This window comes from Citrobacter sp. R-1.5.2, from assembly GCF_035064245.1.
Classification (GTDB): Bacteria; Pseudomonadota; Gammaproteobacteria; order Enterobacterales; family Enterobacteriaceae; genus Citrobacter.
Window position 1 is genome coordinate 1 of the sequence record NZ_JASEYC010000018.1, and the last position, 57,671, is coordinate 57,671.

General features: G+C 52.7%; 54 protein-coding genes and 4 tRNA genes (1 of these 58 running past the window's edge). 15 read left to right on the forward strand and 43 right to left on the reverse strand.

The annotated features are described in order from the left end of the window. A partial coding sequence (locus QMN38_RS22610; RefSeq protein WP_323606097.1) for a hypothetical protein occupies window positions 1-232 on the forward strand: 232 nt, incomplete at its 5' end. A 24-nt stretch (window positions 233-256) separates the two neighbouring features. Here QMN38_RS22610 and hemG read toward each other — a convergent pair. Genes hemG through pepQ form a run of 4 tightly spaced genes read right to left on the reverse strand, consistent with a single transcriptional unit; the run spans window position 257 to window position 4,249 of the window. Continuing rightward, window positions 257-802 carry a menaquinone-dependent protoporphyrinogen IX dehydrogenase gene (hemG, locus tag QMN38_RS22615; RefSeq protein WP_271441036.1) on the reverse strand — a complete coding sequence of 182 codons (546 nt, stop codon included), beginning with the start codon at window positions 800-802 and terminating at the stop codon, window positions 257-259. 11 nt (window positions 803-813) lie between these two features. Then, the gene (gene trkH, locus QMN38_RS22620; protein WP_003017848.1) at window positions 814-2,265 is read right to left on the reverse strand and encodes a Trk system potassium transporter TrkH; all 1,452 of its coding nucleotides are present in this window, start codon (window positions 2,263-2,265) and stop codon (window positions 814-816) included. A gap of 38 nt (window positions 2,266-2,303) precedes the next feature. Then, a complete protein-coding gene (locus tag QMN38_RS22625) occupies window positions 2,304-2,918 on the reverse strand; it encodes an IMPACT family protein (RefSeq protein WP_271441035.1) in 615 nt (204 codons plus the stop codon). Continuing rightward, window positions 2,918-4,249, reverse strand: coding sequence for a Xaa-Pro dipeptidase (gene pepQ, locus QMN38_RS22630; RefSeq protein ID WP_271441034.1), 1,332 nt, complete (start codon window positions 4,247-4,249; stop codon window positions 2,918-2,920). Before pepQ ends, QMN38_RS22625 begins: the two co-directional genes overlap by 1 nt. A gap of 189 nt (window positions 4,250-4,438) precedes the next feature. On the opposite strand from pepQ, the gene fadB reads away from it, so the two are divergent. Both fadB and fadA read left to right on the forward strand, forming a co-directional pair. Continuing rightward, complete coding sequence (gene fadB / locus QMN38_RS22635; protein WP_323606099.1) at window positions 4,439-6,628, forward strand: fatty acid oxidation complex subunit alpha FadB; 2,190 nt, start codon at window positions 4,439-4,441, stop codon at window positions 6,626-6,628. A 9-nt stretch (window positions 6,629-6,637) separates the two neighbouring features. Then, complete coding sequence (fadA, locus tag QMN38_RS22640; protein ID WP_323606101.1) at window positions 6,638-7,801, forward strand: acetyl-CoA C-acyltransferase FadA; 1,164 nt, start codon at window positions 6,638-6,640, stop codon at window positions 7,799-7,801. A 213-nt stretch (window positions 7,802-8,014) separates the two neighbouring features. On the opposite strand, the gene QMN38_RS22645 is transcribed toward fadA, so the two are convergent. The 4 genes from QMN38_RS22645 to ubiD all read right to left on the reverse strand — a co-directional run bounded on the left by QMN38_RS22645 (window position 8,015) and on the right by ubiD (window position 12,404). Further along, window positions 8,015-8,995 carry a LacI family DNA-binding transcriptional regulator gene (locus tag QMN38_RS22645; RefSeq protein WP_323606102.1) on the reverse strand — a complete coding sequence of 327 codons (981 nt, stop codon included), beginning with the start codon at window positions 8,993-8,995 and terminating at the stop codon, window positions 8,015-8,017. A gap of 16 nt (window positions 8,996-9,011) precedes the next feature. Further along, a complete protein-coding gene (locus tag QMN38_RS22650; RefSeq protein ID WP_323606103.1) occupies window positions 9,012-9,920 on the reverse strand; it encodes an ROK family protein in 909 nt (302 codons plus the stop codon). 248 nt (window positions 9,921-10,168) lie between these two features. Then, complete coding sequence (gene fre, locus QMN38_RS22655; protein ID WP_271456909.1) at window positions 10,169-10,870, reverse strand: NAD(P)H-flavin reductase; 702 nt, start codon at window positions 10,868-10,870, stop codon at window positions 10,169-10,171. A gap of 40 nt (window positions 10,871-10,910) precedes the next feature. Next, window positions 10,911-12,404, reverse strand: coding sequence for a 4-hydroxy-3-polyprenylbenzoate decarboxylase (gene ubiD, locus QMN38_RS22660; protein WP_040230095.1), 1,494 nt, complete (start codon window positions 12,402-12,404; stop codon window positions 10,911-10,913). 166 nt (window positions 12,405-12,570) lie between these two features. Between ubiD and rfaH the strand changes: the two genes are divergently transcribed. Continuing rightward, window positions 12,571-13,059: a transcription/translation regulatory transformer protein RfaH gene (gene rfaH, locus QMN38_RS22665; RefSeq protein ID WP_286629749.1), complete on the forward strand. Its 489-nt coding sequence runs from the start codon at window positions 12,571-12,573 to the stop codon at window positions 13,057-13,059. Between the two features lie 6 nt (window positions 13,060-13,065). Here the strand turns inward: rfaH and tatD are convergent, their stop codons facing one another. The 9 genes from tatD to udp form a co-directional block, all read right to left on the reverse strand. Next, window positions 13,066-13,848, reverse strand: a complete 783-nt coding sequence (gene tatD, locus QMN38_RS22670; RefSeq protein ID WP_137383147.1) for a 3'-5' ssDNA/RNA exonuclease TatD — start codon at window positions 13,846-13,848, stop codon at window positions 13,066-13,068. Window positions 13,849-13,889: 41 nt separating this feature from the next. Further along, complete coding sequence (gene tatC / locus QMN38_RS22675; protein WP_137383148.1) at window positions 13,890-14,681, reverse strand: Sec-independent protein translocase subunit TatC; 792 nt, start codon at window positions 14,679-14,681, stop codon at window positions 13,890-13,892. A gap of 2 nt (window positions 14,682-14,683) precedes the next feature. After that, a complete protein-coding gene (tatB, locus tag QMN38_RS22680) occupies window positions 14,684-15,232 on the reverse strand; it encodes a Sec-independent protein translocase protein TatB (protein ID WP_271441028.1) in 549 nt (182 codons plus the stop codon). Window positions 15,233-15,235: 3 nt separating this feature from the next. After that, window positions 15,236-15,490, reverse strand: a complete 255-nt coding sequence (tatA, locus tag QMN38_RS22685; protein WP_003017888.1) for a Sec-independent protein translocase subunit TatA — start codon at window positions 15,488-15,490, stop codon at window positions 15,236-15,238. Between the two features lie 78 nt (window positions 15,491-15,568). Then, window positions 15,569-17,209, reverse strand: coding sequence for a ubiquinone biosynthesis regulatory protein kinase UbiB (gene ubiB / locus QMN38_RS22690; protein WP_271441027.1), 1,641 nt, complete (start codon window positions 17,207-17,209; stop codon window positions 15,569-15,571). Continuing rightward, window positions 17,206-17,811, reverse strand: a complete 606-nt coding sequence (gene ubiJ / locus QMN38_RS22695) for a ubiquinone biosynthesis protein UbiJ (protein WP_271441026.1) — start codon at window positions 17,809-17,811, stop codon at window positions 17,206-17,208. The genes ubiB and ubiJ overlap by 4 nt, the downstream gene beginning before the upstream one ends. Window positions 17,812-17,825: 14 nt before the next feature. Beyond that, on the reverse strand, window positions 17,826-18,581 hold the full coding sequence (ubiE, locus tag QMN38_RS22700) for a bifunctional demethylmenaquinone methyltransferase/2-methoxy-6-polyprenyl-1,4-benzoquinol methylase UbiE (protein WP_202037298.1): 756 nt from the start codon (window positions 18,579-18,581) through the stop codon (window positions 17,826-17,828). Window positions 18,582-18,675: 94 nt separating this feature from the next. Beyond that, window positions 18,676-20,088, reverse strand: coding sequence for a DNA recombination protein RmuC (gene rmuC, locus QMN38_RS22705; protein WP_416348277.1), 1,413 nt, complete (start codon window positions 20,086-20,088; stop codon window positions 18,676-18,678). A 158-nt stretch (window positions 20,089-20,246) separates the two neighbouring features. Next, window positions 20,247-21,008, reverse strand: coding sequence for a uridine phosphorylase (udp, locus tag QMN38_RS22710; protein WP_006686084.1), 762 nt, complete (start codon window positions 21,006-21,008; stop codon window positions 20,247-20,249). Window positions 21,009-21,273: 265 nt separating this feature from the next. Here udp and QMN38_RS22715 point away from each other — a divergent pair, with 265 nt between their 5' ends. Further along, the gene (locus tag QMN38_RS22715) at window positions 21,274-22,080 is read left to right on the forward strand and encodes a dienelactone hydrolase family protein (protein WP_323606106.1); all 807 of its coding nucleotides are present in this window, start codon (window positions 21,274-21,276) and stop codon (window positions 22,078-22,080) included. A gap of 77 nt (window positions 22,081-22,157) precedes the next feature. Here QMN38_RS22715 and metE read toward each other — a convergent pair whose 3' ends face one another. Continuing rightward, entirely contained in the window at window positions 22,158-24,419 is a 2,262-nt protein-coding gene (gene metE / locus QMN38_RS22720) for a 5-methyltetrahydropteroyltriglutamate--homocysteine S-methyltransferase (RefSeq protein WP_323606107.1), read from the reverse strand. Between the two features lie 235 nt (window positions 24,420-24,654). On the opposite strand from metE, the gene metR reads away from it, so the two are divergent. Then, a complete protein-coding gene (gene metR / locus QMN38_RS22725) occupies window positions 24,655-25,608 on the forward strand; it encodes an HTH-type transcriptional regulator MetR (protein WP_202037301.1) in 954 nt (317 codons plus the stop codon). On the opposite strand, the gene QMN38_RS22730 is transcribed toward metR, so the two are convergent. The 3 genes from QMN38_RS22730 to pldB form a co-directional block, all read right to left on the reverse strand. Then, window positions 25,496-26,395, reverse strand: a complete 900-nt coding sequence (locus QMN38_RS22730) for a carboxylate/amino acid/amine transporter (protein WP_271441021.1) — start codon at window positions 26,393-26,395, stop codon at window positions 25,496-25,498. The genes metR and QMN38_RS22730 overlap by 113 nt on opposite strands. An 80-nt stretch (window positions 26,396-26,475) precedes the next feature. After that, on the reverse strand, window positions 26,476-27,276 hold the full coding sequence (gene yigL, locus QMN38_RS22735; RefSeq protein WP_202037303.1) for a sugar/pyridoxal phosphate phosphatase YigL: 801 nt from the start codon (window positions 27,274-27,276) through the stop codon (window positions 26,476-26,478). Window positions 27,277-27,291: 15 nt separating this feature from the next. Then, window positions 27,292-28,308 carry a lysophospholipase L2 gene (gene pldB / locus QMN38_RS22740; protein WP_271441020.1) on the reverse strand — a complete coding sequence of 339 codons (1,017 nt, stop codon included), beginning with the start codon at window positions 28,306-28,308 and terminating at the stop codon, window positions 27,292-27,294. A 110-nt stretch (window positions 28,309-28,418) separates the two neighbouring features. Between pldB and rhtB the strand changes: the two genes are divergently transcribed. Together rhtB and QMN38_RS22750 are read left to right on the forward strand one after the other, a co-directional pair. Continuing rightward, window positions 28,419-29,039: a homoserine/homoserine lactone efflux protein gene (gene rhtB, locus QMN38_RS22745; RefSeq protein ID WP_202037304.1), complete on the forward strand. Its 621-nt coding sequence runs from the start codon at window positions 28,419-28,421 to the stop codon at window positions 29,037-29,039. Window positions 29,040-29,201: 162 nt separating this feature from the next. After that, window positions 29,202-30,086, forward strand: coding sequence for an Rpn family recombination-promoting nuclease/putative transposase (locus QMN38_RS22750; RefSeq protein WP_271441018.1), 885 nt, complete (start codon window positions 29,202-29,204; stop codon window positions 30,084-30,086). Window positions 30,087-30,124: 38 nt separating this feature from the next. Here QMN38_RS22750 and rhtC read toward each other — a convergent pair whose 3' ends face one another. The 3 genes from rhtC to pldA all read right to left on the reverse strand — a co-directional run bounded on the left by rhtC (window position 30,125) and on the right by pldA (window position 33,595). Then, a complete protein-coding gene (gene rhtC / locus QMN38_RS22755; protein WP_271441017.1) occupies window positions 30,125-30,745 on the reverse strand; it encodes a threonine export protein RhtC in 621 nt (206 codons plus the stop codon). A 63-nt stretch (window positions 30,746-30,808) separates the two neighbouring features. Continuing rightward, window positions 30,809-32,638: an ATP-dependent DNA helicase RecQ gene (recQ, locus tag QMN38_RS22760; RefSeq protein WP_323606110.1), complete on the reverse strand. Its 1,830-nt coding sequence runs from the start codon at window positions 32,636-32,638 to the stop codon at window positions 30,809-30,811. An 87-nt stretch (window positions 32,639-32,725) separates the two neighbouring features. After that, a complete protein-coding gene (gene pldA, locus QMN38_RS22765) occupies window positions 32,726-33,595 on the reverse strand; it encodes a phospholipase A (protein WP_137383162.1) in 870 nt (289 codons plus the stop codon). A 165-nt stretch (window positions 33,596-33,760) separates the two neighbouring features. On the opposite strand from pldA, the gene yigI reads away from it, so the two are divergent. Together yigI and rarD are read left to right on the forward strand one after the other, a co-directional pair. Beyond that, the gene (gene yigI / locus QMN38_RS22770) at window positions 33,761-34,228 is read left to right on the forward strand and encodes an acyl-CoA thioesterase YigI (protein WP_005133301.1); all 468 of its coding nucleotides are present in this window, start codon (window positions 33,761-33,763) and stop codon (window positions 34,226-34,228) included. A gap of 51 nt (window positions 34,229-34,279) precedes the next feature. Beyond that, window positions 34,280-35,173: an EamA family transporter RarD gene (gene rarD / locus QMN38_RS22775; protein ID WP_271441013.1), complete on the forward strand. Its 894-nt coding sequence runs from the start codon at window positions 34,280-34,282 to the stop codon at window positions 35,171-35,173. An 88-nt stretch (window positions 35,174-35,261) separates the two neighbouring features. Here rarD and corA read toward each other — a convergent pair whose 3' ends face one another. The 8 genes from corA to lptM all read right to left on the reverse strand — a co-directional run bounded on the left by corA (window position 35,262) and on the right by lptM (window position 42,322). After that, window positions 35,262-36,212 carry a magnesium/cobalt transporter CorA gene (gene corA / locus QMN38_RS22780; protein WP_003017920.1) on the reverse strand — a complete coding sequence of 317 codons (951 nt, stop codon included), beginning with the start codon at window positions 36,210-36,212 and terminating at the stop codon, window positions 35,262-35,264. A 154-nt stretch (window positions 36,213-36,366) separates the two neighbouring features. Beyond that, complete coding sequence (gene ysgD, locus QMN38_RS22785; protein WP_212723238.1) at window positions 36,367-36,423, reverse strand: YsgD/CorL family protein; 57 nt, start codon at window positions 36,421-36,423, stop codon at window positions 36,367-36,369. A gap of 264 nt (window positions 36,424-36,687) precedes the next feature. Next, entirely contained in the window at window positions 36,688-38,850 is a 2,163-nt protein-coding gene (gene uvrD / locus QMN38_RS22790) for a DNA helicase II (protein ID WP_323606113.1), read from the reverse strand. Between the two features lie 88 nt (window positions 38,851-38,938). Then, the gene (yigB, locus tag QMN38_RS22795) at window positions 38,939-39,655 is read right to left on the reverse strand and encodes a 5-amino-6-(5-phospho-D-ribitylamino)uracil phosphatase YigB (RefSeq protein ID WP_323606115.1); all 717 of its coding nucleotides are present in this window, start codon (window positions 39,653-39,655) and stop codon (window positions 38,939-38,941) included. Continuing rightward, entirely contained in the window at window positions 39,655-40,557 is a 903-nt protein-coding gene (gene xerC / locus QMN38_RS22800; RefSeq protein ID WP_271441010.1) for a tyrosine recombinase XerC, read from the reverse strand. The genes yigB and xerC overlap by 1 nt, the downstream gene beginning before the upstream one ends. Then, complete coding sequence (locus QMN38_RS22805) at window positions 40,554-41,261, reverse strand: DUF484 domain-containing protein (protein ID WP_271441009.1); 708 nt, start codon at window positions 41,259-41,261, stop codon at window positions 40,554-40,556. Before QMN38_RS22805 ends, xerC begins: the two co-directional genes overlap by 4 nt. After that, window positions 41,258-42,082, reverse strand: coding sequence for a diaminopimelate epimerase (gene dapF, locus QMN38_RS22810; protein ID WP_040230073.1), 825 nt, complete (start codon window positions 42,080-42,082; stop codon window positions 41,258-41,260). Before dapF ends, QMN38_RS22805 begins: the two co-directional genes overlap by 4 nt. 36 nt (window positions 42,083-42,118) lie before the next feature. Continuing rightward, window positions 42,119-42,322 carry an LPS translocon maturation chaperone LptM gene (gene lptM, locus QMN38_RS22815; protein WP_005133315.1) on the reverse strand — a complete coding sequence of 68 codons (204 nt, stop codon included), beginning with the start codon at window positions 42,320-42,322 and terminating at the stop codon, window positions 42,119-42,121. Between the two features lie 137 nt (window positions 42,323-42,459). Here lptM and cyaY point away from each other — a divergent pair, with 137 nt between their 5' ends. Further along, window positions 42,460-42,780: an iron donor protein CyaY gene (gene cyaY, locus QMN38_RS22820; protein ID WP_323606117.1), complete on the forward strand. Its 321-nt coding sequence runs from the start codon at window positions 42,460-42,462 to the stop codon at window positions 42,778-42,780. Window positions 42,781-42,855: 75 nt separating this feature from the next. On the opposite strand, the gene cyaA is transcribed toward cyaY, so the two are convergent. Beyond that, a complete protein-coding gene (gene cyaA / locus QMN38_RS22825) occupies window positions 42,856-45,402 on the reverse strand; it encodes a class I adenylate cyclase (RefSeq protein WP_202039645.1) in 2,547 nt (848 codons plus the stop codon). Window positions 45,403-45,797: 395 nt separating this feature from the next. Between cyaA and hemC the strand changes: the two genes are divergently transcribed. Genes hemC through hemY form a run of 4 tightly spaced genes read left to right on the forward strand, consistent with a single transcriptional unit; the run spans window position 45,798 to window position 49,884 of the window. Next, window positions 45,798-46,739: a hydroxymethylbilane synthase gene (gene hemC, locus QMN38_RS22830; RefSeq protein WP_323606119.1), complete on the forward strand. Its 942-nt coding sequence runs from the start codon at window positions 45,798-45,800 to the stop codon at window positions 46,737-46,739. Next, a complete protein-coding gene (hemD, locus tag QMN38_RS22835; protein ID WP_271441006.1) occupies window positions 46,736-47,476 on the forward strand; it encodes a uroporphyrinogen-III synthase in 741 nt (246 codons plus the stop codon). Before hemC ends, hemD begins: the two co-directional genes overlap by 4 nt. Window positions 47,477-47,497: 21 nt before the next feature. Then, window positions 47,498-48,682, forward strand: coding sequence for a uroporphyrinogen-III C-methyltransferase (gene hemX / locus QMN38_RS22840; protein WP_271441005.1), 1,185 nt, complete (start codon window positions 47,498-47,500; stop codon window positions 48,680-48,682). A gap of 2 nt (window positions 48,683-48,684) precedes the next feature. Then, window positions 48,685-49,884, forward strand: a complete 1,200-nt coding sequence (gene hemY / locus QMN38_RS22845; protein ID WP_271441037.1) for a protoheme IX biogenesis protein HemY — start codon at window positions 48,685-48,687, stop codon at window positions 49,882-49,884. Window positions 49,885-50,308: 424 nt separating this feature from the next. On the opposite strand, the gene QMN38_RS22850 is transcribed toward hemY, so the two are convergent. The 10 genes from QMN38_RS22850 to rffA form a co-directional block, all read right to left on the reverse strand. Then, a tRNA-Pro gene (locus tag QMN38_RS22850) sits at window positions 50,309-50,385 on the reverse strand. A 41-nt stretch (window positions 50,386-50,426) separates the two neighbouring features. Then, a tRNA-Leu gene (locus tag QMN38_RS22855) sits at window positions 50,427-50,513 on the reverse strand. 20 nt (window positions 50,514-50,533) lie between these two features. After that, a tRNA-His gene (locus tag QMN38_RS22860) sits at window positions 50,534-50,609 on the reverse strand. Window positions 50,610-50,665: 56 nt separating this feature from the next. Then, window positions 50,666-50,742: transfer RNA gene (locus tag QMN38_RS22865), tRNA-Arg, on the reverse strand. Between the two features lie 102 nt (window positions 50,743-50,844). Further along, window positions 50,845-52,230, reverse strand: a complete 1,386-nt coding sequence (gene thrP / locus QMN38_RS22870) for a bifunctional threonine/serine APC transporter ThrP (RefSeq protein WP_271449827.1) — start codon at window positions 52,228-52,230, stop codon at window positions 50,845-50,847. A gap of 278 nt (window positions 52,231-52,508) precedes the next feature. Beyond that, window positions 52,509-53,249 carry a lipopolysaccharide N-acetylmannosaminouronosyltransferase gene (wecG, locus tag QMN38_RS22875; RefSeq protein ID WP_005133328.1) on the reverse strand — a complete coding sequence of 247 codons (741 nt, stop codon included), beginning with the start codon at window positions 53,247-53,249 and terminating at the stop codon, window positions 52,509-52,511. Next, a complete protein-coding gene (wzyE, locus tag QMN38_RS22880) occupies window positions 53,249-54,604 on the reverse strand; it encodes an ECA oligosaccharide polymerase (protein ID WP_271449828.1) in 1,356 nt (451 codons plus the stop codon). The genes wecG and wzyE overlap by 1 nt, the downstream gene beginning before the upstream one ends. Further along, a complete protein-coding gene (locus QMN38_RS22885; RefSeq protein ID WP_323606122.1) occupies window positions 54,601-55,680 on the reverse strand; it encodes a TDP-N-acetylfucosamine:lipid II N-acetylfucosaminyltransferase in 1,080 nt (359 codons plus the stop codon). Before QMN38_RS22885 ends, wzyE begins: the two co-directional genes overlap by 4 nt. Continuing rightward, complete coding sequence (gene wzxE / locus QMN38_RS22890) at window positions 55,677-56,927, reverse strand: lipid III flippase WzxE (RefSeq protein ID WP_323606124.1); 1,251 nt, start codon at window positions 56,925-56,927, stop codon at window positions 55,677-55,679. Before wzxE ends, QMN38_RS22885 begins: the two co-directional genes overlap by 4 nt. Before the next feature lies 1 nt (window position 56,928). Next, a protein-coding gene (gene rffA / locus QMN38_RS22895) for a dTDP-4-amino-4,6-dideoxygalactose transaminase (protein WP_040230067.1) crosses the window boundary here: on the reverse strand, window positions 56,929-57,671 show its 3' portion. It continues 388 nt past the right edge of the window; only the last 743 of its 1,131 coding nucleotides appear in the window; its start codon lies beyond the right edge, outside the window; its stop codon occupies window positions 56,929-56,931.

Consider the following 57,671-nt stretch of genomic DNA (forward strand, 5'->3'; position numbering starts at 1 on the left):
GTCTGATAAATTGTTAAAGAGCAGTGCCGCTTCGCTTTTTCTCAGCGGCGCGGGGTGTGCATATTACGCCATCCCGCTACGAAGTCAAGCATTTAATTTCGCTTTCTTCGCCGGAGTTCTCAGTGGAACCCCGCTGACCCGGCGGCTTGTAATCCGTTGTTCCGTGTCAGTGGAGGCGCATTATAGGGAGTTATTTCAGGCTGACAAGGGGAAATTTGAAATTATTTACTGAGTGCGTATTTTTTATTCTTTCCGTTTATTTTGGCAACGTTTTGTTGGTTAGTTGGGCTATTTCCCGCGCAAAACCCGCTACCTGTTCCCAGTCGGTATAGATCACTTCTTTCTTCGTATCCGTTTCACCACCTGACATCTTCATAATCAGTTGGATCATGACACGGTCATACCAACGATAACGAGGATAAAGCAAAGCACCCGCGATCACCGCACTGCGATCTGGTCGCCACGGAGAGCTCATCAGAAACTTACGCGCATAACTATTAGTTTGCGGTGTGCGTTTTTCCGGTTTGCGGGCAACCAGGTTAACAGAGTAAAACGCACTCGGCATTGTATTCAGTTGCGTGGCATGCTTTTTCACAAACTCCTGAAATGCAGAATGGTAATGGCCATAGCGAATTGATGCGCCAATCACCACGCTGTCATAATTTTTCCACTCAGGCTCTTCGGTACGATGCAAATTCATGACATCTGCCCAGACACCCAGCTCTTTAAGTTCAGAAGCCAGATACTCAGCGATTTCGCGCGTTTGTCCGTCCCGGGAAGAAAAAAGAATCAGTGTTTTCACGTGTTACTCCATTATTCACGCCAGAAAGTAGGGGTAAAGAGCACCAGCAGAGTAAAGACTTCCAGACGACCAAACAGCATGTTGGCAATCAGGATCCATTTCGCCACCGGGTTCATGCTGGCAAAATTGTCGGCAACAACCCCGAGCCCAGGCCCGAGGTTATTCAACGTCGCCACTACGGAGGCAAACGCAGAGAAGTCATCCACACCAGTCGCAATAATTGCCAGCATACTGATAATAAAGACCAGCGCATAGGCAGAAAAGAAGCCCCATACCGCTTCAAGGATTCGTTCCGGCAACGCACGGTTGCCTAACTTAATGCTATAGACCGCATTAGGGTGAACCAGTCGCTTCAGTTCGCGGTTACCCTGTTTAAACAGTAATAGGATACGAATCACCTTCAAACCACCGCCCGTTGACCCGGCACAGCCACCAATAAACGCAGAACACAGTAGCAACACCGGCAGGAACAACGGCCAGCGAGCAATACTGTCTGTGGTAAATCCGGCAGTGGTCGCCATCGATACAACCTGGAAAAATGCCTGGTTGATTGTCGTAAGCGCCGAACCGTATGTATTGTGTATCCACAGCACCAGCGTACAAACGGCCACCAGTGTTAACTGCACTCCGATAAACATGCGGAATTCAGGGTCGCGCCAATAAACCTTCAGGCTGCGTCCACTTAGTAAAGAGAAGTGCAAACCGTAGTTACAACCGGAGATCAGCAAGAAGATAGCGATAATGGTGTTGATGGTAGGGCTGTCGAAATAGCCCACACTGGCATCGTGTGTTGAAAAGCCGCCGATGGCAATGGTGGCAAAGCTATGGCCAATAGCGTCAAAGGCAGGCATCCCGGCAAACCACAGCGCCAGCGCACACGCAACCGTCAATAGCACATAGATGAGCCACAAGGTTTTCGCAGTTTCGGCAATACGTGGGCGCATTTTGTTATCTTTCAGCGGCCCCGGCATTTCTGCACGATAGAGCTGCATCCCACCCACGCCAAGGATAGGCAGGATAGCTACCGCCAGGACGATGATCCCCATACCACCAAACCATTGCAGCATCTGACGATAAAAGAGAATGGCATGCGGCAGTGAATCCAACCCCACCAGCGTCGTCGCCCCCGTGGTGGTTAACCCGGAGAAGGATTCAAAAAAAGCATCGGTGATCGTGAGGTTCGGGCTCTCTGCGAAAATAAACGGTAGCGCACCCACGCTGCCCAGCACAGTCCAGAATAAGACGACTATCAGAAACCCTTCACGGGATTTCAGCTCGCCCTTCTCCTTACGGTTCGGCCACCACAACATGGAGCCAATCGCCAGGGCAACAAAGAAAGTTTGCGTAAATGCACGACCCGCACCATCACGGTAGATAAGTGCTACCAGTCCGGGGATGATCATCGTCCCCGAAAATAAGATGACCAGTAGTCCAACGATTCGGGTGATGGCGCGAAAATGCATCTCTGCCGCTTCCTTAGTTCTTTAAAATGAGGTGGGGATTATTCTTCAATCGCTAACAATTGCAATGAACCACGACTAAAATCCGCCAGCTTTGCTGAAAATTCATCCACTTTCGCAAAAGGAAGCGCCACCCTGAGCCGAACAAAAGCCTGGTAATCACTGGCGACGACTTTACCGTCAAACTGCCCCAGCAAGGCTTCAATACCTGCCAATTGGCCGTACTCACACTGCAAAGTATATTCGGTTAATGGCGTCTTGCGCTGTGTCGTCAACTGACGCAGCGCCTGATTTACACCACCACCATAGGCTTTCACCAGCCCGCCGGTGCCAAGAAGGATACCGCCATAGTAGCGCACGACCACAGCGGTAATTTCACCAACGCCGCTCCCCATCAGTTGTGCGAGCATCGGCTTTCCTGCCGTACCCGCCGGTTCACCATCGTCTGAAAACCCCAGCTGCTGCGAGTCATTCGGCGCACCCGCCACCCACGCAACACAATGATGACGGGCATCCGGGTGTTCCGCTCTGACTGACTCAACAAACGCTTTCGCCGCTTCTACACCGTCCGTATGGGCAAGTAACGTAATGAAGCGGCTTTTTTTGATTTCTTCAACGACGCTAACCGGCGCCGCAGGGATTAACCAACTGTCCATTACGCCAGTTTCAAATCCCGCGTCATGTTTTCAATATTGCTCTCGTGGACAACCACGTTATCTTCAATACGAATCCCGCCGAAGGGCTTCAGCGCTTCAATTTTCTGCCAGTTGAAGTGCTTGCTGAATTTCCCTTCACGCCACGGGGCGAGCAGCGATTCAATGAAGTAGATACCCGGTTCGATGGTCAGAACCATGCCCGGCTGCAGCACACGGGTGCAACGCAAGTAAGGGTACTTCGACGGCGCGGCAAGGTGTGTGCCCGTGTCATCCTGCATGAAACCGGCAACATCATGCACCTGCAGACCCAGCGGGTGACCGATACCGTGCGGCATAAACGGTCCAGTGAGATCATTTTCCACCATCGCCTCTTCACTCATGTCGGTGATGATTTGATGTTTACGCAGCAGCTTCGCAATACGCTGATGGAACTGAATGTGATAGTCCACATAGCTGACACCCGCTTTCATCGTCGCGATGAGCGCCAGCTCTTCGTCGTTAACGTCTTTCACCAGCTGTGCATAGTCGTTGTCGCTTTTCGCCGACCAGGTACGCGTCAGGTCTGCTGCATAACCGTTATATTCCGCCCCCGCATCCAGCAGGAAGCTGCGGATTTCGGACGGAGCCTGATGATCCAGTTTGGTATAATGCAGCACAGAGGCGTGTTCATTGAGCGCGACGATATTGCTGTACGGTACGTCGGTATCGCGGTGACCGGTCGCGGTCAGGTAGGCGAGGTTGATATCAAACTCGCTCATCCCAGAACGGAACGCTTCTTCCGCGGCACGGTGCCCACTCACCGCCATTTTCTGCGCTTCACGCATACAGGCCAGTTCGTAATCTGTTTTATAGGCGCGGTAATAGTGCAGGTAGTCGATTACCCCTTTCGGGTTGATGTTGCTGGCCGCGATGTCCAGTTGCAGCGCACGTTCCGGAACCGGACCGATATAACCGATATTGCCGCGTGCAGCAGGCAGTTGGCTACCGATACCCTCCGCTTTAGGCAGCGCAATAATCTCGACTTCTTCCGTCCAGAAGGAGGTCGGCAGCGGCTCTACGTTGTGCCAGTAATCAACCGGCAAATAGAACCACAGTTTTGGCTTATTCACACCATCCACCAGCAACCAGCAGTTGGGAACCTGCGTTACGGGAACCCAGGCTTTAAACTGCGGGTTGACCTTAAACGGATACGGATGGTCGTCGAGAAAAACGTTAACAAGCTCGCCAGAATGAATAAGTAACGCATCCAGCTTGAAGCGAGCCAGTGCATCACGCGTACGTTCTTGTAAGGTAACAATATGATTCTTATAGAGTGCGGCCAGTGATTCCATTTTCTATCCTTCTGTTTTTTTGACCTCAAGTCTCCGCATCTTAGCACATCGCTTTATGACTGCGTGATTTCTGCCGAGCGTGATCGAATCGTCATTTCTTTAATCATTTATTTGCATTTTTTTAACATAAAACACACACTTCGATTCATCTGGTATGACCAGATCACCTTGCGGATTCAGGAGACTGACATGCTTTACAAAGGCGACACCCTGTACCTTGACTGGCTGGAAGATGGCATCGCCGAACTGGTGTTCGATGCCCCTGGTTCGGTCAATAAACTCGACACGGCCACCGTTGCCAGCCTGGGCCATGCGCTTGACGTGCTGGAAAAACAACCAAATTTAAACGGGCTGCTCCTGCGCTCTAATAAAGCGGCTTTTATTGTCGGTGCCGATATCACCGAATTTCTTTCACTGTTCCTCGTTCCCGAAGAGCAGTTGAGCCAGTGGCTGCACTTTGCCAATAGCGTCTTTAATCGCCTGGAAGATCTGCCTGTTCCAACTATCTCTGCGGTAAACGGTTACGCGCTGGGCGGCGGCTGCGAGTGTGTGCTGGCAACTGATTATCGTCTGGCAACACCGGATCTGCGCATTGGTCTGCCGGAAACCAAACTGGGCATTATGCCGGGCTTTGGCGGTTCCGTGCGTATGCCGCGCATGTTGGGTGCGGACAGTGCGCTGGAAATCATTGCTGCGGGTAAAGATGTTGGTGCTGAGCAGGCGCTAAAAATCGGCCTGGTCGATGGCGTAGTGAAACAAGACAAACTGCTTGATGGCGCGATCGCGGTATTACGTCAGGCGATTAACGGCGACCTCGACTGGAAAGCCAAACGCCAGCCGAAGCTGGAACCACTGAAACTCAGCAAAATTGAAGCAGCCATGAGCTTTACCATCGCCAAAGGCATGGTGGCGCAGACGGCCGGTAAGCATTACCCCGCACCGATTACCGCGGTAAAAACCATTGAAGCAGCGGCCCGTTTTGGCCGTGAAGAAGCGCTGAATCTGGAAAATAAAAGCTTTGTTCCACTGGCGCACACCAGTGAAGCCCGCGCGCTGGTTGGGATCTTCCTTAACGATCAGTTCGTGAAAGCCAAAGCCAAAAAGCTCACCAAAAATATTGAGGCACCAAAGCAAGCGGCGGTGCTGGGCGCAGGCATTATGGGCGGCGGTATTGCTTACCAGTCTGCCTGGAAAGGCGTGCCAGTAGTGATGAAAGACATCAATGACAAATCACTGACGCTGGGTATGACCGAAGCGGCCAAGCTGCTGAACAAACAGCTTGAGCGCGGCAAGATAGACGGTCTGAAAATGGCTGGCGTCATTTCAACCATTCAGCCAACTCTCGACTATAGCGGTTTCGAGCGTGTAGATGTGGTAGTTGAAGCGGTCGTCGAAAACCCGAAAGTGAAAAAAGCAGTGCTGGCAGAAACCGAAGAAAAGGTGCGCCCGGATACGGTACTGGCATCGAATACGTCCACGATCCCAATTAACGAGCTGGCCAGCGTTCTCAAACGCCCGGAAAACTTCTGCGGTATGCACTTCTTTAACCCGGTGCACCGTATGCCGCTGGTTGAGATCATTCGCGGAGAGAAAAGCTCGGATGAAACCATCGCGAAGGTTGTCGCGTGGGCAAGTCAGATGGGCAAAACGCCGATTGTGGTTAACGACTGCCCAGGCTTCTTTGTCAACCGCGTGCTGTTCCCTTACTTTGCCGGTTTCAGCCAGTTACTGCGCGACGGTGCGGATTTCCGCAAAGTCGACAAAGTGATGGAGAAACAGTTTGGCTGGCCAATGGGCCCGGCTTATCTGCTGGACGTGGTGGGTATTGATACCGCGCATCACGCTCAGGCGGTGATGTCCGCGGGCTTCCCGCAGCGTATGCAGAAAGATTATCGCGACGCGATTGATGCGCTGTTTGATGCCAGCCGTTTCGGACAGAAAAACGGTCTTGGATTCTGGCGTTATAAAGAAGACAACAAGGGCAAGCCGAAGAAAGAAGAAGACGCCGCCGTTGATGGCTTACTGGCAGACGTCAGCCAGCCGAAACGCGACTTCAGCGACGAAGAGATTATCGCTCGTATGATGATCCCAATGGTCAACGAAGTGGTGCGTTGCCTGGAAGAAGGCATCATTGCCAGCCCGGCAGAAGCCGATATGGCACTGGTTTATGGTCTGGGCTTCCCTCCGTTCCACGGTGGTGCGTTCCGCTGGCTGGATACACTTGGCAGTGCGAAGTATCTCGATATGGCGCAGCAGTATCAGCACCTGGGTCCGCTGTACGAAGTACCAGCCGGTCTGCGTGATAAAGCACGCCATAACGAACCGTATTATCCCCCGGTTGAGCCTGCCCGCCCGGTTGGCGACCTGAAAACGGCTTAAGGAGTCACAATGGAACAGGTTGTAATTGTTGATGCGATCCGTACCCCGATGGGCCGTTCGAAAGGGGGCGCGTTTCGCAACGTGCGGGCAGAAGATCTCTCCGCACACTTGATGCGTAGTCTGCTGGCGCGTAATCCCGCGTTGGAACCCACCGCGCTCGATGATATTTACTGGGGTTGTGTGCAGCAGACGCTGGAGCAGGGTTTCAATATCGCCCGTAACGCCGCACTGCTGGCAGAAGTCCCACACTCCGTTCCTGCGGTTACGGTCAACCGTCTGTGTGGTTCGTCGATGCAGGCGCTGCACGATGCGGCACGCATGATTATGACTGGCGATGCACAGGCGTGCCTGGTGGGCGGCGTGGAACATATGGGCCATGTGCCGATGAGCCACGGCGTTGATTTCCACCCGGGTATGAGCCGTAACGTAGCAAAAGCCGCGGGAATGATGGGGCTGACGGCAGAAATGCTCTCTCGTATGCACGGTATCAGCCGTGAAATGCAGGATGCCTTCGCCGCACGCTCACATGCTCGTGCCTGGGCTGCTACTCAGTCCGGTGCCTTTAAAAACGAGATCATCCCGACTGGCGGTCACGATGCCGATGGCGTGTTGAAACAGTTTAACTATGATGAGGTTATCCGTCCGGAAACCACTGTCGACACGCTGTCCACCCTTCGCCCGGCATTCGATCCGGTCAGCGGTACCGTCACCGCGGGTACCTCTTCCGCGCTCTCCGATGGTGCTGCCGCGATGCTGGTAATGAGTGAGAGCCGTGCTCGTGAACTGGGTCTGACGCCGCGTGCGCGTATCCGCTCAATGGCCGTAGTCGGCTGTGACCCCTCAATCATGGGTTATGGTCCGGTTCCTGCCTCAAAGCTGGCGCTGAAAAAAACAGGACTCTCCACCAGCGACATCGGCTTGTTTGAGATGAACGAAGCCTTTGCCGCCCAGATCCTGCCGTGCATTAAAGATCTGGGGCTGATGGAGCAGATCGACGAGAAGATCAACCTCAATGGCGGGGCGATCGCACTGGGTCACCCACTGGGATGCTCTGGGGCGCGTATCAGTACCACCCTGCTCAACCTGATGGAACGCAAAGACGTGCAGTTCGGTCTGGCGACGATGTGTATCGGGTTAGGTCAGGGTATCGCGACAGTATTTGAGCGAGTGTAATCAAAGCATGCCGGGGGCGCTTCGCTTGCCCGGCCTACGAAAAGTTATCTCAAAGCCATTGGTGCCAGAACAAGGCGGCAAGTGAATGAACCCCGATGAGCTTACGTGTAGTAAGTGATTCGGGTGAATGAGCGCAGCCAACACAGTTATGGTGCCAGTGGCGAAGAGAGAAAGTTTAGTTGCCGTTCTTCCCGCCTGTCAGGGGCGGGTTTTTTATTTCCCTGAACTACCACGTACCACCAACTGCACCGGCAACAACAGATTCTCTTCCGGCTTGCCTTCCAGCAGTAAACGCAGTGCTTCGCGCCCCAGTTGCTGCTTATCAACCGCGATTGTAGTCAGCGGCGGATGTGACCAGGCCGCAGCATCAATATCATCAAATCCTACCAGCGCAAGATCTTCCGGAATACGAATCCCCTGCTGCGCGCAAACCCGTTGAACAACCATCGCCGCCGCATCGTTATAAGCAAAAATGGCATCGGGCGGTTCCGGCAGTCTGAGCAGTTCATTAACCGCCTCGACCAATGATTGTTCGGTATCCAGCAGCGGCGGTGCGATGGCTTCGTACTCTGGAGGCATCAGCAGACGGGCTTCATACAGTGCCCGGCGATAACCCTTTTCACGCTGACGAATACTGTAGTGAGAGAGAGTACTGGCAAGAAAAGCGATACGGCTACGCCCCTGCTCGATCAAGTGTTTTGTCGCCAGATAGCCGCCCTGGGTATTGTCCGGATTGACGCATGGCAAACCTGGAGCCCACAGATCCACCAGCACCAGCGGCAATTTCATCTGTTGCAGCAACCCAAGCAATTCAGGCTCAAAAAATCCGGCGCAGATCAGCGCATCCGGCTGGTGCAGCATCACCTGCTCACTTACCGCATCGCCCGGACCGATAGAGAGAAAGCTCAGCGCAATACCCTGATCACGGCAGGCATCATCAATACCCAGTAACAGCTGCGAGTAAAACGGCAATGCCCGGCTAATATTGTGCTGTCGATGCAACAAAAACAGGACTCGCTTGAGCTTGTCACTGCGCAGGCGGGAAAAATCATAACCTTGCTGTTGCGCCACAGAAATAATGCGCAATCGGGTATCTTCACGCAATCCGGGTTGACCTTTTAGTGCGCGGGATACAGCCCCAACTGAGACGCCGCAGGCTTCGGCGATATCTCTGATTCGTACAGGTTTCGTCATTTCTCTCTCATTAACTCTACACGGTGGCCCGTTGTGCCCCCAGCCATGCTGCACCACGCACACCGCTGCTGTCACCGTGTCGGGCCTGAATAATCGGTGTATGGCACTGTTTACCGAACACGTACTGTGCCACGCGTGCCTGCAAACCCGAATACAGTAATGTGATATTAGAGACCCCCCCTCCCAGCACAATGACATCAGGGTCGAGTGTATTCACAATGCCTGCCAACGCGCGCGCCAGTTGATCACAGTAACGCTCCCATAACAGGCAAGCGTCTGCATCACCCAATTCTACCTGCTGCATGATGTGAGGAACGCTGACATGTTGATGAGTGTGATTCATGTACTGGCGTTCCAGACCACTGCCAGAGATAAAACTTTCAATACAGTTCTGTTGTCCGCAATAACAGGTAACCACCTCACCATCCCGGGACTCATGGTAACGTGGCAATGCATTATGCCCCCACTCCCCTGCACAGGCATTAGGACCGGAGATCAAACGGTTATCAATACACAATCCGCCTCCGCAGCCAGTACCGAGAATTACGCCAAATACCACACTGTGTCCGCGTCCACTGCCGTCCATAGCCTCTGACAGTGTAAAACAGTTAGCATCGTTAGTGACGGGCACAGGCATCCCTAATGCGTGTTCAAGGTCACGGGTAAAAGCCTGCTGATTTAGCACCAGAATGTTGGAATTTTTAATTAATCCCTTGCTGTCTACTGCTCCAGGAACTCCGATACCGACCGACAAAGGTTGGTTAACGGCCTGCATAGCCTTAGCGATCATATCCGTCACGGCCTGGAAAAAATCGCCGTAGCTTTGCCTGGGTGTAGCGCATCGTTCGCGGTAAATAATCTCACCCGTTTTATCAATTACCACCGCTTCAATTTTAGTCCCGCCTATATCCAGTCCGAGCCTCATGGTGACCTCTCCTCTCATTGGCATCTCGCAGTTATGATGCTGCATAGAGTGCCCAATTTGTTTACTAAACAAATAGTGAGATGTCACAAAATGCTGTGATGTCTGCAGATAAACAGAAAAATAGTTTTGTTTACTAAAAATAATACGGTTTTGTAAAGCAGGAGATATGCAAAGATGCTGGGCCAGCAACCGTTATGTGGAAGGTGGGGAATTTATCAATGCGCCGGCGGGGTTCCGGCGCATATCGCTTAAATAAACGCGAACGCGTCGCCAAACAGACGATCTTCACGTGCCTGACGTTCATTGCAGAACAGGTCGCGCGCGATTTTAGCCATCTCGAAACGCCCGGCGATATAAATATCATGTTCCGCCAGAGTGCCGTAATCCTGTAACACCGCCGTTAATACGGTTCCCGTACGACCACGCCAGCCCGTTTCAGGCTGTTCCACTACCGGCTCAACACGCAGGTTCGGATGATTAACTGACAGTGCCTCCAGTTCAGAGAGATCGTAGAGATGTTTCTCTTCTCGTCCGCCCCAGTAAATAGTGATATCCCGGTCTGGATTGCGCGTCAGTGCTGTCAGCAAAATCGAACGTACGTATGAAAACCCTGTGCCGCCAGCAATCAGGATCAGCGGACGATTCTCATCATCACGCAGCCAGGCTTCACCGTGCGGGATATCGACCTTAATTTCCCGATCTTTCAGAATTCGGTCCATAACAGCCATGGCATAAAGATTTAGCTCAGAAGCACCCACGTGCAGCTCAATGAACCCGTGCTCATCCGGCGTAGATGCCATGGAGAACGGGCGTTTATCACGTTCGTCCATCACGACCATTAAATACTGACCAGCACGAAAGGAAAACGCCGCGTCCGGCACTAAACGTACGCGATATACGGTGTCAGTGATAGCTTCTACCGAGGTCACTTTACAGCTTAAGGTTGTCATGCGCTCTCTCTGTCGGATCAATAGGCAAAACGATCGCGCCTCAGGCGCTTTTGCCGTCATTAAAGATGGCTAATTCATCCCAAATTGCGTCAATACGCGCAGTCACTTCAGGATCTTTTTTAATCGGGCGTCCCCACTCTCGTTGGGTTTCACCCGGCCATTTATTTGTGGCATCCAGCCCCATTTTTGAACCAAGGCCGGAAACCGGCGAGGCAAAGTCCAGGTAATCAATCGGCGTATTCTCTACCAGTACCGTATCCCTGGCCGGGTCCATACGGGTAGTAATTGCCCAAATCACATCGTTCCAGTCACGTGCGTTGACATCATCATCGCAGACAATAACAAATTTGGTGTACATAAACTGACGCAAAAATGACCAAACGCCCATCATGACGCGTTTGGCATGGCCTGCGTACTGTTTTTTCATCGTCACCACGGCCAGCCGATAAGAACAACCTTCCGGCGGCAGATAAAAGTCGACGATTTCCGGGAACTGCTTTTGCAGAATAGGGACAAAGACTTCATTCAGCGCCACACCGAGCACCGCTGGCTCATCTGGTGGACGTCCGGTGTAGGTGGAGTGATAAATCGCATCTTCACGCTGGGTAATGTGGGTGACGGTGAAAACCGGGAAGCTATCCACTTCATTGTAATAACCCGTATGATCGCCATACGGTCCTTCCGGTGCCAGTTCACCCGGCTCGATATAGCCTTCCAGAACAATTTCAGCGCTGGCGGGTACTTCGAGATCGTTGGAGATACATTTGACAACTTCGGTCTTAGTGCCACGCAGCAGCCCAGCAAAGGCGTACTCTGATAATGTATCAGGCACAGGGGTCACAGCACCCAGGATGGTCGCTGGGTCTGCCCCTAACGCAACGGAGACAGGGAAACGCTCACCAGGGTGTGCAGCGCACCACTCCTGATAATCCAGCGCGCCGCCACGATGTGAAAGCCAACGCATAATGAGCTTATTTTTGCCAATCAACTGTTGGCGATAAATACCCAGATTCTGTCGCTCTTTATGCGGTCCACGCGTGACGGTGAGTCCCCATGTAATTAGCGGCGCTGCATCTTCCGGCCAGCAGGTCATGATCGGTATACGGTTTAAATCAACGTCATCGCCTGAGGATATTTTTTGCTGACAAGGCGCACCGCGTAGCCGTTTGGTCGGCATGTTAAGCACCTGCTTGAACTGCGGCAGCTTATCAAACAGATCGCGGAATCCTTTCGGCGGCTCCGGCTCTTTCAAAAACGCCAACAGCTTACCAACTTCCCGTAGTGCTGAGACATCTTCTTGCCCCATCCCCATGGCGACACGCTTCGGAGTGCCAAACAAATTGCACAGTACCGGCATTGAATAGCCTTTTGGATTCTCAAACAACAGCGCAGGCCCACCAGCACGCAAGGTGCGATCGGCAATTTCAGTGATCTCCAGATGGGGATCCACTGGAAGCGTAATGCGTTTGAGCTCGCCCTGCTGTTCAAGCTGCGTCAGGAAGTCGCGTAAATCGTGATATTTCATGGCGTCCATTTTGGCCTCTTTGTAAGCGCCTCATTATACGGCGTTCATCATTGTGATGCTGTATTTTTGTTAAATTAGCGTGAACTCTGGCAACCAACACCGATGAGGCTTGAAAGATGAAGTGTATAATGACTTTTGCTATGCTTGCGCTCAGAACAAGCGGATAAGAGTTATTATGCAAGCCTGGTATTTACTGTACTGCAAACGCGGGCAACTTCAGCGTGCCCAGGAACACCTGGAAAGACAAGCAGTAAACTGTCTGACGCCAATGATCACCCTGGAAAAAATGGTGCGTGGTAAACGTACCACAGTCAGTGAGCCACTTTTCCCTAATTACATGTTTGTCGAATTCGATCCGGAAGTGATCCACACCACGACCATCAATGCGACGCGTGGCGTCAGCCATTTTGTACGTTTTGGGGCAACGCCAGCCACCGTCCCCTCTCCCGTCATTCACCAGCTTTCTATCTACAAGCCCGAGGGGATTGTAGACCCGGAAACGCCACATCCTGGCGACAGTGTCATTATCACTGAAGGGGCATTTGAAGGGTTGAAGGCGATTTTCACCGAACCCGACGGCGAAGCGCGTTCCATGCTCCTGCTTAACCTGTTGAATAAAGAGATTAAGCAGAGCGTGAAAAATACCGGCTTTCGAAAGATATAAACAGACTCAGAAAGTCACTTCGAATAACGTTCTGACGTTGGCATCAATCGCCGTTGATAGCCACTGAGGGTCTTCCCCGCGCCAGTGCGCAATACGCTCAAGAATATGCGGCAGGTGCGCAGGTTCATTGCGCCGGGAAGTCGGCTTCACGGCCAGATCGCGTGGGAGTAAATAGGGAGCATCTGTTTCTATCAGCAGCCTTTCCACCGGGATAAAAGGCAGTAGCTCCCGTAGTTCCATACCCCGACGCTCATCGCAGACCCATCCGGTAATCCCGATATAAAGCCCTCTGTCCACGCAGTCCTGCATCTCCTGGCGCGAGCCAGTGAAACAGTGCAGCACTGCACCAGGGAGGCTGTCCAGCCAGGGTTCCAGCAGCGTCAGAAAACGTTCGTGGGCATCCCGACAATGCATGAAAACAGGCATCTGCAATTCGGCGGCAATACGCAATTGCGCCTCAAAAGCCCGTTCCTGTTCCTGTGGAGTGGAGTAATTACGATTAAAATCCAGGCCGCATTCACCAATGGCGACCACTTCGGACTGGTTCGCCAGTGCAATAATTTCCGCCTCTGTTGAGGATTGCCATTGGCTACTGTCATGCGGATGGACGCCTGCAGTGGACCAGCAATGTGGATAATGCTGTGCCAGCTTTAGCGCCTGCTGGCTTTCATGCAGGTTTGTTCCGGTCAGAAGCATGCCGTTTACACCGGCAGCAAAAGCGCGTGCTACAACCTCATCCCTGTCTTTCGCAAATTGTGAACTGGTTAGATTAACGCCAATATCAAACATGCTTCCTCCCATATGACAACCGCCCTTACGGGCGGCTGAATTTACTCTTCGGTTTTCTCGGTGGCGTCGGCTTCTTTTGCTTCTTCAGCCTCGTTGTCCTCATCTCGCGTACGTCGCTTACCGACATAGAAACGAGAGAAGAAAACACCCACTTCAAACAGGCAGTACATCGGTATAGCCAACAGCGTTTGCGAGAAGACATCTGGTGGAGTCAGTAACATCCCCACGACAAATGCCCCGACAACTACGTAAGGACGTTTCTTACGTAAATCATCAGGTGTCGTAATGCCCATCCAGCACAGCAATACAATGGCGACAGGAACCTCAAAAGAGACACCAAACGCCATAAACAGTGCCATGACAAAGCTGAGATAACTGGCAATGTCTGTCGAAACCTGCACGCCTTGCGGAGCTGTGTTGGCAAGGAAGCCAAACGCCAGCGGGAAGACGACAAAATAGGCGAATGCCATCCCGATATAGAACAACAGCGAACTTGAGACCAGCAGCGGCACGACAAGGCGGCGTTCATGCTTATACAAAGCAGGCGCGATAAATGCCCATACCTGGTACAGGATCACAGGTGCCGACAGGATCAGCGACACCATAAAGGTTAGCTTTATCGGGGTAAAGAACGGTGAAGCCACATCGGTGGCGATCATCGTTGCACCCTGAGGCATCTGCTTAATCAGCGGTGCCGCAACCATATGGTAAATGTCGTTGGCAAAATAAACCAACGCCAGAAAGATCACCATAACCGCAATAATGCAGTTCAGGAGTCGCTTACGCAGCTCAATAAGGTGCGTGATGAGCGGTTGAGTATCTTCTACAGACATGTTTACGGTTTATCACTCGACGAAGGTGAGGATTCGACAGCAGGTGCAGCAGGTTTCTTTTCCGCGTCCATCGACGTAACGGAAGCAGTTTCCTTCAACTCCGGCGCGTCAGCACCCGTGGATTCCGGTTTTTGCTCCGGCGAACTGGCCTGTCCTTCAGCAGTAGCAGGGGTAACCCCCTCGTGCTGCGCTTCACTTCCTTTCACCACAGGGTTATGGATAGTGTGCGCTTCATCGCTCGCTTTCTCAGGATCGTGCACGCTGTAAGAACGCTTCATCGACTCAGCCGCTTCGCGCAGCTCATCCATCGATGCTTTCAGCTCCGGCGTCAAATTTGTCAGGCTCGCTTTTTCTACTTTCTTCAGGCTGTCCTGAAACTCCTGAAGCTTAAGCTCCTGGGTCAGTTCATTCTGCACAGTAGTTGCAAGAGAGCGCAGCGCACGGACCCAGCCCGCGACCGTTTTTACCGCTACGGGCAATCGTTGTGGCCCCAGTACGATGAGGCCGATAACGAACACCAGTAACAGTTCGCTAAAACCGATATCAAACACGGATTATACCTGCTCTTTATCTTGGCTTTTGGCGTCTTCTTTCTTCACTTCACCCTGCTTATCGGTGATGGATTTAGCGGTAAAATCAGCGTCCTGGCTGGTTTTATCCTGCTTAGGTTCATCATCACCCATCGCTTTCTTGAAGCCTTTAATAGACGCGCCAAGGTCGGAACCGATGGAGCCGAGTTTCTTGGTGCCAAATAGCAGTACAACGATGACGGCAATGATCAACAACTGCCAAATACTGATACCACCCATACATGTTCCTCTGTCATAGATGATGAATTAATTAGGCCGTAGTATACGTTACACGACCTGCCTTGGGCGATGAAAAAATCAGCGCATTTTGCGCCAGCCGATCAGCCAGGCGAGAACACCACCCGCGATTAACCAGCCAGGCATAAGCCCCCACTCAGGACGGCTTACCAGCAGGAATGTCCCACTTAACAGCAACGTTGCGCCAATACCCAATAAATAACGGGATTGTCCCTGACGTACGTGATTCGCATGAAGCTCGCGCGCAATCTTATCAACACTGTGCTGTAAATATTTGCCCTGGCGCAAACTGTCATACACAAGTTCAGGTATTTCTGGCATTTTTTCGACCCAGAACGGTGCTTTTTCTTTAAATGCCCTAACAAGCGCCGGAATACCTACCTGATCTTTAATCCAGGATTCAAGGAAAGGCTTGGCCGTTTTCCACAAATCCAACTGAGGATAGAGCTGTCGACCAACACCCTCAACGTACAACAGCGTCTTCTGTAACAACACCAGTTGAGGTTGGACTTCCATATTAAACCGACGCGCCGTATTGAACAGATTCAACAGCACGTGACCAAAGGAGATCTCTGCCAGCGGCTTTTCGAAGATAGGCTCACACACGGTACGAATGGCAAATTCAAATTCTTCAACATTGGTATCGGGGGGTACCCAACCAGAATCGACATGTAGCTCGGCAACCTTACGGTAATCGCGATTAAAAAACGCAATAAAGTTTTCAGCCAGATAGCGCTTATCTTCTTTATTTAATGAGCCCACGATCCCGCAATCAATACCGATGTATTTCGGGTTTTCAGGGTGCTCATAGCTGACGAAAATGTTACCCGGGTGCATATCGGCATGGAAAAAACTGTCGCGGAATACCTGGGTAAAGAAGACCTGAACACCACGCTCGGCCAACAGCTTCATGTTGGTGCCGTTCTTCTCTAGCGTTGCAACATCCGAAACAGGGATACCGTAAATACGCTCCATCACCATCATGTTCTGACTGCAATAGTCGGAATACACTTCCGGGATGTACAGCATCGGGCTGTCTTCAAAATTGCGTCGCAGTTGAATGGCGTTTGCCGACTCACGCAGCAGGTTCAACTCGTCGATCAATGTTTTTTCATATTCACGGACCACTTCTGTTGGCCGCAGACGACGGCCGTCCGGCAACAGGCGAGGAACCCAGCGAGCAAGGCGATAGATCAGTTTTAAATCGGCTTTGATTACCGGCAGGATATCCGGACGAATAACCTTGATCACCACCTCTTTGCCATTCGACTTCAGTCGCGCGGTATGCACCTGAGCAATAGACGCAGATGCCAGTGGTGTGATCTCAAAATCATCAAACCACTCTTCAACAGGTAGCCCACCCATTGCTTCTTCAATTTGTTCTTTTGCTCGTTGTCCATCGAATGGAGCAACCCGATCCTGCAACAGAGCTAGCTGATCAGCAATATGCGGCGGAAACAGATCACGACGGGTGGAGAGCATTTGACCAAATTTGATCCACACCGGCCCCAATTCCTGCAAAGCCAGTCTCAGCCTTTCACCCAGCGGCTTATCTTTATGTCGGTTTGGCATCCAAAACAATGTGTAACGCCACAAACGGAGCGGCAGCGTAATACGCATTTTGGGGATGAGTTCATCAAGACCGTAGCTTAAAAAAGTGCGAATGATGAAATAAAGGCGCCGTACTTCTCCTGGCGTCATTTGGCCTCCAGTTTTTCCAGCCGTCTGGCCAGAGATTCAACCGCGCGCTCAACCGCTGCCGTTTCTTCCGCAAACCATGCAACTTCAAGCGGGCCAGGGGCCATACGCCACTCTTCAGTGATCGCTTCGGCAACATAACGTTGCTGACGTTGAATGCCACGACGCAGGAACTTCGCGCCACCGCGCAGGACTTTGCTAACACCTTCCGCGACAATATCACCGGTATAAGGTGCTAATAGCTCTGCAGGGTCAAATTCCGCCAGGTCAGCCAGAGCCACAAAGTTCTGCACCACCTGAATATCGCCCTGCACTTCCAGTTCGCCGCTACGAATAAGCGTGGTGAGCTGCTGCCGGTCGCGTAATTTTGGTAACACGCTGGCATGAGTGATCACGGTGCAATCTGCTTCGCCTTCCCATGCCCCCAGCACATCGACCTGGCGCTCACTGAACACCAGGACTAACGGCGTAGAAAATCCTTTGAGATCAACACGCAGTACCTTGCTCTGCAAACGCGTTCGGGCTGATTTTAGCGCAGGTGAACGATACAGAAAGGTGTTGAGCAGATTTTCAGCGCCAGCGGTCACTAAGGGTTTTAAAGGCATCCCCGGTCCTCCTGTCAGAACTTGTAACCACGATGCAGCGCAACAACACCTGCCGTCAGGTTGTAGTAATCAACACTTTCAAACCCGGCATCTTGCATCATTGCTTTTAACGTGTCCTGATCGGGATGCATACGGATAGACTCAGCCAAATAGCGGTAGCTATCTGCGTCGCTCGCAACCATCGAACCAATACGTGGCAAGATATGGAAAGAGTACGCATCATACGCTTTGCTCAGCGGTTCGATGATCGGTTTGGAGAATTCCAGCACCAGTAAGCGCCCACCAGGTTTCAACACACGATACATCGAGCGTAGCGCTTTCTCTTTATCCGTAACGTTACGCAGGCCGAAAGAAATGGTGATGCAATCAAAGGTATTGTCAGGGAACGGCAGTGCCTCAGCATTTGCCTGGACATATTCAACGTTACCAATCACGCCAATATTGCGTAGCTTTTCGCGACCCATTTTGAGCATTGAGTCATTGATATCTGCCAGAATAACCTTACCGGTTTCACCAACCATGCGAGAAAATTTCGCCGTCAGATCGCCCGTGCCGCCCGCTAAATCCAGAACGGTTTGTCCACGACGCACGCCACTACAGTCAATGGTGAAGCGCTTCCACAAACGATGAATGCCAAATGACATTAAGTCATTCATAACGTCATATTTAGACGCCACAGAATGAAAAACGTGGGCCACCATGTCAGCTTTCTGCTCTTTAGCGACGGTCTGAAAGCCAAAGTGCGTCGTTTCTTGTGAATTATCCACCATCTCAGTGCCTGCTCATCCAAAAAATGTTCGAGAAGTGTAACAGATTGGGCCAATTTGCCCTACCCTTCTGCCGGGTTCAACTACCCCAAATGGGCTAGCTCGATTGCTGATTTACCGCCGCATTATCGGCGTATGTCTCTTCTTGTTGCGCCTCGGAGACCGAGCGCAAACGGTACTCTTCATCCTGACTCGTGGCATGTTCAGCCAACTCAGGATTAATCTCACGCTTAATTTCCACGCCTAAGCCGCGGAAGGCTTCCGCCTGTGATAAGACATTTCCACGCCCCGAAGAGAGCTTCTTCATTGCCTGTCGGTAGTTATCCTGGGCTTTGTCCAGGCTTTGGCCGATTGCCGACATATCATCCACAAACAGGCGCATCTTGTCATAAAGTTTACTGGCCCGATCCGCAATTTGTTGCGCGTTGCGGCTTTGATGCTCATAGCGCCACAGGTTAGCGATCGTACGTAATGCCACCAACAACGTCGTGGGGCTGACCAGCATAATGTTATTTTTAAGCGCTTCGGTAATCAGTTCGGGCTGTCTGTCCAGCGCCAGCAGGAAAGCAGGTTCGACGGGGATAAACATCAGCACATAGTCCAGCGTACGCAGCCCTGGAAGCTGTTGATAATCTTTACGACCCAGCAGACGAATATGATTTCGCACGGAGGCGATATGCTCCTGCAGCGCCCCCTCCCGGGTGTATTCATCTTCTGCATTAAAATAGCGCTCATAGGCAACCAGCGTCATTTTAGCGTCAATCACCACGTCTTTACCTTGCGGTAGCCGGACAATAACGTCCGGTTGCATCCGTGAGCGCGTATCATTCTCGATGCTAACCTGGGTTTCGTATTCATAGCCTTCCCGCAGGCCAGAAGCTTCAAGTACCCGCGTAAGTACCACCTCTCCCCAGTTTCCCTGTGTTTTGTTATCACCTTTCAACGCACGTGTCAGGTTAACGGCTTCCTGCGCCATCTGCGCGTTCAGTTGCTGGAGATTACGGATTTCGTGTGCCAGGGTATGGCGTTCTTGCGCCTCTTTACCAAAGCTATCCTGAACCTGGCGGCGAAAACCGTCCAACTGTTCGCGTAATGGTGTAAGCAGGCTGTTCAGGCTTTGGCGATTTTGCTCATCTACCCGACGGTTACTGTGCTCAAAAATGCGGTTCGCCAGATTCTCAAACTGTTCGCTCAGGCGCTGTTCGCTGTTGATCATCTGGCGAATTTTATCTTCCGCATGCTGCTGCGTTGCTTCCAGACGGGTGGTGACTTCCCGGAGATCGGCCTCCAGTGAGGTATTGATACTCTGCAGGCTGCGGAGTTCGTTATTCAGCAGTTCGCATTCGTCGCGCCAGTGGGCTTCCTGCGAGAGCTGTTGCCGGGCTGCACTGAGGGCAATATCCAGTTCTCGTCGTTCTTCGATGAGGTCTGCGCGGATCTGATCGGCGCGCGCCTTTGTCGCCAGCCAGCCCACCAGCAGCCCTGCAGCTAATGCCAGCACGGCACTCATCAAAATTGAAATATCCACAACGCCCCCTTACAGCAACGACTTACCCGCACAAAATAGAATTGTGCTGTATAAACGTCCAGTTTAAAAGGAATTTCCTGCGAGGTGCTACGCAAAATAAAAAGGCCGAACACGTCGGCCTTTTAGCAAAGAAGGGAGAATTACAGTAAACGGCGTGCGGCTTCTACCACGATTTTCACCGCGTGGCTTTCCGTTTGCTTCATCGTTTCTGCATTCGGGATCTCTTGCTGAGTACGGTTGACGATAACGCCAGCAACCATACCTGCACGCAGACCCTGGCTTGCGCACATGGTCAGCAGCGTCGCAGATTCCATTTCATAGTTCATGACGCCCATCGACTGCCACTCTTCCATAGAGCCTTTGAAACGGCTCACTACGCGGCCAGAGAAGGTGTCATAACGCTCCTGGCCCGGGTAGAAGGTGTCTGAAGACGCGGTAACGCCTACGTGGGTGGTCGCACCGATAGATTTTGCCGCTTCCACCAACGCGGTGGTGCACTCGAAGTCTGCAACAGCCGGGAATTCCATTGGTGCAAAGTGCAGGCTCGCACCGTCCAGACGGACAGATGCGGTAGTTACCAGTACATCACCCACGTTGATATGCGGCTGAATAGCGCCAGTCGTACCGATACGCAGGAAGGTACGGATGCCCAATTGCGCCAGTTCTTCTACGGCGATGGAGGTGGACGGGCCGCCGATACCGGTAGAGCAAACGATCACGGCTTTACCATCCAGTTCAGCACGCCAGGTAGTGAACTCGCGATGAGATGCCAGCTTGACCGGCTTATCCATCAGCGCGGCGATCTTTTCCACACGCTCCGGGTCGCCAGGGACGATAGCGAGCTGGGCCCCTTGTAAATCGTTCTTAGTGAGGCCGAGATGAAAAACATCAGACTTAGACATAAAAACTCCTCTGTGAATCGGTTTTGTCAGAAGAAGCAAAAACACACTTTACCGAAGGCATAAACATCTTTTCGTGACAGCCATCACTATGACGCAAATCAATTGCATTGATTTACCGTGAAATGGTGATGACCATCACATTAATGGCGCAATGTAAGGAAGCCTTGCACAAAAGATAGACCGTTTGAGGCAATGTGGTTCGTTGCATGTGTCTATAGTTAACAATGCGCTATTTTGTACAATATTTAAGGGTACGGAGAATACCATGACAACACGACAATCTGGTTTTGCACCTGCTGTATCCCCACCGTCGTCCACGACGGTTCACACCCCGGATAACGCGATTATCGCCGGAGTGACATCAATTCCATCACAAGGCGATGATATGCCTGCGTATCACGCACGACCGCAACAGACCGATGGCCCGCTGCCCGTCGTCATTGTCGTGCAGGAAATTTTTGGTCTTCATGAGCACATTCGTGATGTTTGCCGTCGACTGGCGCTGGAAGGTTATCTGGCTATCGCACCCGAGCTCTATTTTCGCGAGGGCGATCCCAGTGACTTTGCCGATATCCCGACGCTTCTAAGCGGCCTGGTGGCAAAAGTTCCCGACTCACAGGTCCTGGCGGATCTGGATCATGTTGCCAGTTGGGCCTCCCGCAACGGCGGCGATGTGCATCAATTAATGATGACGGGTTTTTGCTGGGGTGGACGTATTACCTGGCTGTATGCCGCACACAATCCACAGCTAAAAGCGGCGGTGGCGTGGTATGGCAAATTGGTTGGCGATAAAACGCTGAACTCCCCCAAACACCCTGTCGATATTGCCACCGATCTGAACGCTCCCGTGTTGGGACTGTATGGCGGCCAGGATACCAGTATTCCACAGGACAGCGTGGAAACCATGCGTCAGGCACTGCGTGCCGCCAATGCTAAAGCGGAAATCGTCGTCTATCCCGATGCTGGCCATGCGTTTAATGCCGATTATCGCCCGAGCTATCACGAAGAGTCCGCGAAGGATGGCTGGCAGAGAATGCTGGAGTGGTTTGCGCAATACGGTGAGAAGAGATAATCGAGTCGGTCGGGTAAGGCAAAGCCGCTACCCGACCTATTGCCCGGAGCGGCTTCGCTGACCGGGCCTACGTTGCGTTAAGCCTGACGCAGATTCTGCGCAGCTTTGACCATGTTAGCCAGCGCTGCCCGAGTTTCCGGCCAACCGCGCGTTTTCAGGCCACAGTCCGGGTTCACCCACAGACGCTCAGCCGGAATACGCTGTTCCGCTTTCTTCAGCAGGGCCTCAATCCACTCCACGCTCGGGACGTTGGGTGAGTGAATATCATAGACGCCCGGCCCGATTTCGTTCGGGTAATCAAACTCTTCAAACGACTCCAGTAACTCCATGTCGGAACGCGAGGTTTCAATGGTGATCACGTCCGCATCCAGCGCAGCAATGGAATCCATGATGTCGTTAAACTCGCAGTAACACATATGGGTGTGGATCTGAGTTTCATCCCTCGCCACCGCAGCGTTGATGCGGAAGGCTTCAACGCCCCATTCCAGATATGCCGCCCAGTCACTGCGACGCAGCGGCAGGCCTTCACGCAGTGCAGGTTCATCAATCTGAATAATACCGATACCCGCCGCTTCCAGATCTGCCACTTCATCACGCAGCGCCAACGCAATCTGTTTCGCGATCGTTTCACGGGTCACATCTTCACGCGGGAACGACCAGCAAAGAATGGTCACCGGACCCGTCAGCATGCCTTTAACCGGTTTGTCAGTCAGCGACTGCGCGTATTTAGCCCACTCAACGGTAATCGCTTCCGGGCGGCTGACGTCGCCAATCACCACCGGCGGTTTCACGCAGCGAGAGCCGTAGCTCTGCACCCAACCATTCTGGGTAAAGACGAAGCCGTCCAGATGTTCGCCAAAGTATTCGACCATGTCGTTACGTTCAGCTTCACCGTGTACCAGTACGTCGAGGCCCAGACGTTCCTGCTCAACAATCGCCTGTTTGATATGTTCTGCGATCCCTGTACGGTAGTTGCCTGCATCCAGGTTGCCCTTTTTGAAGTCCAGGCGCAGACCGCGAATCTCCGTGGTTTGCGGGAATGAGCCGATAGTGGTGGTCGGCCATGCTGGCAGATTAAAGCGGGCACGTTGCGCCTCGGCGCGAACCGGGTAAGCGTTGGCGCGTTGGCTGTCCTGGGCGGTGATCGCCGCCAGACGTTTTTCCACAGCGGCGTTGTGTACACGGGTGGAGTGGCGACGCGCCTGAATCGGTGCGCTCCATTCAACCAGCGCCGTGGTATCGCCGCTGTTCAGCGCATCACGCAGTAGCGCCAGCTCACCGCATTTTTGCAGCGCGAAGGCAAACCAACTCTTCACTTCGGCATCCAGGCGGGTTTCAACACTCAGGTCAATTGGGCTGTGCAGCAGAGAACATGAAGAAGCCACCCACAGCGAGCGTTTCCCGACGATATCTTTAATTTGCGCGTATTTTTCGCTGAGATCGGCGCGCCAGACGTTACGACCATTTACCAGACCCGCTGACAGCAGCCAGTCGGCAGGCAGACGTTTGTGCAGCTCGGCGACATCATCTTTGCCATGGACCAGGTCAACATGCAGACCCTGCACCGGCAGCACGGTAATGGTGTCCAGATTCGGGGTCACGCCCTCAAAATAAGTGGTCAGCAGTAGCTTCACCTGGCCCTGCAGGGCGTCATAAGCCGGTTTAAAGGCATTCAGCCACACTTGCGGCAGTTCCAGTACCAGAGCAGGTTCATCAATCTGCACCCACTCAATACCGCGTTTCGCCAGCTCAGCCAGCACCTGCTGGTAAACCGGCAGAATGTCGTTGAGCAGGCTCAGGCGGTCAAACTGTTCGCCCTTCACTTTCCCCAGCCAGAGGTAAGTTACCGGGCCAAGCAGTACGGGTTTTACCTTGTGACCGAGCGCCAGCGCTTCGTCCACTTCATCCAGCAGTTGGGTCCAGGTCAGTTTGAACTGCTGACCTTTGGTGAACTCCGGCACCATGTAGTGATAGTTGGTATTAAACCATTTGGTCATTTCTGCCGCCGCCGCCGGTTCACCCGTCGGTGCACGGCCACGGCCAATACGGAATAAGGTATCGATATCGACGGAGCCATCTTTATTTTGATGGCGAACCGGGACGTTGCCGAGCAGCAGGCTGGTGGTCAGGACGTGATCGTACCAGGCAAAATCACCCACCGGCAGCAGGTCTATACCCGCCTGTTTCTGCTGATCCCAGTGGCGGGCACGCAGCTCGCGGCCAACGGTCAGCAAATCTTCACGGGAAGAATTACCCGCCCAGTAACTTTCTTGCGCTTTTTTCAACTCGCGACGCAGGCCAACGCGAGGAAAACCGAGGGTGTGATTCAATATTGTCATTTTTCTTCCTCTAATTATATGTAAATCCTATGGATTTTGAATTTAGGGAAGGCGGCAAGTTTGTTCATCCCCGGGAGCTTACTGAAGTAAGAGACCGGGGTGGAGAAACGCAGCCAACGCACCATAAATTTAAAAGACGAAGGATTTTAGCCGTCCAGATGTTTACACATCCATATTTGCCAGTTACTGTATATTCCTCAAGCGCAATTTGTTCATGCCGAAGTGAAGGACTTTCATGATCGAGATTAAACACCTGAAAACGCTCCAGGCGTTGCGGAACAGTGGCTCTCTGGCAGCAGCAGCGGCCACGTTGCATCAGACGCAATCCGCCCTTTCTCACCAGTTCAGCGATCTGGAGCAGCGCCTTGGCTTTCGGCTTTTTGTCCGCAAGAGCCAGCCTTTGCGTTTTACGCCACAGGGTGAAATTCTGCTCCAGTTGGCAAACCAGGTATTGCCGCAAATAGGTCGCGCGCTGCAGGCATGCAACGAACCGCAGCAAACCCGATTACGTATCGCTATCGAATGCCATAGTTGCATTCAGTGGCTGACGCCCGCGTTGGAGAATTTTCGTGCCAACTGGCCGCAGGTGGAGATGGATTTTAAATCCGGTGTGACCTTCGATCCGCAACCGGCGCTACAGCAGGATGAGCTGGATCTGGTGATGACATCCGACATTCTGCCGCGCAGCGGATTGCACTACTCACCGATGTTCGATTTTGAAGTACGCCTGATCCTGGCCCCCGACCATCCACTGGCCAGCAAAACGCAAATCACGCCGGAAGATTTGGCCAGCGAAACCCTGCTTATTTATCCGGTGCAGCGTAGTCGGTTGGATGTCTGGCGGCATTTCCTGCAGCCCGCAGGCGTTAGCCCATCGCTGAAGAGCGTGGATAACACACTGCTGCTGATTCAGATGGTTGCCGCAAAAATGGGTATCGCGGCTTTGCCGCACTGGGTAGTAGAGAGTTTTGAACGCCAGGGTCTGGTGGTAACCAAAACCCTGGGCGATGGGTTGTGGAGCCGACTGTACGCCGCCGTTCGCGACGGAGAACAGCGCCAGCCGGTAACAGAAGCGTTTATTCGTTCAGCGCGGAATCACGCCTGTGACCACCTGCCGTTTGTGCGGAGTGCGGAACGACCCACTTACGATGTACCCACAGTGAAGCCACTATCACAGCCGCGCCAATGATAAAGCTTGGCCAGTGCGGTTGTTGGTGCCAGATAGCCAGATTGACCAGCAGCCCCGCCGGCACATGCATATTGTTCATAATGCCCAACGTACCGGCATCCACCTGGGTCGCGCCGTAGTTCCACATAAAGTAACCAATGCCGGACGCCGCCACGCCAAGAAACACCAGAATTCCCCACTGTAGCGGGGTTGCAGGCATTTTCTGCGCATTGCCCAGCATGAACCAGGCCACGACCGCCACCATAAAGGCGCCCATGTAAAACCAGGCAAAGGCGTTGTGTTGTGGCATCGGGCGCGTTTCCATCAGGCGTTTGTAACCCACCATACCGATGGCAAAGCTAATGTTAGAAAGCTGTACCAGCAGCAGGCCGGTCCAGAAGTGGCTGGTCACCTGATCGTAACGGATAATCCCTGCGCCAATTACCGCCAGTAGTGCGCTGAACGCATAGCTCCAACGTAAACGGCGCCCGCTCATCAGGTCATAAATTAGCGTAATGTACAATGGTGTCAGAACGGTAAAGAGCAGCAACTCTGAAACCGTCAGATACAGATAGGCGTGAAAACTCAGCATATACATAATGCCAAGCTGCATGGCTCCCACCAGCATATACAGCGCGATTGTTTTTACGCTGTGCCCACGGGTACGCAAAAACGGTAAAAACACCAGAGCCGCCAGCCCAACGCGCACCAGCACCGCAAAATAGCTATCGACATGACCGGCAAGGTACTCGCCAAACAGGCTGAAGGAAAAGGCCCACAGAATTGTGGTAATGATGAGTAACGCCACAATGGATGTCTCTTAACAAAAGGTACACCCATTGTAGCGAAGAACAAGGTTGACAACTGGTCAACTAACGACCAACAACGTTACTGCAGAAAAAGCTCTCGCAGATAATGCGGCACGGCATCATCGGCATTGAGGCCAATCACGTCCAGTTCCGGATGCAGATCCTTCAGGCGTTGATGCGCGTTGCCCATGATACAGCCTTTGCCTGCCATGGAGAGCATCTCCGCATCGTTCATACCGTCGCCGAAGGCGATACAGTCCTTCAGGCTATAGCCCATCGCTTTCGCCACAGCTTCCAGCGCATGGCCTTTCGACACGCCACCTGCCATCACTTCCAGGCACGTCAGTGTGGAGAAACTGACGTTCACGCGATCGCCCCAGCGGGCGTTAATCGCCTGTTCCAGCGGCAGCAACCTTTCGTGAGAATCGGTGGTGAAAAACACTTTGCTAACGCCTTCCGGCTCCAGCAGTGCAGGTTCAAACAGTGAATAATTGAATACCGCCTCTTTAAAGAAACGCATTTCTTCCGGGCGGTGGCGGTTCATGAACCACTCATCATCGCGGTAAACATTCGTCACGATATCCGGGTTGGCGTTCACAACGCCAAACAGATCGCTGGCAATGTCGCGATCCAGGTTGTGGGAAAACACCAGATTTCCGTCAGGATCGTGCACGCGGGCACCGTTGGACGTGATCATGTAGGTTTTAATGCCGAGGTTATCGCGAATTTGCCCCACATCAACATGATGACGACCGGTGGCAAACACGAAGTGAACACCGCGAGCCGTCAGAAGTTTCAGCGTCTCTTTGGCATAAGGGGACAAAGTATGGTCGGGAGAAAGCAGCGTACCGTCTAAATCAGACGCAACAACCTGATACATAAGAAAATTAAACCTCTAGGAAAAGCGAGTTCCGCTGGATGAGTTATGCCTGTTGAAAAAATCAACAATGGCGTTAAGCGCGACTGAGCGCATTGCGTCCTTTTCGAAAAGGATCTCATGGTACGCGCCTTTTATGACAAGCGGCTGACCTCCTTCTACCGGATGGCCTGCTGCAGCGCGGAGTTCACAAAAACGATCGTGCATGCGGTTATCCACCACACGCTCTTCTTCGGCCTGAATAAGCAGCGCTGGCGTTGCGTCATCACCCGCTCCGGCCAGAACCTGTTCGCCCGCCTGAATACCTTCACGCACCCAGTGATAGGTAGGGCCACCCACACGTAACCGCGGATCATCTGCGTAAAAGCGTAGGTTACGCCGATAGCGCTGTCGACTATGGGTGAGTGCATTCATACCGAATGGCAGCGCCCGCCAGCGGCCGGTCCCCATCGCATAGCCTTCACGGATGCGTGGATGCCCTTCAGCCCAGTCAAGAATGTGGCGCACCATCCAGTCGGGAAAACGCATCACGATACCAAACATGGGCGCACAAAGCGCAATGGCATCACATTGATTGGGATGGCGCTGCAGGAACAAGGTGGCAATCGCGCCGCCCATGGAATGCGCCAGTATATAGCGTTTTCGCCACGGGCCAGGCTGTACTTCCTGCTGCCAGAAGGCGGCTAAATCATCGACGTAGTCATTAAAGTTATCGACATGACCACGATGCGGGTCCGATAACATCCGCCCGGAACGCCCCTGACCACGGTGATCGATAATGAGTACGTCAAAACCAGAATGAAACAGGTCATACGCCAGCTCAGCGTATTTCACATAGCTTTCAATGCGCCCAGGACAGACAACGATGACGCGATCGTTTTTTTCGGCACGAAAGCGAACAAAATGTACGGGTACATCATCTACACCCGTAAACTCCGCTTCCTCCCGTTGCTGCCAGAAATCTGTCAGTGGACCCATGGAAAAAGCGGCAAACGCGTTTTCTCTTGTTTCCCAGTCTTTTTGCTGCTGAAACATCGGGTATCCAGCCTCGCTGACCAAGTAAAATCGTTTTTTTCGCCGCGCCTGATACAACGCAACGGCAGTAGCGTATTGTGGCATAAAAATAGACAATCCGGGAGTTTCTCATGACCTTTGAATGGTGGTTCGCCTACCTGCTGACCTCTATTATTTTGAGCTTGTCTCCGGGCTCTGGCGCAATCAATACCATGACAACCGCCATCAGCCATGGCTATCGTGGCGCCAGCGCCTCTATTGCCGGTTTGCAGACCGGGCTTGCCATTCATATCGTACTGGTTGGCGTTGGGCTGGGGACACTGTTCTCACGTTCAGTCATCGCGTTTGAAGTACTGAAGTGGGCGGGAGCTGCCTATTTGATTTGGTTGGGTATTCAGCAATGGCGGGCAGCGGGCGCTATCGATCTGAACACCATGGCGAACACGCAAACACGCAGCCGCCTGTTCAAAAGGGCGGTTTTCGTTAACCTGACCAACCCTAAAAGCATTGTTTTTCTTGCCGCCCTGTTCCCACAGTTCATCATGCCGCAAGAACCTCAGGTCATGCAGTATGTGGTGCTTGGTATCACCACCATTGTTGTCGATATCATTGTGATGATCGGTTACGCGACGCTGGCCACCCGCATTGCAGGCTGGATTAAGGGGCCAAAGCAAATGAAGGCGCTGAACAAAGTGTTTGGTTCACTGTTTATGCTGATAGGTGCCCTGCTGGCGTCAGCAAGGCATGCCTAGCAAATGGAACGACGCTCGCAATGAAATGCTAACAGTAAGAGCGTTTGGACATGAGTTCTCGTACTTCGCCGCAAAGGTAGAAAAGCCTTTAATTTTGTACTGTTAGACGTTGATTGCTAATGCCAGAATGCCGCCATATTCACTTCTCACGGATGATGCACGATGGCGGAAGCAACAACACCACATGACGCAGTCTTTAAGACCTTCCTCTCCCGCGTGGAAACCGCGCGGGACTTTATCGAACTTCATCTTCCTCCCTCGTTAATCAAAATCTGCAAGCTGGAAACGCTCCGTCTGGAATCAGGCAGCTTTGTGGAGGACGATCTGCGCCCCTATTTCAGCGATATTCTCTACTCACTGGAGACCACCAGTGGGCATGGCTATGTACATGTGCTCATTGAGCATCAAAGCTCACCGGACAAGCACATGTCATTTCGCCTGATGCGCTACGCTATCGCAGCGATGCAACGTCATCTTGAGGCGGGAAACGACACGTTACCGCTGGTTATTCCAGTGCTCTTTTACCATGGCAAGCAAAGTCCATGGCAAGGCTCAATGAACTGGTTGGATCACTTTGAGGATTCAGCGACCGCCCTTCAACTTTACAGCACACCGTTTCCGTTGGTGGATGTGACGGTTATTCCAGATGATGAGATTATGCAGCATCGCAGTATGGCGGCGCTGACATTAGTACAAAAACATATTCGCCAGCGCGATATGGCGCAGCTGCTGGATAAACTTACCCGCCTGTTTATGCTGAATAAGATGAGCGGACAACAAATAACCGTGCTGGTAAACTACATGGTGCAAGCAGGGAATACACAAGATGTTCAGACATTATTGTATAAGCTGGCACAGCGTGTGCCGCAGCATGGAGACAAACTGATGACAATGGCGGATCAGCTAAAACAGATAGGCCGTGAAGAAGGGAGGCGCCTTGCCCTTACTGATGTAGCAAAAGCAATGCTCAAGCGAGGTCTTGATACCGACGCAATTATGGAAATGACCGGCCTTTCGAAGGACGAGTTACAGAAACTTGCGCAATAAATCGCATTCCGCCTGGGTCCCCCAGGCGGATAACCGACTTAGCGCGAAATAATCAGGTGAATGCCGAAACCTGCAAACAGTGCGCCAGCGAATCCATCGATCCACTTCGCCAGACGCTGATAACCGCGGCGCATTTTTGGTAGCGCAAACAGGCTGGCGACGACGGTAAACCACGCCAGCGTTTCCACGATGATCAGGGCAAAGATCCCCCAGCGCGCGCCCGTTCCTACGTTATCGCCAACGAACAATGAGAACACGGAGCCAAAGTAGATAATGGCTTTAGGGTTCGCCAGGTTGGTGAGCAGACCTTTTAAAAAGCTGCGCCCGCTCTGTGCCAGTTCAACCTGTGGTGTTGGAGTCGCAACATTCTGCTTTTTAAACGCGCCGCGCAGCATCTGGTAGCCCATCCAACACAGATACAGCCCCCCGCCGACCATAATAATGGTATGCAGCCAGGCCATTTTTTCGATAATCAGGTGTAAACCGAGCAGTGCCACGCCAGCCCATACCATGACGCCACAGGTAATACCCAGCACACCCATCATCGCTTCTTTACGCGAACGGCTCACAGCCGTTTGAGAGACAAAGAAAAAATCGGGACCGGGACTCATCAGTGCAACGATATGCACCAACGCAACGGTGAAAAATAGCGTTAACATAAAAATGACTCGCGGGGGAATAGTTCAGTGAGTCACCATCCTGGCACTTTTTTGCCCGGCTGACTACTCTTCGTCGTCGCCATCAACGTGCGCACGAATAAGCGCCATAAACTCTTTGCCGAAACGCTCAAGTTTACGCATGCCCACGCCGTTGACGCTTAACATTTCGCTCGGAGAAACCGGCATCTGCTCGGCCATTTCTATCAGCGTCGCATCGTTGAAAACCACATACGGCGGGATATTTTCTTCATCGGCAATCGCCTTACGCTGCTTACGCAATTTGGCGAAGAGCTTGCGGTCGTAGTTGCCACCGAAGGATTTCTGCATCGCACGCGGTTTCAGCGCCACAATACGCGGCACGGCAAGTTGTAACGAGATTTCGCCACGCAGAACCGGTCGTGCGGCTTCGGTTAACTGTAACGCAGAGTGATGGGCAATATTCTGCGTCACCAGACCAAGGTGAATCAATTGGCGGATCACACTCACCCAATGTTCATGGCTCTGTTCACGACCAATGCCATAGACCGGCAGCTTGTCATGAGCCAGCTCGCGAATACGTTGGTTATTGGCTCCGCGTAAGACTTCCACGACATACCCCATACCAAAGCGTTGGTTGACGCGGTAGATTGTCGACAGCGCCTTACGCGCATCCATTAAACCATCGTACTGTTTTGGCGGATCGAGACAAATATCGCAGTTGCCGCACGGCTCCTGACGCCCTTCACCAAAATAATTCAGCAATACCAGACGACGACAGGTTTGCGCCTCGGCAAACGCTCCCATCGCATTGAGTTTATGCCGTTCAATATCCAGTAACTGCCCGGCTGGTTTCTCTTCCAGGCAACGCCGTAACCATGCCATATCAGCGGGATCGTAAAACAGCATCGCTTCCGCAGGCAGGCCATCGCGCCCGGCACGACCGGTTTCCTGGTAATAGGATTCGATGTTACGCGGGATATCAAAATGCACCACAAAGCGTACGTTAGGTTTGTTGATTCCCATCCCGAACGCTACGGTCGCCACCACAATTTGCAGGTCATCGCGTTGGAATTTTTCCTGCACCTCGGCACGTACACTGTTTTCCAGTCCAGCATGATAGGCCCCCGCGCTGATGCCACGACTTTGCAGACGCGCTGCGGTGTCTTCGACCTTCGCGCGGCTGTTACAGTAAATAATGCCGGACTTGCCGCGCTGTTCTTGTACATAGCGCATCAGCTGATCGAGCGGCTTAAACTTCTCCATCAACATGTAGCGGATGTTCGGCCGGTCAAAACTGCTGATCTGAATGAGCGGATCGTTCAACCCCAGCAGACGCACAATATCCAGGCGAGTGGTGTCATCAGCAGTCGCGGTCAGCGCCACGAACGGCAGCGTCGGGAAACGCTGACGCAATTGACCCAACGCGGCGTATTCAGGGCGGAAATCGTGCCCCCATTGTGAGATGCAGTGTGCTTCATCAACGGCCAGCAATACCGGATTCCAGTGCGCCAGATGTTCGAGGAAGTTATCCAGCATCAAACGTTCGGGCGCAATGTACAGCAACCGAATTTGCCCGCTGCGACAGCCAGCCATGACCTCAAGCTGCTGTTCACGACTTTGGGTAGAGTTCAGACACGCCGCCGCCACACCGTTTGCTAATAATTGGTCGACCTGATCTTTCATCAGGGAAATAAGCGGCGAGACAACTACGGTGAGTCCGTTCAGCAATAATGCGGGGATTTGATAGCACAGGGATTTACCACCACCGGTCGGCATGACGACCAGGCAGTCGCGACCAGAGAGCACAGTATCGATGATTTCTTCCTGACCAGGGCGAAACTGTTGGTAGCCAAAGGTTTCCTGCAAAACCTGTTTAGCGCCCATTTCCAGATTCAACACTTCCGCCTGCGCCACATTAACCCCATTAGCCTTAAAGAAAAACAGGCGCTATTTTCAGCGCCTGAGAGAGAAACTGCAATGATTAAAATGCTATCAAACCTATCAGAAGATATCGTTAAGCATCACACCCACACCCACACGCGTCTGATTGAAATTGTAGTCGATCAGCGATTCGCCGTAGCCGCTATAGACCTGGGTGTAAAAGCGAACATGCTTAGTGATTGGGTAACTCGCGCCGATTTCAGCACCACCGTAACCGGTATTCCAGTTGTACTGGCCTTTCACGCTGATGACGGCATCACCGAGGTGATAACCCATTTTAAGCTGGTAGTAGCCCATGTATTTGGTGATGTCGGGGTTATCGTCGGTGCTACCGATGACGTACCACGGTTTAACCTCCACCAGCCAGTTGCCATTTTCAGCCATCAGACGAGTGTACAGACGGTTCCAGCTACGCGAGGTGGGATCGGATCGCCCATTTGAATCATGGTTATAGCCCATTTCGACATCACGTAGCGTCCAGCCAGCAAAGCGATAATCCGTGGCGAATCCTAGAAATAGCTGCGGCTCGTAGTTAGTTTCACGAAACGGTGAAGACTCTTCACTATTAGAAAGCTGCCACCAGGATTTCTGAGTATATGAACCACCGAGCACTGAATTCGGGCCCAAAATCCCGCGCCAAAGCGGAAATGCCAGGCTTAGCTGAAACTTAACCTCATCTTTGCGCGCATTATCCGACCAGTTATAGCTGCTGATCGCCTCTTTGTTCATGTCGCTGGTATTGGTGTAGATGAGATAGTTGGTGTCATAGGGGTACAGCGTGAAAGGATTATCGTGTTCTTGCAGCATATTGGCGATAATACTGCCTCTCACTGCTGGTGCATCATGAATCTCTTTCACTGTCGCTTCCTGCGCATACGCGGTCAACGGCAGCATGACTGCTGGTAGTAACCAACCCAGAATCGCCCGCATCGGTAGTGTTCTCCTGAACCAAAATATTGATGAATTGTATAATTATCTGCCAAGTATTCTACATACTTAGCTAGTTCCTCGTTAGTTATCCCGTCCTAAAGTAGAAAACAACAAATAATAAGCATAATATCAACATTTCATTAACCAATAAGGTATCGGGATCGTATGTCTGCTGTTCTTACTGCTGAGCAAGCCCTTAAATTAGTGGGTGAAATGTTTGTCTATCATATGCCGTTTAATCGGGCATTGGGGCTGGAACTGGAACGTTATGAAAAAGAATTTGCGCAATTAGCGTTTAATAACCAACCGATGATGGTGGGTAACTGGGCACAAAGCATCCTGCACGGCGGGGTGATCGCCTCAGCGCTGGACGTTGCCGCCGGGCTGGTGTGCGTTGGCAGTACGCTAACCCGCCACGAAACCATCAGCGAGGACGAGCTACGCCAGCGAATGTCACGAATGGGCACCATCGATCTGCGCGTTGATTACCTGCGACCAGGCAGAGGAAATCGCTTTACGGCCACCAGCAGTCTGCTGCGAGCAGGCAATAAAGTGGCAGTCGCGCGGGTGGAACTGCACAACGAAGAACAGCTTTATATCGCCAGTGCAACTGCCACTTATATGGTGGGGTAAGCGCCTGAAAAAAGGTAAACTACGGTTACTTTTCTGCAATGAGTTCTCCCAATGGATGCTAAACAAACGCGGCAGGGCGTGTTACTCGCTCTTGCTGCCTATTTTATTTGGGGTATCGCTCCCGCCTACTTCAAACTGATTTACTACGTCCCGGCGGATGAGATCCTGACGCACCGCGTCATCTGGTCATTTTTCTTTATGGTGGCGCTGATGAGCGTTAGTCGCCAATGGTCAGGTGTCAAAACGCTGCTGCAAACGCCAAAGAAGATTTTTCTGCTGGCGCTCTCGGCGGTCCTAATCGGCGGAAACTGGCTGCTCTTTATCTGGGCGGTCAATAACCACCATATGCTGGAAGCCAGCCTCGGTTACTTTATTAACCCACTGGTAAATATCGTGTTGGGGATGATTTTCCTCGGAGAACGCTTCCGCCGTATGCAGTGGCTGGCAGTACTGTTAGCCGCCTGTGGCGTACTGGTACAGCTGTGGACCTTTGGATCGCTGCCAATAATCGCGCTGGGGCTGGCATTCAGCTTTGCTTTTTATGGTCTGGTACGCAAGAAAATCGCTGTCGAAGCACAAACCGGCATGCTGATCGAAACTCTGTGGCTCTTACCCATTGCAGCTATCTATCTGTTTGGTATCGCAGACAGCCCGACCAGCCATATGGGTCAGAACCCCTTGTCACTCAATCTGCTACTGATTGCTGCGGGTGTCGTGACCACTATCCCACTGCTGTGCTTTACCGGAGCGGCAACCCGTTTACGTCTGTCCACGCTGGGCTTTTTCCAGTATATCGGGCCAACGCTGATGTTCCTGCTGGCGGTAACGTTCTACGGTGAAGTGCCGGGAGCGGATAAAATGGTCACCTTCGCCTTTATCTGGGTAGCGCTGGCAATTTTCGTGATGGATGCAATTTATACGCAAAGACGGGTACGTCGGAACTGAAGAAGTGCCGGATGGAGGCTACGCCTTATCCGGCCTACGGAGATGTGCTTTTGTAGGCCGGATAAGCGAAGCGCCATCCGGCATATCATTACAGCCAGTTCTTGCGCTTAAAGTACAGATACGGCGCCAGACCTGCGAGCATCATAAAGACAATCGCGCCAGGATAACCGAAGCTCCAGTGCAGCTCTGGCATAAACTCAAAGTTCATCCCGTAGCTGGAAGCGACCAGCGTCGGCGGCAGGAACACGACAGAAACCACCGAGAAGATCTTGATGATGCGGTTCTGCTCGATGTTGATAAAGCCCATCGCCGCCTGCATCAGGAAGTTAACTTTCTGGAACAGTGATTCGTTGTGCGGCAACAGGGACTCGATATCGCGCAGGATCTCACGCGCCTGCTCCAGCTGACTACCCGGCAGACGCGCTTTGCGCACCAGGAAGTTCAGTGCGCGCTGGGTATCCATCAGACACAGACGTACCTTCCAGCCGATATCTTCCAGCTCTGCCAGCGTGGAAAGCGCTTCGTCGTACTCATCTCCCTGACGCCCTTCCATAATCACGCGACTGAGTTTTTCCAGATCGCTATAGATGTTTTCTATCTCATCTGCCAACTGTTCGATTTTGGTTTCGAACAGATCGAGCAGCAGCTCATAGGCGTTGCCATCCACCATCGCCTGATTACGCGCACGCATGCGGTACAGGCGGAAAGCCGGCAGTTCGCGCTCGCGCAGAGTAAACAGGCGACCTTCGCGAATGGTAAATGCGACGGTTGAGTTACCCGCATGATCGTCGGCATCTTCATAAAAGAAGAAGGAGTGAATGTGCAGACCGTCTTCGTCTTCAAAAAAACGTGCGGATGCTTCGATGTCTTCCAGTTCAGGGCGCGTAGCCAGATTCTGGCCCAAGTCCTTTTGCACACGGTTTCGTTCTTCGTCATCCGGCTCGACTAAATCGACCCAAACCGAACTGGCCAGGTGTTCGATCTCGTCTGCCTCAAGGCGAGTTAAACGATTGTTTTCCAGTTGAAATGCGCTCAGCATGACCGGGACTCCCAATGCAAAAAATTATCGGACAGTTCGGTGGGCACACAGAAACAAATTGGGTTTCAGACCATTAAACAGCCTGACTCAGCGCGACGGGAAAAAACAGAAGGTCGCTGACAACCGCGAAGGCTATCAGCAAAAAGGGATAGCCTTAGGAGTTGATCCTGGATGACAGGATAATGAGCCAGTATCTACTGGGTGTGTCCAAGGCGAATGTCCTCTTAGCGTAATCGTGCGCGCATGTTACGCCAGCAAAATTTTGACGTCAACACGCAACGGATGGCGAAAAAGTAATAATTTCCCCTTATACAGAAAGGTTAGCAGAGGGGAATTATTTATCTATGATTTCAGAATATTAACCGACAGATAGCCGGATGGCGGCTTCGCCTTATCCGGCCTACGAATAAAAATGTACCCGGTCTGTAGGCCGGATAAGGCGCTACAGCGTCGCCATCCGGCAAAGCAGAACCGATCACACCGTTTCCAGTCTGGCGTAGGCCGCCACCAACCATTTAATGCCCTGCCCCTGGAACGCCACCTGCAGGCGACTGTGCTCGCCGCTGCCTTCGAGGTTGACGATGGTGCCTTCACCAAACTTGGCGTGGCGCACGCGCTGGCCGAGCTTATAACCGGTGTCGTTCTCCGCCATTGGCGTTCCCATCCGTTGATGGCTGACCGGGCGGCTGACGGTGGCACGCAGGCGAACCTCTTCCACGCACGCTTCCGGCAGTTCGCCGATAAAGCGCGATGGGCGATGGTAAACCTCTTTGCCGTACAGACGGCGCGTTTCGGCATAGGTTAGTGTCAGCTTCTGCATAGCACGGGTGACGCCGACATAGGCCAGACGACGTTCTTCTTCCAGACGACCGCCTTCGTCCAGCGACATCTGGCTGGGGAACATGCCTTCTTCCATCCCGACAATAAAGACCTGCGGGAACTCCAGACCTTTCGCCGAGTGCAGGGTCATCAGCTGTACCGCGTCCTGCCAGGTATCCGCCTGCCCTTCGCCCGCTTCCAGCGCGGCGTGGGAGAGAAATGCCTGCAGCGGCATTAAATCTTCATCTTCTTCGTTGTAGCTGAACTGGCGTGTTGCTGTGACCAGTTCGTCTAAGTTTTCGATACGTGTCTGGCCTTTCTCGCCTTTCTCCTGCTCGTACATCATGCGCAGGCCGGAGTCTTTCACCACCCGGTCTGTTTGCACATGCAGTGGCATATCGGCCGTTTCCTGCGCCAGGGCATCAATAAGCTCCATAAAACGCTGTAGCGCGCTGGCAGCACGACCGGCAAGGGCTTTTTCCTGTAGCAACTCGCGACATGCCTGCCACAGCGTCAACTGGCGGTCACGCGAGGTCTGACGCACCACATCTAAAGTACGATCGCCAATCCCGCGGGTTGGCGTATTCACCACGCGTTCAAACGCGGCATCATCGTTGCGATTAGCGATCAAACGCAGGTAAGAGAGCGCATCTTTGATTTCCTGGCGTTCAAAGAAGCGCATACCGCCGTAAATACGGTACGGCATGCTGGCCTGTAACAACGCCTCTTCCAGTACGCGCGACTGGGCGTTGCTACGATACAGAATGGCGCATTGTTCCAGCGCTCCGCCGTTGTCCTGCCAGGTCTTGATACGGTTGACCACAAAGCGCGCTTCATCGAGTTCGTTGAATGCGCAATACAGAGAGATCGGTTCGCCGTCGACGCCGTCGGTCCACAGCTTTTTACCCAGACGCCCGTTGTTGTTTTCAATCAGGGCGTTGGCCGCGCTGAGGATGTTGTTGGTCGAACGGTAGTTCTGCTCCAGACGAATGGTTTCTGCGCCGGGGAAGTCAGTGAGGAAGCGCTGGATGTTTTCCACCTGCGCGCCGCGCCAGCCGTAAATTGACTGGTCGTCATCACCCACGATCATCACTTTGCCGCTGTCGCCCGCCAGCAGGCGGATCCACGCGTACTGAATGTTGTTGGTATCCTGGAATTCGTCCACCAGGATATTGGTAAAGCGTTCGCGGTAGTGCTGCAGGATATGCGGCTTGTTGAGCCACAGTTCATGGGCGCGCAGCAGCAGCTCGGCGAAATCCACCAGCCCCGCGCGGTCACACGCTTCCTGGTAGGCCTGATAGACTTTCTGCCAGGTTTGCTCAACCGGGTTGCCATAGCTCTGTAAATGGTGCGGGCGCAGCCCTTCGTCTTTCTGGCTGTTGATGAACCACATCGCCTGACGCGGCGGCCACTGCTTCTCATCCAGATTCATTGCTTTGATCAGGCGCTTAAGCAGACGCAACTGGTCTTCGCTGTCGAGGATCTGGAAATCCTGCGGCAGGTTGGCATCCATATGGTGTGCGCGCAGCAGACGGTGTGCCAGACCGTGGAAGGTCCCCACCCACATACCGCCCTGGCTGGTGCCCATGATCTGGCCAATACGGTGACGCATTTCTGCCGCCGCTTTGTTGGTAAACGTCACCGCCATAATGGAGTACGGCGAGTTGTTCTCAACCGTCAGTAACCAGGCAATACGGTGCACCAGCACACGCGTTTTACCACTCCCCGCGCCCGCCAGAACCAGCATGTTGCTGCGTGGCGCGGCCACCGCTTCACGCTGTTTGTCATTAAGGCTGTCGAGCAGGTAAGAAACGTCCATTGGCACCGCCACGTAAAAGTAGGTAGGGCGGATAAGCGTAGCGCCATCCGCCAAAAAGCTGGGTATATATACAGAGTTCTGTTGGTGATTATATCAGCGAGGTCAGAGATGCCAACTGTGAAATTTCGATATGCGGCAGCAAACGGCTATCTGCAGTCTGCATCAGGTCGGCATTTTCCGGTTTGATCCAGCAAGCCTGCATACCGCAACGAATGGCACCGGCGACGTCTGTCGTCAGGTCATCACCAACATGCAGGATTTCCCCCACAGGCAGATTCAGTTTTTCCGCGGCCAGCGAGTACATATCGCTGAACGGTTTTGATCGCCCATCCGGGCCCGCACGCAGCACAAACTCAAAGTAATCCCCCAGACCAAACAGCTCTGGTTGCGCATTACCGTTGGTGATCGCCACCAGCGGCCATTTGCGAGCCAGGGCCTTTAACGTGTCATGCGTTGTCTGCGGGACGTCAATACGGCTACGCCATTTGGCGAAATTCATCATCGCCGCGTTCGCCCCCATCAGCGCCTCTGCTGTCGACAGCCCAGCTTCCAGCATAGCGCGCTCGACGGCACGATGACGCCATTGGGTAACATCGTGGTAGATTTCCGGCTCAGCGTCGCGCACAACCTGGCGTAAGCGCTGGAGGTCGCTATTTTGTAACGCGCGCAGCGCGGGATGGTAATTTTGGACAAAAGCGAGCGCTTCCTGCTCGGTGCGTGTGATAACGGGACGGTTATCGTAAAGGGTGTCATCAAGGTCAAAGGTGAGCGCAGAAATGTGCCCCAAAGGCCGGTAAAAACGCATTATTTCCCCCGTTTGGCGCGTGGATGCGCCGCATCGTACACTGAAGCCAGGTGTTGAAAATCAAGATGGGTATAGATTTGGGTCGTTGAGAGGTTGGCATGTCCCAATAACTCCTGCACACCGCGAAGATCGCCGCTCGACTCCAGCATATGTGTCGCAAAAGAGTGGCGCAATTTGTGGGGATGTACGTGGCTGTTCAGCCCCTGCTTGATACCCCATTCAGCAAAGCGTTTCTGCACGTTCCGCGCAGAGATGCGTTTGCCCAGTTTTGACAGGAACAGCGCATCTTCATCGCTGCCAAACAGTCCGCGCAGATCCAACCAGTGCTCAATCCACGTCACCGCATTGCGGCCAATCGGCAGACGGCGTTCTTTACTGCCCTTGCCCATCACCCACACTTCGCCAGTATCAAGATCGAGATGTTTAATATCCAGCCCAACCAGTTCAGACAGACGCAGCCCTGCGCCGTACATCACTTCTAACATTGCCCGGTCGCGCACGGCGAGGGGATCGTTGAGATCGATATCCAGCAGGCGATTAACATCATCAACATCAATATTTTTAGGTAAATGGCGCGGCGCTTTCGGCGCGGAAACACTTTTTGCCGGATTAGCGTTCAGCTCGCCCTGATTAACCATCCAGTCGAAGAAACTGCGCAGTGCAGACAGGCGCAACGCCAGACTGGCAGGTCCCAGCCCTTTACGGCGACTACGTACGGCAAAACTACGAACCATGAGCGCATCACACTGCTGCCAGCTTTGCAGACCGGTTTCTCCGGCTAACGCAATGATGGCATCAAGCTGACGCTGATAATTTAGCAATGTGATCGGGCTAAGCTGGCGCTCAACGCCCAGATAACGTAAAAAGCGCGTCACATCCTGAGAAAGAGGTGAATCGGTCATACGCGTTCAATCCAACGCTCCAGCAGTTCCGGCAACATCAGCGAAATTTCCTGCAATAACTGCGTGCCCTGCCCCTGCTGGTAATGATTGGCATCACGGCTACTGAACAACATGACACCAAGTGAGCCATCTTGCCCCAACATCGACATTGCCACCGAGCCGATGGCTTTCGCTTCCGGCATCATGATTAACAGTTCCGGGCCGTGGAGTGGTCCAAGGTAGTGCTGTGACTGACCAAGACGCTGAATGCGCAGCGGTTCGAAAGCCTGACGGCTTAATGCCAGATGGGTAAATTTCGAGGGAGCACCAAGTCGCCAGCGATCCGGAAACAGACGAACCGTCGCTCCCGCCAGCCCTAACTCACGCGCCCAGCGATGAAGTCGCATCAGCATGTCATCGAGACTGTTCGCGGACACCAGTCGTCCTTGCAGATTTAACAGTCGATAGAACAGGCTTTCGTTGGCATTCGCTTGTTCCATCAACAACGCCATGTTCTCTTCCAGCACGTTGATATGATTACGTGCCCGAGCCATATGCCATTCAACTAAAGAGACCGTGCCCCGCACCGGGTGCGGGACGCGCATCGCTTCAACCGCTTGAGCATTACGGATAAAAAACTCAGGATTACGTTGCAGATAATCGACGACCGCCCGGTCGTCCAGTTCCATGAGCGTTTCCTGTAGTTCTTCCCCTGGTTGCTTCATAAGTGAATAAATCCGTCGTAGACATGTGCCGCCGGGCCAGTCATATATAACGGATGACCCGGACCTTTCCAGGCGATATCAAGTCGACCGCCCGGTAATTCCACCCTCACTTCATCTGCCAGCAGGCCCTGCTGAATACCGACAGCGACAGCCGCACACGCGCCGCTGCCACAAGCCTGTGTTTCACCTGCGCCACGCTCATAAACACGCAGTCGGATATGCTCACGTTTGACCACTTGCATAAAGCCGATATTGGCGCGCTCAGGGAAGCGTTCATGGCTTTCCAGAACCGGTCCCAGAGTTTCCACCGTGGCCGTATCAACATCATCAACCTGAATCACGCAATGCGGATTCCCCATTGAAACCACGCCGCACAATACTGTCTGCTCGGCCACTCGCATAATATAGGTCTTCTCTGCTTTATTGGCACGAAAAGGGACCTGCGAGGGTTCAAAGTTGGGTTCTCCCATGTTGACCCGCACCAGCTCATCGTCCGTTACGCTTAATACCATGCGGCCATTCGCGGTACTGACACGAATATCACGCTTATTCGTCAACCCTTTCAGGCGCACAAAACGGGCAAAGCAACGAGCGCCATTTCCACACTGCGAGACTTCACTGCCATCAGCATTGAAAATGCGGTAATGGAAATCCAGCTCCGGATCGTAAGGCGGCTCGACGACCAGTAATTGATCGAACCCAACACCCAGATGCCTGTCAGACAAACGACGGATCAGCTCGGGTGAGAAAAAGACATTCTGCGTTACCGCGTCGACGACCATAAAATCGTTGCCAAGGCCATGCATTTTAGAGAATTGCATTGTTTACTCCGTTCACGCGGGTACAGAAACTTACCGTCAGTAATTCACCTGAGAAGGTCCATCACTGATTCCACGATCGTTTTTATCCGGCGTCGTAGATTGTGCTGGCGACTGAATGCTCTTCGTCGGAGGCGGCGCGTTTTTGTCTGCTGGCGGGAAATAGAGAGGTCCCTTCAGACCACAGCCCGTCAGGCTGAACAGTGTAAAAAGTACAGCGAGTGCCTGAAACACGTTTTTCATTATGGATTGCCTGTAAGTTCATGCTTTCTGTTTTCTATCATCGCAGGAGAAGGCGTAAAAGCAAGAGTTTGGCTAAAAACTGCAACGTGATTTATTCCGCGTTATACTGCGACCATCACGAAAAACAGGATAAAAAAATGAACGACAGTGAATTTCATCGCCTTGCCGACACCCTGTGGATGGCCATTGAAGAGCGTCTGGACGACTGGGACGGCGACAGCGATATCGATTGTGAGATCAACGGTGGCGTACTGACTATCAGCTTCGAAAATGGCAGCAAAATTATCATTAACCGTCAGGAACCGCTGCACCAGGTATGGTTGGCCACTAAACAGGGCGGTTACCATTTTGACCTGAAAGGCGACGAGTGGATTTGCGACCGCAGCGGCGAAACGTTCTGGGATCTGCTGGAACAGGCTGCTACGCTGCAGGCGGGTGAAGAGGTGAGCTTCCGTTAAGTTTTAGTGCCGGATGCGCCTCGCTTATCCGGCCTACTCTGGCCCGATAAGCGTCATGCATCCGGGAAAGTTAACTCACGAGAAATACTGCTGCAACAGCGGCGTGTCGTTATCCTGACTGGTTTGTGGGACTGGACTAATCGGCTGGGTGCGGAAGGGGATCACCTGCGCGCGCCCGTCAGTTTTCACAATCTGATAAAACTGCGGCAGGTTAAAGTTGATAAAACTGGAGCCGTAAGTGAAGCGATCGTGCGACGATGAATAGAAGCGGCTGACATCCCGCACCAGCTCTTCTTTACTGCCTTCACAGTGGTGATACACCTCGACACGGTTACTCTCGTCCAGAATGTAGATGTTAAAGCCCTGCTCATCACCCGTCTCTTCAAAAAAGAACTGAATGATCCCTTCGCTGGCAAAACCGTCCACCACCGACGGCAATTTCACATGGTTGGTCTCAACCTGAACGGAAAGACCGTGCAATTTGTTGTGCGAAATCGCGCCATAGAATTCAATGGCGTTTTCCAGTTTCTGCACCGAGACGTTCAGACGTTCGAAGAACAGGCCCCACGTCTGACCGGAAACACGCAGCGCTTTGAAGCGCCCAGTTTCCTGGCGCGTACTGGACAGGCGCAGTTCGATGCACTCAGACACCAGTTGCTGGACACGCGTGCGGATTAAACCACGCAAATGCTGGCTGTAACAGAACACGTCAACGCTATCCGGTGGCGCGGCATCCTGATGCATTTTGCCCAGAATCGTTTTTAACGCTTCAATCATCGCCTGCTCGCCGTTGAAGTGCAGGGTTCGCACTTCATTCCACGAGTTGCGATACAGCAGATCTACGCTACCCACCAGACAATTTTGCTCTTCGCCAAAGCTAAAGACATCCAGCTTACGGAAATCAAAATGCACGACCTGATTGCGGAACGCCGCCGTCGGGTCATATTCGAGGTTGACGATAATTGCCAGATGGCGAATTTCGCACGGGCTGTACAGCGCTTTCGGCGTTGGTGCCGGCAGACGCAGCGGGAAGTGGTGCGAGACATCGGCGACCATCTCCTGCAGCTTCGGCAAGTCGACAATACCGTTACCCTTAATAAACAAATGCGTACGCGATGTCAGCAGGCCGTTAAACCATGCCCACGCCACCAGCTTATTGAGATAGCGGTTATATTCCAGCGGCTGATGGCTGATGATCGAATCCATGTTAGGCGCGCGGTTGTAGAGATACCAACCCGAACGGTTGGCGCGACCTGGCGGCACGTGGATAAAGGTCAGATTGGGTTCTGAGAGATCCGGTGAGATCTGCGGGTTCACCAGCGTCACTTTGCCGGGCAAGGCTTCAAATGCGGCATACAGCTTACGGGTCAGCACGCCAATATCCTGCGGACTGGCGCTGACGCTAAGATTGTTGCGGCGCGCAAAACGAATCAAATTACGATAGCTCTGCATCATTGCATCGAGCAGTTCGTTGTGCGCTTCGCGTACCTGGTCAATTTTCCAGTTAGCGCGGTTATCCAGCATTGTCAGGCGGGCTTCATCCCAACCCCACTCTTGTACTAACTGACTTAACACTTCACGACGCCAGCCCACGCAGGCGCGTTCACGGCTCAGTTTCTCACAGACTTTTAAGTAGAAACATCGACGCACTAAATCAAGACGTGTTGGGTCCTCAATCGCAGTGAGGTACTCGGTTACACGTTCCAACATCATGCAGTATGGGTCGAGACCAAAAGAGACAATCTCGCCGTCGTGCAGGCGCTGTTTAATGTCTTTCGCCAACAGGCGTGGATTGGGGTATTCCCAGGAATAGGCTTCCAGCAGCAGCGTTTTCAGCACCGCTTTGTACGGGGAATCGATACTCTTGTACAACTGCCAGAGGCTGGCACCAAAGTACTCTTCGGCGGAAAGCGAACTGAGTCCACCCAAATCCAGCCATTCGTTTGGCGTTAACACCCCCTGCGCGTAGAGCGTCATGACGTAATCGTCGTAATGCTCTTCTTCATCGCCAGGCACCATATTCCACAGAATACGTTTACCTGCGAGGCGCACAGCGGTGCGATAGAATTCATCAAGCAGCAGGATATGCTGCGTCGAGCCACAGTCTTCACCACCCAGACTGCCGCTTTCATTATGGCGGAAACGGTTTTCATCAATCAGGAAGAAACTGACTTCCACGCCCAGCGAGGCGGCCCAACTTTCCAGCAGGCTGCATTTACGTTGCAGCAACTGCCGCTCTTCGCTATCCAGCCAGGATTGATGGCAGACCCAAATATCGAGGTCAGAGGAACAGCTTTGCCCTACGGAAGAGGTGCTGCCCATAGAGTAAACGCCGGTGATCGGCAGTTCGCCCTTTGGAGGGTCCTGCGGTGACATACCGCGGTACAGTTCCAGCTCATTCAGGTAGTGGCGTTGGGTTTCATCAGGCGTGTAAAAGCATATGCCTTTGGGAACGTTACCATCGAGGTAACCCGGCATCAGTGGGTGGTGGTAGTGCAATAATGTCGGCAGCAGACTGTATACCTGCTGGAAGGCAGGTCCCATGGCAGCAAGCGCGCGATCCACACGCAGTTGATTTATGGCATCCAGTCTCTGTTTCAGAGTCTCAATATAGAGGTACAAGACGTATCGCCTGATGTTGCTATCCATCATGTTGTCGATTGCTGCGGCGCAAGCGCTCATCAACAATCTTCAGCAATTCGGATAAACCGTATGTCAAAAATAACCGTTACCGTTTTTTCACCCCTATTTTTTTAGGGAGTACAGCCGAAAAAATGGTCTAAAACGTGATCAATTTAACACCTTGCTCATTGACCGTAAAGAAAGATGCGCTACATACAAGTGTAGCACCGTTCGTTACGTGTAAATTCCTTCATACGGTCGGGAGGTTTCTCGTCATTAATCACTGCCAGTGATGATGCAGCGCCTTTTCCTCTCACTTACGTTTGAGCGTAACGCTGACATCCCTTTGATAAGGATGTTAGGATGGTCAATGATTGATAATGACGGTAACAAGCATGTTAGACAATGTTTTGAGAATTGCCACACGCCAAAGCCCCCTTGCGCTCTGGCAGGCACATTATGTCAAAGACGCCTTAATGGCAAACCACCCCGGTCTGGTCGTTGAACTGGTTCCCATGGTGACCCGTGGCGACGTGATTCTGGATACCCCACTGGCAAAAGTCGGGGGTAAGGGCTTGTTTGTTAAAGAGTTGGAAGTCGCGCTACTGGAAAAACGCGCAGATATCGCCGTGCATTCCATGAAGGATGTGCCGGTCGAATTTCCTGAAGGTCTTGGGCTGGTCACTATTTGCGAGCGTGAAGATCCGCGTGATGCTTTCGTCTCAAATAAATACAACACGCTGGATGAGCTGCCAGCAGGGAGCATCGTTGGAACGTCCAGCTTACGTCGCCAGTGCCAATTGGCAAAACAGCGCCCGGATCTCATCATCCGCTCGCTGCGCGGCAACGTAGGTACTCGCCTGAGCAAACTGGACAACGGTGACTACGACGCCATTATTCTGGCCGTCGCTGGATTAAAACGCTTAGGGCTGGAGTCGCGAATCCGCGCAGCACTGGCACCAGAAGTTTCTCTGCCTGCGGTCGGACAAGGCGCTGTGGGTATCGAATGTCGACTCGACGATCAGCGCACTCAGGCACTGTTAGCGCCACTCAACCATGAAGAAACAGTCCTGCGCGTAAAAGCAGAACGTGCCATGAACACCCGCCTCGAAGGGGGATGCCAGGTTCCTATCGGCAGCTATGCGGAACTCATCAACGGTGAGATTTGGCTACGCGCGTTAGTCGGTGCGCCAGATGGTTCACAGATGGTATGTGGAGAACGTCGTGGCGCTGCGCAGGATGCGGAAAAAATGGGTATATCTCTGGCAGAAGAGCTGCTGGAAAACGGTGCACGCGCCATTCTGGCGGAAGTTTATAACGGAGATGCCCCCGCATGAGTATTCTGGTCACCCGCCCATCTCCCGCTGGGGAAGAGTTAGTGAGCCGTCTGCGCACACTGGGGCAGGTGGCCTGGAGTTTTCCGCTTATTGAGTTCGCGCCGGGCCGGGAACTGCCAACGCTGGCTCCCCGTCTTTCGGCGCTCACCGAAAACGATCTGGTTTTTGCTCTCTCACAGCACGCCGTGACCTTTGCCGATGCTCAACTTCAGCGGCAAGGGGTAAGTTGGTCCACTCTCCCGCGCTATTTTGCCATCGGCCGTACAACGGCGCTGGCGTTGCACACCGTGAGCGGATGCAATATTCACTATCCGTTGGATCGGGAAATTAGCGAAGTCTTGCTACAATTACCTGAATTACAAAATATTGCGGGAAAACGCGCGCTGATTTTACGTGGCAACGGCGGTCGGGAGTTGATCGGTGAAACCCTGATAACGCGCGGAGCCGATGTTGATTTTTGTGAATGTTATCAACGCAGTGCAAAACATTACGATGGCGCAGAGGAAGCGATGCGCTGGCAATCACGCGGTGTGAAAACAGTGGTTGTCACCAGCGGAGAGATGCTACAGCAGCTCTGGGCGCTTATTCCGCAGTGGTATCGTGAGCACTGGTTACTACGCTGTCGGCTGCTGGTCGTCAGTGAGCGTCTGGCGAACCTCGCCCGGGAACTGGGCTGGCAAGATATTAAGGTCGCTGATAACGCCGACAACGATGCGCTACTACGCGCATTACAATAACTCTCATAATGGGATGCCATAATGACGGAACAAGAAAAAACCTCCGCCGTGGTTGAAGAGACCAGGGAGGCCGTGGACACCACATCACAGCCAGTCAACAACACTGAAAAAAAGAGTAAGAACAGTACCGCACTGATTCTGAGCGCTGTGGCGATTGCTATTGCGCTGGCGGCAGGCGTGGGGCTGTATGGCTGGGGGAAGCAGCAGGCCACTACGCAGACAGCAACCAGTGATGCGCTGGCAAACCAGCTCATGGCGCTGCAAAAAGCGCAAGAAACCCAAAAGACTGAGCTGGAAGGAATTATTAAGCAGCAGGCAACACAGCTGGATGAAGCCAATCGCCAGCAGACTGCGCTGGCCAAACAGCTTGATGAGGTTCAGCAAAAAATCGCCACTATATCCGGAAGCGATGCCAAAACCTGGCTGCTGGCGCAGGCCGATTTTCTGGTGAAACTGGCGGGGCGTAAATTATGGAGCGATCAGGACGTTACCACCGCCGCAGCGTTGCTGAAAAGCGCCGACGCCAGCCTGGCTGACATGAATGACCCCAGTTTAATTGCCGCTCGTCGCGCGATTACCGACGATATCGCCAGCCTCTCTGCGGTCACTCAGGTCGACTATGACGGCATTATCCTCAAGGTAAACCAGCTCGCTAACCAAATTGATAACCTGCGTCTGGCTGATAACGATACCGATGATTCACCGATGGATTCGGACAGCAGCGAGCTTTCCAGCTCCATTAGCGAATGGCGCGTCAATCTACAAAAAAGCTGGCAGAACTTTATGGACAGCTTTATCACCATTCGCCGTCGTGATGAAACCGCCGTCCCGCTACTGGCGCCAAACCAGGATGTTTACTTACGTGAGAACATCCGCTCACGCCTGCTCGTAGCGGCGCAAGCCGTACCTCGCCATCAGGAAGAAACATACCGCCAGGCGCTGGAAAATGTCTCCACGTGGGTTCGCGCCTATTACGACACTGACGATGCAGCGACAAAAGCGTTCCTTGAAGAGGTCGATCAACTGAGCCAGCAAAGCATCAGCATGGACGTACCGGAAACACTTCAGAGCCAGGCTGTTCTTGAGAAGCTAATGCAGACTCGCGTGCGTAATTTGCTGGCCCAGCCATCCACATCACCGGCTGAAGCCGCACCTGCACCAGTACCTCAGGCAGATGCTCCGGCAACCGCGCCGCAGGGAGAATAATGATGCTAAAAGTATTATTACTCTTTGTGCTGTTGATCGCCGGGATCGTCGTTGGTCCGATGATTGCTGGTCATCAGGGTTATGTTCTGATCCAGACGGATAACTACAACATCGAAACCAGCGTGACAGGTCTGGTGATCATTCTGATCGTCGCAATGGTTATTCTTTTTGCGATTGAGTGGCTGCTGCGCCGTATATTCCGTACGGGTGCGCATACCCGCGGCTGGTTTGTGGGGCGTAAACGCCGTCGTGCGCGCAAGCAGACCGAGCAGGCGCTGCTTAAACTGGCAGAAGGCGACTATCAGCAGGTTGAAAAGCTGATGTCAAAAAATGCCGATCACGCAGAACAACCGGTGGTGAATTACCTTCTGGCGGCAGAAGCGGCTCAGCAGCGTGGTGATGAAGCTCGCGCTAATCAACACCTTGAACGCGCAGCCGAACTCGCCGGAAATGATACGATCCCGGTCGAAATCGCCCGTGTTCGTTTGCAGCTGGCCCGTAATGAAAACCATGCCGCACGCCACAGTGTAGACAAACTGCTGGAAGTGACGCCACGCCATCCGGAAGTCTTGCGCCTGGCTGAACAGGCTTACATTCGCACCGGTGCGTGGAGTTCTTTGCTGGATATCATTCCATCAATGGCGAAAGCGCATGTGGGTGATGAAGAACACCGTGCGATGCTGGAACAGCAGGCATGGGTGGGTCTGATGGATCAGGTTCGCGCCGATCAGGGCAGCGAGGGATTACGCGCATGGTGGAAAAATCAGAGCCGTAAGACTCGTCAGCAGGTTGCCCTACAGGTGGCGATGGCAGAACATCTGATTGAGTGTGACGATCACGATACGGCACAGCAAATCATCATCGATGGTCTGAAACGTCAGTATGACGACCGCCTGGTGCTGCCGATCCCACGTCTGAAAACCAACAACCCGGAACAGATAGAAAAAGTGCTGCGCCAGCAAATTAAAGTGGTGGGCGACCGCCCACTGCTGTGGAGTACGCTTGGTCAGTCATTGATGAAGCACGGTGAATGGCAGGAAGCTACGCTCGCCTTCCGTGCCGCGCTTAAACAACGCCCGGATGCATACGACTACGCCTGGCTTGCTGACGCGCTGGACAGACTACATCAGCCAGAAGAGGCCGCAACAATGCGTCGTGATGGCCTGATGTTGACGCTGCAGAACAACAATCCCCCGCAGTAATTCCCCCTTGCCCGGTGGCGCTTCGCCTACCGGGCCTACCGCATACACAAAATCATTCCGGACGGATATGCATAAAAAAACGCCCGCTCTTTTGGAGCAGGCGCTAAACAGGTCTGTATGACAACATAAATGGGTGCTTCACTCAACGTTATGTCCATGGTGTTTGATGAAGCTAAAGCGACATCTGTCAGTGGACGATAAGCACCGTAAACGGCTCTGCATCATTCCTGAGTTTATGAGGCCTGATGGCGAACATAAGAGATGGAATGAGCATCTACACGCATATTATTACACAGCGTATGTGGTGATTGCACTGTAAAAACCAGGGATTGCGGCTTTTTAAGACTTCATGACATTTGGGGGAGAAGAGGTACAAAAGTGAGGAACAGAAAACAAAAAACCCCGCCGAAGCGGGGTTCAAAATTGGTCGGCGAGAGAGGATTCGAACCTCCGACCCACTGGTCCCAAACCAGTTGCGCTACCAAGCTGCGCTACTCGCCGTTTTACTGCTTTTTGAATTTTTAGTTCAATTCTTTAAGTCGTGGTGCGAGGGGGGGGACTTGAACCCCCACGTCCGTAAGAACACTAACACCTGAAGCTAGCGCGTCTACCAATTCCGCCACCTTCGCATTTCACAACTTTAAATTAATGGGGTGGCTAATGGGATTCGAACCCACGACAACTGGAATCACAATCCAGGGCTCTACCAACTGAGCTATAGCCACCACTGCAAATCTTTTACGCGGTATTAAAACCACCGCAGCTCTGGCACCCTACTAAATGGTGCGCCCGACAGGATTCGAACCTGAGACCTCTGCCTCCGGAGGGCAGCGCTCTATCCAGCTGAGCTACGGGCGCTTAGCGCCGTTGCGGGGCTGGATATTACGGAGGTCTCGGTCTGCTGTCTAGTGCTTTTTTAAAATAAATTATCGTTTGGTCACGCTTTGTGCGTTTTGTCGCTTATTCCTCCAGTTTTTGGGCTACACCATGGCGATTCAGGCCAAAAACCTTATAAATGAGCGTTACTGCCAACAGGAAGCCAATGCCAACAAAAAGCGACATTCGGGTATCTTCATTAAAGTACATCCCAATTAATACGCAAATCAGGAATGCCATCGTCAAATAATTCGCCCACGGGAACAGAATGGAACGGAACGGATGGCTGGCTATCGCTTCCTTATGAGCCTGACGGAAACGCAACTGGCTTATCAGGATCACAAACCACGGAACCATGCCCGGCAACACGCTGGCGCTATAGACATAAACGAACACCCGCTGCGGATTGGGAATGATGTAGTTCAGGCACGAGCCAATCAGCAGGATCACGATAGAAATCGCCACACCAGCGACTGGCACTCCGTGACGAGAGACTTTTCCGACGGCGGCAGGTAATTGGCGGTTCTTTGCCAGCGCATAGAGCATACGGCCACAGCTGTACATCCCGCTGTTACAGCCAGATAGCGCGGCCGTCAGGACCACAAAGTTGATAATCCCAGCGGCTGCCGTAATACCAATCTTGGCAAAAGTGAGAACGAACGGGCTGCCGTTACTACCAATCTCATTCCACGGGAAGATAGTGACGATAACAAAAATCGCACCTACGTAGAAAATCAGAATACGCCACAGAACCTTACCCACGGCGCTACGTAGCGTGACCTGCGGGTTTTTAGCCTCACCTGCCGTGATGCCGATAAGCTCCACGCCCTGATAGGAAGCAACAACAATACACAGTGCTGTCAGGAACCCTTTCCAGCCCCCCGCGAAGAAGCCGCCATGCTCGGTCAAATTGCCAAAGCCAATCGCCTGACCACCATTACCAAAACCGAAGAAAATAACCCCTACGCCAATGACAATCATCACAATGATGGTGGTCACTTTAATCATAGCAAACCAGAATTCGATTTCACCATACAAGCGAACTGCTGCCAGGTTTGCCAGCGCTACCAGACCCACCGCAATCAACGCGGGTATCCATTGCGCCATTTCCGGGAACCAGAACTGCACGTAGACCCCAATGGCGGTAATCTCCGAGATCCCCACCGCCATCCACATAAACCAATATGACCATGCGGTAAGATAGCCAAAGAAGGGACTCATATAACGGTGAGCGTAAACGGCGAATGAGCCAGTGACCGGCTCCAGGAACAACATCTCCCCCATGGAACGCATGATGAAGAAGACGAACAGCCCAGCGACGATATACGCCAGCAGAACCGATGGTCCAGCCCATTTCAGGGTACTGGCAGCCCCCATAAACAGTCCGACACCAATGGTCCCCCCAAGGGCTATCAATTCGATATGACGAGCCTCCAGCCCACGCTGTAGCTCAGATTTATTCTCTGCCATAGATCCTCTTGTTGTGATTGCATTGTTTCCGGTATTTCCGGTTATCGTTATGGGTACATCGTTTTTTTGCCATAACAGGCCATTCAGCACCGACCGCTTACGGTTGGCACCAAAAACACCACGGCACTGCAATGATTGTTGCGAATGGTTTCTTAAAATCGTCTAAATGGCAATTAAAGCATTCAAAAAATGAATAGATTGTGCGAGAAAGCAGCGATTATGTTGTGAATAAGTAGCGCGTTTAGCATAACGCGCTACTGAACAACGCAGAGGTGATGTCAGAGATTGCCGGTATAGTGCCAGCGGAGATAACGTAATAAACGAAGTTGGCGGGTGATACGACTCGGTTGCAGCAGCAAGCGATACAGCCACTCCAATCCCAGGCTCTGCCAGAATTTGGGCGCGCGCTTTACATGCCCGGTAAACACATCGTAGGTGCCGCCCACGCCCATATACAGCGCATGCGGATGGACCTGGCGGCAATCACGCATAAAAATTTCTTGTTTCGGCGATCCCATCGCCACGGTAACAAGCTGTGCGCCGCTGGCATGAATACGCTCAAACAGCGCCTGACGCTGATCGGCGGTAAAATAGCCGTCCTGACTGCCAACAATATTGACGTGCCATTGTGCACGCAGTTTTGCCTCTGTTTGTGTCAGAACATCAGGCTTACCGCCAACCAGGAATACGGGCGTTCCTTCCTTCCCTGCGCGTGCCATCAGCGCTTCCCAGAGATCGGCCCCCGCCACACGTGATACCTGAGCCTGCGGGAATTTTTTACACACGGAACGCACCACGCTGATCCCATCCGCATATTTAAACTCAGCGGCCTCGATCAACGTCCGAACCTCTGGGTTATCTTCCGCTGTCAGCATTTTCTCGGCGTTAATCGCTACCAGCGTCCCCTGCCTGAGGCGTCCCTCAGCAAACAGGTAATTCAGCGCATGCTGCATATCGCGCCAGCCAATCAGTTCTAATCCGCGCAGTGAATACAGCGGCGCAGTTGTGTTATCTGTCATTACGATCCTTCAACCTGTGTCCGGGGCACCGACTTTATTCGTTTATGGATGAGTCCCGCACTATCAAACAGCCAGTACAACAATTTTGCCACCAACAGACAGACGCCGAAAATCACGAGGAAAAAGACAACTCGCGAGACAAACGAATCTAACCCTTCACGTGCCAAAACGATCATATTAAAAATGGCGCCGAAACAGAAACTGTGCAAAATCGCTGACTTATAGCGATTAGTCTCCCGGTTACCTAATTCATACAACCAGTCGAACCATTTAATAATTAGGCCGACCACAATCGCACCTAACGGTATAAACAAGGCACCGCCCATCACCACCAGCGAACCAATCAGCGTCGGGGAGATAGCCAGGCCCGAGTGGTTGTTCAGCACTTCCCAGGTAAAATAGTTCGCGGAATTGAGCACAATGCTCGGTCGGCCCGGCCACAGCCAGGACGGTATAAAGACGTAGAAATCACGGACGATAGGCGCCAGCCCCTGAAACTCAATATTGTGGTAATTTTGCAGCAATAGCGCCAAATTCTCCCACGGCGAGAAGGTATCGCGCGTGAGGTACAGGAAAGTATAGAACGCCTCATCACCGCTGACGTTCATCCCGTAGCGCTTCAGCGCCAGCCAGAACATCCCGACAATACCCAGTACACCCGCGGCGGCCAGCATCCATAGTGAAATCCAGCCACGAATAATGCCGATAAACAGGAAAATGGCAAACGCGATAATAATATTGGCGCGGGTTCCGCCAACAATCATGTACGTCAGCAAACCAAATGCAACGGTACTTACCAGGAAGAACAACCACGCTTTGCTGTCCTGACGCAGGAAGTAGACCACCAGCATCGCCGGAATGAAGAAGTAGAAGAAGCGTTTCAGAGCCACTCCGGATACTTCACTGGAGAAAATCTGGCTATAGGATTGCAGCCTGAATAGCAGGAAACCGTTGTGCATAAAGAAAATGCCCACGCTCACCAACGCAATCGCCATCAGGATAATCCAGGTCAAATGTGCTTCAACGCGATTGATCGTAAACAGCGGTCTGCGCGTTCTCTCCGGGCTCCGTTTCCGCAGACGTGTTTTATAGGTCACATAGTACACTGCGTAGAAACAGGCAGCAGACAGCAACGCCTGCAGCAGAATTTCCGGCGGGGCCACCGCCACATCAAAGCGAAAGACCAGCACGCTGGTCAACGGGAAACCAAAGAAAAACGTCAATAAAAACAGCAATGAAAAGAAGACATTGAAGTTAAACCGCACGCGTCGGAATTCAAACCAGGTCAGCGTGGCGATAAACAAAGTAGAGAGTAGCCACACCACCAGCAGACCGCTGAATTGCATCAGACTCATACGGTTTCTCCTGAGGCAATGCGCAGCGCGTTATGCCACGGTTGCAGATAATTCGGGCTAAAGAAAGTAATTGCACTTTTATCAACCGATGCCAGCTGGCGCTGCGCTTCGCGTACAATACCTTCATTGAGTACATCTGTCGTAAACAGAACCGGGATATTTTGCTCTGCCATATCCTGCCAGAATGGGTTTTCACGGTTGAGCACGCACGGAATCCCCGCCTGAATCAGCAGACACAATGTACCAATCCCCTGTTGACGGGCAAAAATAAAGTAACCCAGATCGCACTGACGCAGTAGCGCCAGATAGTCATCAAATTCCAGCTTTTCGCTGAGAATTTGCAGATTATCGGCGCTAAATAACGCCAAACCCGCCTGGCGTACTTCATCAATATAGCCAGCATTATTTGCCGGGTAACCCATTGGCACAATCACATTCACCGTATCACCAAACTGCTGATGAACAGCGCGTAGCGCGGCTACATGCTCATTACTGCGATCGCCAGAGTTTCCGACCAGGATCGTCATTTTCCCGCGTGGCAGACGCTCGTTGCTCATATTGTTCAGCGACGGATCCATACGCGTTGGGAAATAGAGCAATTCCCCACGGACACGCGGATGCTGCTCAGCGAAATAGCTCAGATCGCCTCGCGTGGCAAAGACACATCCCACGCGGTTTTGCGCTATTCGACGAATTGGGTAAAACAGACGGAATTTCAGCCCACTGGAGACTTCATACAGATCGGCCCCCCAAATATGCCAGTAAAACTGCTCAGGTTTAATCCCCCCGCTCAGCAATGCCAGCCACAGGCTAGTATTGAACTGCCCGTGAAAGAAGAAATGCTGCTGGCGATCCGTCTTAGCTTTGGCGATAACGGCCTCTGCCAGCGCCTTTTTTCCGCCGTAGAAACTCAGTGATAACGCCGGGTAGCTCTCGCTTAATCCCGTATCCTGACCAGCAACCATAAACACGCGCGCGTGCTCACTTGTTACGGCCAACGCGTCGTTGAAGAACCGCAGCACGGTTTGGTTATGGTGAGGGATATCCGATCCCAGAACGTGAATCAGTACAGTCATACCCGCCTACGCCAGAGTAAAAACACGCCACAACAAAGAGAAAAATAGACGATGTACGTTGCCATATAGGCCTGTGCCGCGCCGAGAGCACCGTGCGCGGGGATCAACCAGTGGGCAAATGCCGTCAACAAAATGAACTGGCTAATCTCGGCCAGAATATAAAACCGCAGCGAGGCCTTCGCGATCACCAGATAGCCAAATACGTAGGCACCTACTTTCAGAACATCCCCCACCAATTGCCAGGCAAATAAATCACGCATGGCGGTGAATTTAGCGGAGAAAAGCAGCCAGATAGCAAAATCACGTAACAGCCAGACGGTAAAACTCGCGGCGGCAACTGCCGGCAATACAAATTTCAGCGACTTGATAACTTCACGCGCGATGTCGCGCTTTTCAGTCAGGCGAGACAGTGTTGGCAGTAGATACACACTGAATGAAGCAGTAATAAATTGCAGGTACGCATCAGAGATACTGCTCACCCCCTGCCAGATCCCCACGTCATCCCAGCTGTATTGCGCCGCCAATAGGTTTCGCATCATCACATACGCCACTGGTAGCGTCACAGAGGTAATGAGCGCCATCAACGTAAACTTGCTGAGTTGCCCTGCCAGGCCGTTGTCCCAGGAAGGTTTCAGATATTGCACAGGGAGGGTTCCACGCTTGATCAGCATAAGCATGGCGGGCACCACCACCAGCGCTGGCACCAGCGCCAGCCCCAACAAGGCACCTTCGTATCCGCCCAACCGATAGCAGCCGTAGTAGGCCACGACGCCGACCAGGCTGCCAATAATCAGCGATAGCGCATTACCTGCTGCATCACGGAATCCTTTCATCAACGCCAGCAACAGGTTTGCCCAGGCAATCCCCATCTGTACCAGCGCAACCAGGCGTACCAACCCCTGAAAATGCGTATGCCCAAACAATCCCTGACTGATTGGCGCGGCTGCCAGCAAGAAAATCGCCGCCATCAGCGTAGAGAATCCCAGCACCATTGCGGATGATGTCCCCACCACCTTACGCAACCGCGCCGGATCATCATGGTGCTGAGCAACGTATTTCGTGACGCCGTTGAAAATCCCAGCGCCCGCCAACACGCCAAGCACGGTGACCATCTGGCGGAAGTTTCCCGCCTGGCCCACACCCGCAGGGCCGAAAGAGACCGCCAGCAGTTTTACCACCAACAAACCCGCACCAATTTTTACCAGCGTACTGGTAGCCGTCCACAAGGACGCTTTAGCCAGCGACATATCAGGAAAAGTAGTTGAGTAAGGTCGTAATCACTGTGCGCTGGTTAACCGGCGACAGGTTGTAAAACAGCGGCAGACGCAACAGACGTTCACTTTCTTTGGTGGTATAACGATCGACTCCGGAAAACACACCAAATTTATCGCCAGCCGGACAATCATGCAGCGGAATATAATGGAATACCGCCATAATTTCGGCTTCTTTCAGGAAGTTAATCAACGCCGTGCGATCATCAATATCACGCAGCTTGATATAAAACATATGGGCATTCTGCGCACAACCTTCCGGGATGACGGGTAAATCAATGCGCCCGGCGCGCGCCAGCGGTTCGAGGGCATCATAATAATTCTGCCACAGTACCAGTCGCTGATGATTAATACGCTCTGCCGCTTCCAGTTGCGCCCACAGATAGGCAGCCTGGAGATCGGACATCAAATAACTGGAGCCAATATCACGCCAGGTATATTTATCAACCTGACCGCGGAAAAATTGACTGCGATTCGTCCCCTTTTCACGGATGATTTCTGCACGTTCAACTAATTTACGGTCGTTGATCAGCGTCGCCCCGCCTTCACCGCCTGCGGTATAGTTTTTGGTCTCATGGAAGCTAAAGCAGCCAATATGCCCAATGGTCCCCAGCGCACGGCCTTTGTAGGTCGACATTACGCCCTGAGCAGCATCTTCCACCACGAACAGGTTGTACTGTGACGCCAACGCCATAATGGTATCCATTTCACAGGCAACCC

Coding starts and splice junctions, on each gene's coding strand:
- trkH (WP_003017848.1), bottom strand. CDS start 2,265: ATGCATTTTCGCGCCATCACCCGAATCGTTGGACTACTGGTCATCTTA.
- QMN38_RS22625 (WP_271441035.1), bottom strand. CDS start 2,918: ATGGACAGTTGGTTAATCCCTGCGGCGCCGGTTAGCGTCGTTGAAGAA.
- pepQ (WP_271441034.1), bottom strand. CDS start 4,249: ATGGAATCACTGGCCGCACTCTATAAGAATCATATTGTTACCTTACAA.
- fadB (WP_323606099.1), top strand. CDS start 4,439: ATGCTTTACAAAGGCGACACCCTGTACCTTGACTGGCTGGAAGATGGC.
- fadA (WP_323606101.1), top strand. CDS start 6,638: ATGGAACAGGTTGTAATTGTTGATGCGATCCGTACCCCGATGGGCCGT.
- QMN38_RS22645 (WP_323606102.1), bottom strand. CDS start 8,995: ATGACGAAACCTGTACGAATCAGAGATATCGCCGAAGCCTGCGGCGTC.
- QMN38_RS22650 (WP_323606103.1), bottom strand. CDS start 9,920: ATGAGGCTCGGACTGGATATAGGCGGGACTAAAATTGAAGCGGTGGTA.
- fre (WP_271456909.1), bottom strand. CDS start 10,870: ATGACAACCTTAAGCTGTAAAGTGACCTCGGTAGAAGCTATCACTGAC.
- ubiD (WP_040230095.1), bottom strand. CDS start 12,404: ATGGACGCCATGAAATATCACGATTTACGCGACTTCCTGACGCAGCTT.
- rfaH (WP_286629749.1), top strand. CDS start 12,571: ATGCAAGCCTGGTATTTACTGTACTGCAAACGCGGGCAACTTCAGCGT.
- tatD (WP_137383147.1), bottom strand. CDS start 13,848: ATGTTTGATATTGGCGTTAATCTAACCAGTTCACAATTTGCGAAAGAC.
- tatC (WP_137383148.1), bottom strand. CDS start 14,681: ATGTCTGTAGAAGATACTCAACCGCTCATCACGCACCTTATTGAGCTG.
- tatA (WP_003017888.1), bottom strand. CDS start 15,490: ATGGGTGGTATCAGTATTTGGCAGTTGTTGATCATTGCCGTCATCGTT.
- ubiB (WP_271441027.1), bottom strand. CDS start 17,209: ATGACGCCAGGAGAAGTACGGCGCCTTTATTTCATCATTCGCACTTTT.
- ubiJ (WP_271441026.1), bottom strand. CDS start 17,811: ATGCCTTTAAAACCCTTAGTGACCGCTGGCGCTGAAAATCTGCTCAAC.
- ubiE (WP_202037298.1), bottom strand. CDS start 18,581: ATGGTGGATAATTCACAAGAAACGACGCACTTTGGCTTTCAGACCGTC.
- rmuC (WP_416348277.1), bottom strand. CDS start 20,088: ATGAGTGCCGTGCTGGCATTAGCTGCAGGGCTGCTGGTGGGCTGGCTG.
- udp (WP_006686084.1), bottom strand. CDS start 21,008: ATGTCTAAGTCTGATGTTTTTCATCTCGGCCTCACTAAGAACGATTTA.
- QMN38_RS22715 (WP_323606106.1), top strand. CDS start 21,274: ATGACAACACGACAATCTGGTTTTGCACCTGCTGTATCCCCACCGTCG.
- metE (WP_323606107.1), bottom strand. CDS start 24,419: ATGACAATATTGAATCACACCCTCGGTTTTCCTCGCGTTGGCCTGCGT.
- metR (WP_202037301.1), top strand. CDS start 24,655: ATGATCGAGATTAAACACCTGAAAACGCTCCAGGCGTTGCGGAACAGT.
- yigL (WP_202037303.1), bottom strand. CDS start 27,276: ATGTATCAGGTTGTTGCGTCTGATTTAGACGGTACGCTGCTTTCTCCC.
- pldB (WP_271441020.1), bottom strand. CDS start 28,308: ATGTTTCAGCAGCAAAAAGACTGGGAAACAAGAGAAAACGCGTTTGCC.
- rhtB (WP_202037304.1), top strand. CDS start 28,419: ATGACCTTTGAATGGTGGTTCGCCTACCTGCTGACCTCTATTATTTTG.
- QMN38_RS22750 (WP_271441018.1), top strand. CDS start 29,202: ATGGCGGAAGCAACAACACCACATGACGCAGTCTTTAAGACCTTCCTC.
- rhtC (WP_271441017.1), bottom strand. CDS start 30,745: ATGTTAACGCTATTTTTCACCGTTGCGTTGGTGCATATCGTTGCACTG.
- pldA (WP_137383162.1), bottom strand. CDS start 33,595: ATGCGGGCGATTCTGGGTTGGTTACTACCAGCAGTCATGCTGCCGTTG.
- yigI (WP_005133301.1), top strand. CDS start 33,761: ATGTCTGCTGTTCTTACTGCTGAGCAAGCCCTTAAATTAGTGGGTGAA.
- rarD (WP_271441013.1), top strand. CDS start 34,280: ATGGATGCTAAACAAACGCGGCAGGGCGTGTTACTCGCTCTTGCTGCC.
- corA (WP_003017920.1), bottom strand. CDS start 36,212: ATGCTGAGCGCATTTCAACTGGAAAACAATCGTTTAACTCGCCTTGAG.
- uvrD (WP_323606113.1), bottom strand. CDS start 38,850: ATGGACGTTTCTTACCTGCTCGACAGCCTTAATGACAAACAGCGTGAA.
- yigB (WP_323606115.1), bottom strand. CDS start 39,655: ATGCGTTTTTACCGGCCTTTGGGGCACATTTCTGCGCTCACCTTTGAC.
- xerC (WP_271441010.1), bottom strand. CDS start 40,557: ATGACCGATTCACCTCTTTCTCAGGATGTGACGCGCTTTTTACGTTAT.
- QMN38_RS22805 (WP_271441009.1), bottom strand. CDS start 41,261: ATGAAGCAACCAGGGGAAGAACTACAGGAAACGCTCATGGAACTGGAC.
- dapF (WP_040230073.1), bottom strand. CDS start 42,082: ATGCAATTCTCTAAAATGCATGGCCTTGGCAACGATTTTATGGTCGTC.
- lptM (WP_005133315.1), bottom strand. CDS start 42,322: ATGAAAAACGTGTTTCAGGCACTCGCTGTACTTTTTACACTGTTCAGC.
- cyaY (WP_323606117.1), top strand. CDS start 42,460: ATGAACGACAGTGAATTTCATCGCCTTGCCGACACCCTGTGGATGGCC.
- hemC (WP_323606119.1), top strand. CDS start 45,798: ATGTTAGACAATGTTTTGAGAATTGCCACACGCCAAAGCCCCCTTGCG.
- hemD (WP_271441006.1), top strand. CDS start 46,736: ATGAGTATTCTGGTCACCCGCCCATCTCCCGCTGGGGAAGAGTTAGTG.
- hemX (WP_271441005.1), top strand. CDS start 47,498: ATGACGGAACAAGAAAAAACCTCCGCCGTGGTTGAAGAGACCAGGGAG.
- hemY (WP_271441037.1), top strand. CDS start 48,685: ATGCTAAAAGTATTATTACTCTTTGTGCTGTTGATCGCCGGGATCGTC.
- thrP (WP_271449827.1), bottom strand. CDS start 52,230: ATGGCAGAGAATAAATCTGAGCTACAGCGTGGGCTGGAGGCTCGTCAT.
- wecG (WP_005133328.1), bottom strand. CDS start 53,249: ATGACAGATAACACAACTGCGCCGCTGTATTCACTGCGCGGATTAGAA.
- wzyE (WP_271449828.1), bottom strand. CDS start 54,604: ATGAGTCTGATGCAATTCAGCGGTCTGCTGGTGGTGTGGCTACTCTCT.
- QMN38_RS22885 (WP_323606122.1), bottom strand. CDS start 55,680: ATGACTGTACTGATTCACGTTCTGGGATCGGATATCCCTCACCATAAC.
- wzxE (WP_323606124.1), bottom strand. CDS start 56,927: ATGTCGCTGGCTAAAGCGTCCTTGTGGACGGCTACCAGTACGCTGGTA.